At 31.1% G+C, this 52317-nt stretch carries 54 protein-coding genes and 1 pseudogene; 22 read left to right on the forward strand and 33 right to left on the reverse strand.

Annotated elements, in window-relative coordinates:
- The 4 genes and pseudogenes from ACIQ66_RS07560 to ACIQ66_RS07575 all read left to right on the forward strand — a co-directional run.
- Positions 1 to 223, forward strand: a pseudogene (locus tag ACIQ66_RS07560) (phosphonate ABC transporter ATP-binding protein); the annotation flags it as partial.
- Positions 223 to 1107 (forward strand): glycosyltransferase family 2 protein, encoded by an 885-nt coding sequence (locus ACIQ66_RS07565; RefSeq protein WP_396212191.1) that lies wholly within the window; start codon positions 223 to 225, stop codon positions 1105 to 1107. The pseudogene ACIQ66_RS07560 and the gene ACIQ66_RS07565, both read left to right, overlap by 1 nt.
- A gap of 448 nt (positions 1108 to 1555) precedes the next feature.
- On the forward strand, positions 1556 to 1999 hold the full coding sequence (locus ACIQ66_RS07570) for a class I SAM-dependent methyltransferase (RefSeq protein WP_396212192.1): 444 nt from the start codon (positions 1556 to 1558) through the stop codon (positions 1997 to 1999).
- A 6-nt stretch (positions 2000 to 2005) separates the two neighbouring features.
- Entirely contained in the window at positions 2006 to 2941 is a 936-nt protein-coding gene (locus ACIQ66_RS07575) for a glycosyltransferase family 2 protein (RefSeq protein ID WP_396212193.1), read from the forward strand.
- Here the strand turns inward: ACIQ66_RS07575 and ACIQ66_RS07580 are convergent.
- Both ACIQ66_RS07580 and ACIQ66_RS07585 read right to left on the reverse strand, forming a co-directional pair.
- The gene (locus ACIQ66_RS07580; RefSeq protein WP_396212194.1) at positions 2935 to 3333 is read right to left on the reverse strand and encodes a sugar 3,4-ketoisomerase; all 399 of its coding nucleotides are present in this window, start codon (positions 3331 to 3333) and stop codon (positions 2935 to 2937) included. The two genes, ACIQ66_RS07575 and ACIQ66_RS07580, sit on opposite strands and share 7 nt — an antisense overlap.
- 1 nt (position 3334) lies before the next feature.
- Positions 3335 to 4435 carry a glycosyltransferase gene (locus ACIQ66_RS07585; RefSeq protein ID WP_396212195.1) on the reverse strand — a complete coding sequence of 367 codons (1101 nt, stop codon included), beginning with the start codon at positions 4433 to 4435 and terminating at the stop codon, positions 3335 to 3337.
- 52 nt (positions 4436 to 4487) lie between these two features.
- Here ACIQ66_RS07585 and ACIQ66_RS07590 point away from each other — a divergent pair, with 52 nt between their 5' ends.
- Genes ACIQ66_RS07590 through ACIQ66_RS07605 form a run of 4 tightly spaced genes read left to right on the forward strand, consistent with a single transcriptional unit; the run spans position 4488 to position 8426 of the window.
- A complete protein-coding gene (locus tag ACIQ66_RS07590) occupies positions 4488 to 5366 on the forward strand; it encodes a glycosyltransferase family 2 protein (protein ID WP_396212196.1) in 879 nt (292 codons plus the stop codon).
- 10 nt (positions 5367 to 5376) lie between these two features.
- Entirely contained in the window at positions 5377 to 7002 is a 1626-nt protein-coding gene (locus tag ACIQ66_RS07595) for a hypothetical protein (RefSeq protein WP_396212197.1), read from the forward strand.
- Entirely contained in the window at positions 6986 to 7855 is an 870-nt protein-coding gene (locus ACIQ66_RS07600) for a decaprenyl-phosphate phosphoribosyltransferase (protein ID WP_396212198.1), read from the forward strand. Before ACIQ66_RS07595 ends, ACIQ66_RS07600 begins: the two co-directional genes overlap by 17 nt.
- Position 7856: 1 nt before the next feature.
- On the forward strand, positions 7857 to 8426 hold the full coding sequence (locus ACIQ66_RS07605) for an HAD family hydrolase (protein ID WP_396212199.1): 570 nt from the start codon (positions 7857 to 7859) through the stop codon (positions 8424 to 8426).
- Here the strand turns inward: ACIQ66_RS07605 and ACIQ66_RS07610 are convergent, their stop codons facing one another.
- The 4 genes from ACIQ66_RS07610 to ACIQ66_RS07625 are packed head-to-tail and all read right to left on the reverse strand — an operon-like array spanning position 8427 to position 13036.
- Positions 8427 to 9917 carry an oligosaccharide flippase family protein gene (locus tag ACIQ66_RS07610; RefSeq protein WP_396212200.1) on the reverse strand — a complete coding sequence of 497 codons (1491 nt, stop codon included), beginning with the start codon at positions 9915 to 9917 and terminating at the stop codon, positions 8427 to 8429.
- Position 9918: 1 nt separating this feature from the next.
- Positions 9919 to 10938: a glycosyltransferase family 2 protein gene (locus ACIQ66_RS07615; protein ID WP_396212201.1), complete on the reverse strand. Its 1020-nt coding sequence runs from the start codon at positions 10936 to 10938 to the stop codon at positions 9919 to 9921.
- A complete protein-coding gene (locus tag ACIQ66_RS07620) occupies positions 10926 to 12059 on the reverse strand; it encodes a DegT/DnrJ/EryC1/StrS family aminotransferase (RefSeq protein ID WP_396212202.1) in 1134 nt (377 codons plus the stop codon). The genes ACIQ66_RS07615 and ACIQ66_RS07620 overlap by 13 nt, the downstream gene beginning before the upstream one ends.
- Positions 12056 to 13036, reverse strand: coding sequence for a GNAT family N-acetyltransferase (locus ACIQ66_RS07625; RefSeq protein ID WP_396212203.1), 981 nt, complete (start codon positions 13034 to 13036; stop codon positions 12056 to 12058). The genes ACIQ66_RS07620 and ACIQ66_RS07625 overlap by 4 nt, the downstream gene beginning before the upstream one ends.
- Before the next feature lie 118 nt (positions 13037 to 13154).
- Here ACIQ66_RS07625 and ACIQ66_RS07630 point away from each other — a divergent pair, with 118 nt between their 5' ends.
- Positions 13155 to 14351, forward strand: a complete 1197-nt coding sequence (locus ACIQ66_RS07630) for a gliding motility-associated C-terminal domain-containing protein (RefSeq protein WP_396212204.1) — start codon at positions 13155 to 13157, stop codon at positions 14349 to 14351.
- A gap of 1 nt (position 14352) precedes the next feature.
- Here the strand turns inward: ACIQ66_RS07630 and ACIQ66_RS07635 are convergent, their stop codons facing one another.
- The 9 genes from ACIQ66_RS07635 to recF all read right to left on the reverse strand — a co-directional run bounded on the left by ACIQ66_RS07635 (position 14353) and on the right by recF (position 23013).
- Complete coding sequence (locus ACIQ66_RS07635; RefSeq protein WP_396212206.1) at positions 14353 to 15195, reverse strand: isoaspartyl peptidase/L-asparaginase; 843 nt, start codon at positions 15193 to 15195, stop codon at positions 14353 to 14355.
- 82 nt (positions 15196 to 15277) lie between these two features.
- Positions 15278 to 16150, reverse strand: coding sequence for a cyanophycinase (locus ACIQ66_RS07640; RefSeq protein WP_396212207.1), 873 nt, complete (start codon positions 16148 to 16150; stop codon positions 15278 to 15280).
- A gap of 158 nt (positions 16151 to 16308) precedes the next feature.
- On the reverse strand, positions 16309 to 17133 hold the full coding sequence (locus ACIQ66_RS07645; protein WP_396212208.1) for an energy transducer TonB: 825 nt from the start codon (positions 17131 to 17133) through the stop codon (positions 16309 to 16311).
- Between the two features lie 405 nt (positions 17134 to 17538).
- On the reverse strand, positions 17539 to 18090 hold the full coding sequence (locus ACIQ66_RS07650; protein WP_396212209.1) for an RNA polymerase sigma factor: 552 nt from the start codon (positions 18088 to 18090) through the stop codon (positions 17539 to 17541).
- Complete coding sequence (locus ACIQ66_RS07655; RefSeq protein ID WP_396212210.1) at positions 18081 to 19187, reverse strand: glycosyltransferase; 1107 nt, start codon at positions 19185 to 19187, stop codon at positions 18081 to 18083. The genes ACIQ66_RS07650 and ACIQ66_RS07655 overlap by 10 nt, the downstream gene beginning before the upstream one ends.
- 137 nt (positions 19188 to 19324) lie before the next feature.
- Positions 19325 to 20386: a UDP-N-acetylmuramate dehydrogenase gene (gene murB / locus ACIQ66_RS07660; RefSeq protein WP_396212246.1), complete on the reverse strand. Its 1062-nt coding sequence runs from the start codon at positions 20384 to 20386 to the stop codon at positions 19325 to 19327.
- Positions 20383 to 21057: a DUF2461 domain-containing protein gene (locus ACIQ66_RS07665; protein ID WP_396212211.1), complete on the reverse strand. Its 675-nt coding sequence runs from the start codon at positions 21055 to 21057 to the stop codon at positions 20383 to 20385. Before ACIQ66_RS07665 ends, murB begins: the two co-directional genes overlap by 4 nt.
- An 86-nt stretch (positions 21058 to 21143) precedes the next feature.
- Positions 21144 to 21869, reverse strand: coding sequence for a thioredoxin (gene trxA / locus ACIQ66_RS07670; RefSeq protein WP_396212212.1), 726 nt, complete (start codon positions 21867 to 21869; stop codon positions 21144 to 21146).
- A gap of 64 nt (positions 21870 to 21933) precedes the next feature.
- On the reverse strand, positions 21934 to 23013 hold the full coding sequence (gene recF / locus ACIQ66_RS07675; protein WP_396212213.1) for a DNA replication/repair protein RecF: 1080 nt from the start codon (positions 23011 to 23013) through the stop codon (positions 21934 to 21936).
- A 141-nt stretch (positions 23014 to 23154) separates the two neighbouring features.
- Here recF and ACIQ66_RS07680 point away from each other — a divergent pair, with 141 nt between their 5' ends.
- The 6 genes from ACIQ66_RS07680 (at position 23155) to ACIQ66_RS07705 (ending at position 29306) form a co-directional block, all read left to right on the forward strand.
- Entirely contained in the window at positions 23155 to 23943 is a 789-nt protein-coding gene (locus ACIQ66_RS07680) for a tol-pal system YbgF family protein (RefSeq protein ID WP_396212214.1), read from the forward strand.
- A gap of 68 nt (positions 23944 to 24011) precedes the next feature.
- A complete protein-coding gene (ribH, locus tag ACIQ66_RS07685; RefSeq protein ID WP_396212215.1) occupies positions 24012 to 24509 on the forward strand; it encodes a 6,7-dimethyl-8-ribityllumazine synthase in 498 nt (165 codons plus the stop codon).
- 224 nt (positions 24510 to 24733) lie between these two features.
- Positions 24734 to 26590, forward strand: a complete 1857-nt coding sequence (gene mutL / locus ACIQ66_RS07690; protein ID WP_396212216.1) for a DNA mismatch repair endonuclease MutL — start codon at positions 24734 to 24736, stop codon at positions 26588 to 26590.
- Positions 26587 to 27336, forward strand: coding sequence for a rhomboid family intramembrane serine protease (locus ACIQ66_RS07695; protein WP_396212218.1), 750 nt, complete (start codon positions 26587 to 26589; stop codon positions 27334 to 27336). Before mutL ends, ACIQ66_RS07695 begins: the two co-directional genes overlap by 4 nt.
- Complete coding sequence (locus ACIQ66_RS07700; protein ID WP_396212219.1) at positions 27336 to 28220, forward strand: rhomboid family intramembrane serine protease; 885 nt, start codon at positions 27336 to 27338, stop codon at positions 28218 to 28220. Before ACIQ66_RS07695 ends, ACIQ66_RS07700 begins: the two co-directional genes overlap by 1 nt.
- Before the next feature lie 30 nt (positions 28221 to 28250).
- Positions 28251 to 29306, forward strand: a complete 1056-nt coding sequence (locus tag ACIQ66_RS07705; protein WP_396212220.1) for an endonuclease/exonuclease/phosphatase family protein — start codon at positions 28251 to 28253, stop codon at positions 29304 to 29306.
- Between the two features lies 1 nt (position 29307).
- Here ACIQ66_RS07705 and ACIQ66_RS07710 read toward each other — a convergent pair whose 3' ends face one another.
- From ACIQ66_RS07710 to ACIQ66_RS07745, 8 genes are all read right to left on the reverse strand, one after another.
- Positions 29308 to 29922, reverse strand: coding sequence for a WbqC family protein (locus tag ACIQ66_RS07710; protein ID WP_396212221.1), 615 nt, complete (start codon positions 29920 to 29922; stop codon positions 29308 to 29310).
- Between the two features lie 69 nt (positions 29923 to 29991).
- Positions 29992 to 31572 carry a signal peptidase I gene (lepB, locus tag ACIQ66_RS07715; protein WP_396212222.1) on the reverse strand — a complete coding sequence of 527 codons (1581 nt, stop codon included), beginning with the start codon at positions 31570 to 31572 and terminating at the stop codon, positions 29992 to 29994.
- Between the two features lie 64 nt (positions 31573 to 31636).
- Complete coding sequence (gene dapB / locus ACIQ66_RS07720) at positions 31637 to 32341, reverse strand: 4-hydroxy-tetrahydrodipicolinate reductase (protein ID WP_396212223.1); 705 nt, start codon at positions 32339 to 32341, stop codon at positions 31637 to 31639.
- Positions 32341 to 32898 carry a DUF5683 domain-containing protein gene (locus tag ACIQ66_RS07725; protein WP_396212224.1) on the reverse strand — a complete coding sequence of 186 codons (558 nt, stop codon included), beginning with the start codon at positions 32896 to 32898 and terminating at the stop codon, positions 32341 to 32343. The genes dapB and ACIQ66_RS07725 overlap by 1 nt, the downstream gene beginning before the upstream one ends.
- Positions 32898 to 33797 (reverse strand): ParB/RepB/Spo0J family partition protein, encoded by a 900-nt coding sequence (locus ACIQ66_RS07730; protein WP_396212225.1) that lies wholly within the window; start codon positions 33795 to 33797, stop codon positions 32898 to 32900. The genes ACIQ66_RS07725 and ACIQ66_RS07730 overlap by 1 nt, the downstream gene beginning before the upstream one ends.
- A 6-nt stretch (positions 33798 to 33803) precedes the next feature.
- The gene (locus ACIQ66_RS07735; protein WP_396212226.1) at positions 33804 to 34568 is read right to left on the reverse strand and encodes a ParA family protein; all 765 of its coding nucleotides are present in this window, start codon (positions 34566 to 34568) and stop codon (positions 33804 to 33806) included.
- A 249-nt stretch (positions 34569 to 34817) separates the two neighbouring features.
- Positions 34818 to 35699 (reverse strand): SDR family oxidoreductase, encoded by an 882-nt coding sequence (locus tag ACIQ66_RS07740; RefSeq protein ID WP_396212227.1) that lies wholly within the window; start codon positions 35697 to 35699, stop codon positions 34818 to 34820.
- Positions 35700 to 35764: 65 nt separating this feature from the next.
- The gene (locus ACIQ66_RS07745; RefSeq protein WP_396212228.1) at positions 35765 to 36859 is read right to left on the reverse strand and encodes a hypothetical protein; all 1095 of its coding nucleotides are present in this window, start codon (positions 36857 to 36859) and stop codon (positions 35765 to 35767) included.
- A 119-nt stretch (positions 36860 to 36978) separates the two neighbouring features.
- Here ACIQ66_RS07745 and ACIQ66_RS07750 point away from each other — a divergent pair, with 119 nt between their 5' ends.
- A complete protein-coding gene (locus tag ACIQ66_RS07750) occupies positions 36979 to 37572 on the forward strand; it encodes a 2OG-Fe(II) oxygenase (protein WP_396212229.1) in 594 nt (197 codons plus the stop codon).
- Positions 37573 to 37576: 4 nt separating this feature from the next.
- Here the strand turns inward: ACIQ66_RS07750 and ACIQ66_RS07755 are convergent, their stop codons facing one another.
- From ACIQ66_RS07755 to ACIQ66_RS07800, 10 genes are all read right to left on the reverse strand, one after another.
- Positions 37577 to 38197: a DEAD/DEAH box helicase gene (locus ACIQ66_RS07755; RefSeq protein WP_396212230.1), complete on the reverse strand. Its 621-nt coding sequence runs from the start codon at positions 38195 to 38197 to the stop codon at positions 37577 to 37579.
- A gap of 86 nt (positions 38198 to 38283) precedes the next feature.
- Positions 38284 to 39447 carry a sigma-54-dependent transcriptional regulator gene (locus ACIQ66_RS07760; protein WP_396212231.1) on the reverse strand — a complete coding sequence of 388 codons (1164 nt, stop codon included), beginning with the start codon at positions 39445 to 39447 and terminating at the stop codon, positions 38284 to 38286.
- Between the two features lie 179 nt (positions 39448 to 39626).
- Entirely contained in the window at positions 39627 to 40934 is a 1308-nt protein-coding gene (locus ACIQ66_RS07765; protein WP_396212232.1) for an ABC transporter permease, read from the reverse strand.
- A gap of 85 nt (positions 40935 to 41019) precedes the next feature.
- Complete coding sequence (locus tag ACIQ66_RS07770; RefSeq protein ID WP_396212233.1) at positions 41020 to 41940, reverse strand: ABC transporter ATP-binding protein; 921 nt, start codon at positions 41938 to 41940, stop codon at positions 41020 to 41022.
- A 207-nt stretch (positions 41941 to 42147) separates the two neighbouring features.
- Positions 42148 to 42543 carry a PIN domain-containing protein gene (locus tag ACIQ66_RS07775; RefSeq protein WP_396212234.1) on the reverse strand — a complete coding sequence of 132 codons (396 nt, stop codon included), beginning with the start codon at positions 42541 to 42543 and terminating at the stop codon, positions 42148 to 42150.
- Positions 42530 to 42769, reverse strand: a complete 240-nt coding sequence (locus ACIQ66_RS07780) for a hypothetical protein (protein WP_396212235.1) — start codon at positions 42767 to 42769, stop codon at positions 42530 to 42532. The genes ACIQ66_RS07775 and ACIQ66_RS07780 overlap by 14 nt, the downstream gene beginning before the upstream one ends.
- Before the next feature lie 40 nt (positions 42770 to 42809).
- Positions 42810 to 43925, reverse strand: a complete 1116-nt coding sequence (gene dnaJ, locus ACIQ66_RS07785; protein ID WP_396212236.1) for a molecular chaperone DnaJ — start codon at positions 43923 to 43925, stop codon at positions 42810 to 42812.
- 43 nt (positions 43926 to 43968) lie between these two features.
- The gene (locus tag ACIQ66_RS07790) at positions 43969 to 44553 is read right to left on the reverse strand and encodes a nucleotide exchange factor GrpE (RefSeq protein WP_396212237.1); all 585 of its coding nucleotides are present in this window, start codon (positions 44551 to 44553) and stop codon (positions 43969 to 43971) included.
- A gap of 304 nt (positions 44554 to 44857) precedes the next feature.
- Positions 44858 to 45763: a TIGR01777 family oxidoreductase gene (locus ACIQ66_RS07795; protein WP_396212238.1), complete on the reverse strand. Its 906-nt coding sequence runs from the start codon at positions 45761 to 45763 to the stop codon at positions 44858 to 44860.
- Positions 45764 to 45935: 172 nt separating this feature from the next.
- Positions 45936 to 46388: a DUF4442 domain-containing protein gene (locus ACIQ66_RS07800; RefSeq protein WP_396212239.1), complete on the reverse strand. Its 453-nt coding sequence runs from the start codon at positions 46386 to 46388 to the stop codon at positions 45936 to 45938.
- Between the two features lie 193 nt (positions 46389 to 46581).
- Here ACIQ66_RS07800 and ACIQ66_RS07805 point away from each other — a divergent pair, with 193 nt between their 5' ends.
- The 6 genes from ACIQ66_RS07805 to ACIQ66_RS07830 all read left to right on the forward strand — a co-directional run bounded on the left by ACIQ66_RS07805 (position 46582) and on the right by ACIQ66_RS07830 (position 52181).
- A complete protein-coding gene (locus tag ACIQ66_RS07805; RefSeq protein ID WP_396212240.1) occupies positions 46582 to 47037 on the forward strand; it encodes a DUF4870 domain-containing protein in 456 nt (151 codons plus the stop codon).
- Between the two features lie 168 nt (positions 47038 to 47205).
- Positions 47206 to 47535, forward strand: coding sequence for a PadR family transcriptional regulator (locus tag ACIQ66_RS07810; RefSeq protein WP_396212241.1), 330 nt, complete (start codon positions 47206 to 47208; stop codon positions 47533 to 47535).
- A gap of 5 nt (positions 47536 to 47540) precedes the next feature.
- The gene (locus ACIQ66_RS07815; protein WP_396212242.1) at positions 47541 to 49322 is read left to right on the forward strand and encodes a PspC domain-containing protein; all 1782 of its coding nucleotides are present in this window, start codon (positions 47541 to 47543) and stop codon (positions 49320 to 49322) included.
- A gap of 2 nt (positions 49323 to 49324) precedes the next feature.
- On the forward strand, positions 49325 to 50068 hold the full coding sequence (locus tag ACIQ66_RS07820; RefSeq protein ID WP_396212243.1) for a head GIN domain-containing protein: 744 nt from the start codon (positions 49325 to 49327) through the stop codon (positions 50066 to 50068).
- 223 nt (positions 50069 to 50291) lie between these two features.
- On the forward strand, positions 50292 to 51077 hold the full coding sequence (rluF, locus tag ACIQ66_RS07825) for a 23S rRNA pseudouridine(2604) synthase RluF (RefSeq protein WP_396212244.1): 786 nt from the start codon (positions 50292 to 50294) through the stop codon (positions 51075 to 51077).
- Between the two features lie 69 nt (positions 51078 to 51146).
- Positions 51147 to 52181 (forward strand): tyrosine-type recombinase/integrase, encoded by a 1035-nt coding sequence (locus ACIQ66_RS07830; RefSeq protein ID WP_396212245.1) that lies wholly within the window; start codon positions 51147 to 51149, stop codon positions 52179 to 52181.
- Positions 52182 to 52317: the final 136 nt, after the last annotated feature.

Below are 52317 nucleotides of genomic sequence, written 5' to 3' on the forward strand. Positions count from 1 at the left end.
AGCTTTACTAAATGACCCAGAACTTATTTTGGCTGATGAACCAACTGGAAACCTTGATCCACAAACAAGCGTTGAAGTCATGGAAGTATTGCGAAAAATAAATGCTAATGGCAAAACGGTTATTATGGCAACACACGATTACGCTTTATTGATGAAGTTTCCATCCAAAACGTTGAAATGTGAAAACGGGCAACTTTTTGAAGTGGTTCAAAGAACGGTTTAATGCTTTCTATACTTATTCCAACATACAACTATAATGTATATCCATTAGTTTTGGAATTACATAAACAATGTTTGGAATGCCAAATTGAGTTTGAGATATTGGTTCAGGATGATGCTTCAAAATCGGAGATGAATCTTGAAAATGAAAAGATAAATTCGATGTCAAATTGTTCCTTCAAAATTTTAGAACTAAACATTGGAAGAAGTTCAATTAGAAATTTGTTGGCTAGACAATCAAAGTTTGAAAATTTACTTTTTCTTGATGCAGATACAATTCCAATAGGCAAAGATTTCATTAAAAGTTATGTTTCTAATATCGATATTGATGAAAAAGTTGTATATGGTGGAATAAAATATCAAAAAGAAAGACCTGCAAAGGATGAACTATTAAGATGGGTTTACGGAAATAAAAGAGAAGCTCTTTCTTTAGAAAAAAGAAATAAAAATCAGTATTTAAGTTTTCTAACATTAAACTTTTTGATAAAAAAAAGTATCTTTAATCAAGTAAAATTTAATGAATCAATTCAAAATCTTAGACATGAAGATACTTTATTTTCATATGATTTAAGGCAAAAAAAAATTAAACTTATTCATATTGAAAATCCAGTTTGGCATTTAGGTTTGGATACAAGTTTAATTTTTATTAAAAAATCTGAAGAAGCTGTGATTGGATTAAAAAATTTAATTGACTCAAAAAATATAGATTCAAGTTATACTAAAATTTCAAGTTATTATAAAAAAATCAAATTTTATCGACTTACAAAAATTATAGCATTTACTTTTAGAATAACCAAACCAATATTAAAAAAACAATTGTTAAGTGATAAACCTTCACTTATTATTTTTGATTTGTATAGATTGGGGTATTTATGTTGCCTAAAATAAAAAAGATGCTACATAATATACACTATTAAATTTAATGTTTTAAAAGATATACCTTAAATTTAATAATTAATTTTATCATAAGATAAAGATTAAATTTTGTTATTTGAAAAAATTATCGAGCCTTATAAAGCAACCTTTTTAAAAATTAAGAATGTACATAAAAATTAAAAAAGTTATAAAAAGTATATTTCCCCAAAATATAATTATCCAAAATGAATTATTTATAAGAAAAATATATTCATTATTTTATTATGGAAACATTTATAAATGCAACATTTGCAATTGTAATTTAAGGCAATTTGTAAAAAATGAAAGAAACGATTTAGTTTGTCCTAATTGTGGTTCTTTAAATAGAGATAGAAAACTATGGCACATTATTAATGAAAATTATTTGCCAAATGCCAATACAATTTTAGACTTTTCACCTTCAAGATGTTTCAACAGAAAGATGAAATCATTAAAAAATATAAATTATTTTTCTACTGATTTATCAGGAAATTTTTTAGCAGATTATAAATATGATATTACTAAAATTGATTGTGAAACTGAAAAATTTGATTTAATAATTTGTTATCATATTTTAGAGCATATTATTGAAGATTTGAAAGCGATGAAAGAACTTCATAGAGTATTAAAAAAAAATGGGGTGTTAGTTATTCAAACTCCATTTAAGGATGGTGAAATTTATGAAGACAGTTTAATTAAATCAGAAAATGATAGATTATTACATTTTGGTCAAGAAGATCATGTTAGAATTTATTCTAAAACAGGATTGAAAACACGTTTAGAATCAATTTCATTTGAAGTAAATGTTATTAACTTTAAAGAAAAAAATAATAATACAAATGGTTTTTTAGAATTAGAAACAGTATTAATTTGTTCAAAAATATAAAACCTAATGCCTTATTTTTCAGTAGTAATTCCGTTATACAACAAAGAAAAGTATATTCAAAATACCTTAGAAAGTGTTTTGAACCAAACTTTTGCTGACTATGAAATTATTATTGTAAATGATGGTTCAACTGATGATAGTGAAGCAATTGTAAAACAATTTACAGATAGTAGAATTTGTTATTATAAAACAGAAAATAAAGGTGCAGCTAATGCCAGAAACTTTGGGATTGATAAAGCATCTGCCGATTATATTGCTTTTATTGATGCGGATGACTTATGGTTAGAAAACCATTTAGAAACATTAAAAAATCTTATTTCAGAATTTCCAAATGCTGGAATATATGCTTCGAGGTATCAGCTTATTTTTAAGAATAAATCTGTATTTATCCCTAACTATTTTGAAATATCTTCTAACTATATGGGGCCTATTGAAGATTATTTCCATTCAAGTTTACATTATGCTGTTGCAAGTTCAATTTCTATTGCTATTCCCAAAAATGTTTTTATCAAAATCGGAGGGTTTAAAAACTTCATTACAAGCGGGCAAGATATCGATATGTGGGCAAGAATTGCTTTGAAATATCCAGTAGTAATTGGAAATGAAATTACCGCTTCCTACTTACATTATATTGATGATAGCTTATCAAAAACAAACATTCTAAAAAAGAAATTAATTCGTTTTGAAGATTATTCAGAATTTGAGAAAACAAATTCAAGTCTAAAAAAATACCTTGATATTTACCGAATGGAATATGCTTTACAATATAAAATTGCTGGTGCTGATAAAGAATCTAAAGAATTATATGATGCTATTCTGAAAAAAAATATTCCATTAAAATCTAAAATTTTGTATCAATTTCCGCAGGTTATATTGATTTTGTTATTAAAATTTAAGCGTTTATTGAGACATAATGGAATAGATTTTTCTATATATCAATGATTTTTTGAATATAATTTGAATTTATCAAAATCTCTTATATAATCAGCTTCATCATAAACTGCTGATGCTATAACCAAACACACCGAACCTGATGAAAAGTTATTCAATTCTCGCCAAATTCCTGGATTTATAAGCAAACCTTCGTTGGGTTTATTTAATGTTATAACTTTTTCCTCTTTTCCATCGTTTAAAATTACATTGAAGCTTCCGCTTAATGCTATAAGGAATTGTTTCAAATTTTTATGAGCATGACCGCCTCGTTCTGAACCACTTGGAACATCATAAAGATAGTAAACACGGTTCATTTCAAAAGGAATTATATCTTTTTCAATAACCGATAAATTTCCTCTTGGCTCTTTTATTTTAGGAATTTCTATAATTTGAATGTTCATATTACGAATTTATGTCAATTTTCATTAAATCTAGCCATTCTTGTCCTATTTTTTCAATTGAAAATTTTGAAACACTTTCTAAACTATTTTTTTTGCAATAATTATATAACTTTTGATCAGAAATAAACTCATTCATTGCCAAAGTTAACTTTTCAAAATTTTGATTTTCTACCAACAAACCATTTTCTCTATCAATAATTATTTCTTTTGGCCCAGAAACACAGTTAAAAGAAATTACTGGTGTATTACAAGCTAATGCTTCTATTATTGACATTGGAAAACCTTCATATTTGCTACATAGAACTAAAAATTTTGCATTAGTCAAATATTTATATGGATTTTCATCAAAGTCTAAAAATATGATTTCTTCTTCAACTTTTAGTTGATTAGCAATCATTTTCAATTCTGAATTATTCTCTCCAACTCCAAGTAAAATCAATTTTATCTTATTTTTAGGTAAAATAGATTTTGAATAGCTAGCAATTAATTTATCAAATTGCTTTACATTTTTGGCATCATATTTTCCAATAGCAATTATATATTCAAAATCAAAAGCATTATTTTCTATCGCTTTTTTAGAAATATGACTTAAATCAATAGGATTATAAATCGTTTTAGTTGAAAGGTTATGTTTTTGTTTTATCAATTCTTTTATTTCATTAGAAACACAAACTAAGGTTTTCTTTCTAGTAATAAGCTTTGTAACAAAAATATTATTAGGTAAATAAGTAGCCAGTTTTGAACTATGAATAGTATAAATTGTTTTCGAATTAAAAACAAAAAAGGAATAAATTAGTTCTTTTAAAGGTTTTAATCGGTAGCGAAAATCTATTATTTGGTCGAAATCATTTTCTGAAATATACTTTTTTAGATAAATTAATGATTTCCATTTAGCAAAGAATTTAGTGTTGCTAAAATGCATAGTACCAATATTGACTAACTTTCCACCGTAAGAATAAGTAATAAAATCTTCAAGTAGAATTACATGCACTTCGATATTTATTATATCAAAATAGATAGAAAGTGAGGACATGACTTTTTCAAGTCCGCCGCCACTCAATCTATAACCAACTAGAGCAATTTTATACTTCTTATCTTGCATATTCTATTTGAATACCTAAATTTACGACGAAAATACAATTTTTAAAAGTTTTATGCAAAATACGCCATTGGTAACTGTTATTTGTTTGTGCTACAATCATGAAAAGTTTGTAATAGAATCGCTAACTTCGGTTTTAAACCAATCGTATACTAATATTGAATTACTTATTGCAGACGATTTCAGTTCTGATAACTCGGTAAAAGTGATTGAGAATTGGTTGCTAGAACATCCTGAAATTCAATTTAAAGCAAACAAAATAAACCTTGGCAATACCAAAACTTTTAATTCACTTTTCAAACTAAGTAAAGGTACATTTATCATTGATTTAGCTGCCGATGATGTTTTAGAGAAAGATTGTGTAGCCAAACAAGTTCAAGCTTTTAAAGAAAATAAAGATGCTGCAATAGTTTATGGAAACATGGAACTTATTTCTGAAAATAATTCTCATTTAGGATATTATTATTCAGTAAATGAAGAAAAAAAAGTTATTTCTAAACCTGCTTCTGGTGATATTTATTTAGCTATGCTTTCTCAAAGCAGTAAAATATGTTCGGTTTCTTCAATGATTAAAAGAGAAGTTTTAGAAGAACTTGGTGGTTACGATGAAACTTTGGGTTTTGAAGATTTAGATATTTGGATTCGTGCTTCAAGAAAATATCCTTTCTTTTTTATTGATGAAATTTTAGTAAAAAGAAGAGAATTATCTACCTCATTAGGAAATCAATTTTATATAAAAAACAATGCAAAAACCCGAAGATTAAACAATTCAACTTATCAAATTATAAAAAAAGCAATCGCACTAAATAAAACAAAAGAGGAAAACAAAGCATTAATGAAAAGAATGCATTGTGAAATGATGAAAGCATTTAACACCAATGATTTTTTATTGTTTTTAAAATATGTTCCGCTAGAACTTAAATTAAGATTTTAAATTAAATAGTATGACTTTTTCAACTTATTACAAATATTTGTATTTCTTTATAATTCTTTTTTACTGTATTGTATTATCACAATTTGGTATGGAAACTTTAGATACAGGTTATATGTCAGGTTTCTCATGGAGAATTATAAATGGAGAAACCCCCTATCAAGATTTTATATATAAATTTCCACCTGTAACCATCTATTTACATTCTTTTTTTATGAGAATTCTACCAGAAAGTGGACAATTTTTGTGTTTCAGAGTTATTGATTATCTGTTTTATGCAGTTCAAATATATTTTGTTATAGACGGCATTTTTAAGCTTTATGATGGTATAAAAATATCCAAGTGGGCTTTAATGATTGTTTGTTTTTTAGTTTCTTGGAATAATTTCTCACCTTATCCTTGGCCTACTACAGATGGAATTTTTTTCGCATCTTTAGCATTTTGGATAGTTTGTAAGTACAAAACAATTTCACCTCTAAAAATAGTGATTATTTCCTTTTTTTGTTTAATCTCGGCTTTGTCAAAACAATCCTTTTATATGATTCCATTAGTATTTTTGATATGGATTTATGTTCGATATTCATTTTCAAAATCAATACATTTTTTAATAGTTACCTTGTTTCTGCTTAGTTTTTTTTATATTTTTATTAACACTATAACAAGCTGGTCTAACTTTGCTAACCAAACAAATGGTGAGTTACGCCTTTACGACCTCTATTATGTTGGTTTTCATAATTATATATTAATTTCTATTGAATATTTTGTGATACTAATTTCCTTTTGTCTAACTATAACAATCACATATTTATACTATCAAAAATGGAATTTTCAACTACTAAAACCATTTTTTAAATGGTTATCATTTATTTTAATGGGAATTGCAATTATACTTTTTATTATTAAAAAAGTAGATATTGCTGCACATATTGCTTTTGATGCAACTATAGTTGCTTTGTTTTATAGCTATTTTTTTAAAAATAAAAAATTGTCTTTTATTATGCCTCTTTTGGTTTTATTATCTATAGCATGGGGTGTTTCTATATCGTTGGGATATCCTTCTCCTATGCTTTTTGGAACAGGAATAATTATGAGCTTTATAGTAATAATGGAAAACGAAATAAAGTTAAATCAAAAATATTATTTTTGGATTGGACTACCCATTTGTGCAGTAGCATTTTCTTTTAATGAAAATCCATATCGAGAAGATTCGGTTTTTAAACTACACTATTCTTTAGATAGTATTTCTCCTAAATTAAAGTATATCAAAACAAAAAAAGCAACCTTTGAAAAACATCTTGAACTAAAAAATTTGATAAAAAAATATGGTGAAAACTTTATAGTTGCTCCTAGTTTTCCGCAAGCTAATTATATTTTTAATCATCAAAGTGAATTGCCTTCGGATTGGCTAATAGAAACCGAAGTAAATAGGCAAATGGATAAGTTAATTAGATTGGCAAGTAATCCAAAAAATTATATTTTCATAGAAAAGTCATTTTTAAATCATGAAGATTTTGTAAGATGCACCACGCCAGAGTTTAGCAGCATAGCATGGTTCATTCATACTAAATTTAATCAACTCGAAGAAACTAATCATTTTATCATTTACAATCAAATTAAAAAAAATGAAAAGTTACCTTAAACTCATTAGAGTTGAGCAATACATAAAAAATTTATTTGTGTTTGCTCCATTGTTTTTTGGAAGTCACTTTCTTATAAGTAAAGATTTCTATATGGTTTCCCTTGCTTTCTTCTGCTTTTGCTTAGGGGCAAGTAGTATATATATTCTTAATGATTATTATGATATAAACGAAGATAAAAATCATCCTGAAAAATGTAAACGCCCTTTAGCTTCAGGAAAAATAAGCATTGTTAATGGTATGATTTTAATGTCTGTATTAGGAATTTTATCACTTATTATTTCATTTTATATCTCTATAAAATTATTTACTGTTATTCTTATTTATCTAGCTTTAAATTTTTTTTACTCAAAGTGGCTCAAACATATTGCAATTTTAGACATTAATATAATTGCAGTTGGATTTTTATTAAGATTAATTGCTGGAACTGTAGTCACAACAATTATTCCATCTATTTGGATATTATTAATGACTTACCTTTTAGCTCTTTTTTTGGGAATATCAAAACGAAGAACAGATGTTCTGTATTCAAAAAGTGGCAAAGATGTTCGAAAAAATATTGAAGGTTATAATTTGATTTTTATTGATGTTGTAATGGGAATAATTGCTGCCGTATTAATAGTATGTTACATATTTTACTGTATTTCACCCGAAATTCAAAAAAATTATGATTCAAACTGGTTATACGTGTCAATTCTTTTTGTTTTTAATGGGATTTTAAGATATTTAAAATTAACATTTGTAGATCAATCTACCTATTCACCAACAAAAGTTGTGCTACATGATCGGTTTTTACAAATCATAATTCTATGCTGGATTTTACTTATGAGTTACTTATTATATTTCAAAAATTAATATGAAAACTCTAGCTCTTTTTGATTTTGATGGAACGCTTTATAAAAAAGATAGTTTACTTGAATTTACCAAATTTTGTAAAGGGAAAAGAACATTTTATTTTGGAGTCTTAATCCTTTTACCATATCTAATTGCAATGAAACTAGGTATTATTTCAAACGAAAATGCAAAACAAAAATTCATTTCCTATTTTTATAAAAATTATGATTACTCAACATTTATACAAAAAGGATGTGCGTTTGCAAACTCTAAAATTGCTATTGATTTAAATTTAAAAATGTATTTGGATTTTCAAAATCATATTAATAAAAATCATTCAGTTTTTATAGTTACTGCATCAATGCCTGAATGGATTTTTCCTTGGAGTAAACAATATAATGTTTCGGTTATCGGCACTAAAATTGAAGTTTTAGATACTAAGATAACTGGTAAGTTTATTTCAAAAAATTGTTATGGTCAGGAAAAAGTTAATCGCATCATTGAAACGATTAATCTAAGCGAATTTCAAAGAATATGTGTTTATGGAAATGGGAAAGGTGATTTTGAGATGTTAAGACTAGAAAAAAAATAGTTACTTTCTCTTTAGAAGTTTATCAAAATAAATCTTGAAAGAAATTCGTTTATCTAAAGCAATATAGGAAAAAACCACCGAAATTAGAAAAACAATTCCAGTAATTAATTTGAAATAAAATTCATCAACAAAAAAAGCACTTACGCAACAAACAAGACCCGCAAATATTGAGAAAACAATTATCTTGACAGTATCATTTCTAAAACTGAAATCATAGTTTTTGTTTACAATATAATAAACATAAAATCCGTAAAGGCTAAAATTCACAACACTTGCAATTCCTATGCCAACAAGTCCATATAAATTGTATAGCAAAATTGTTAAACTAATATTCAAAAAATCGCCTACTAATTCTTGTTTGAAATATTGTTTTTTGTTTCCTTTTGCCAAAATTATAAAGGCTAATGGCCAAATAATTGCTTTTATAATAATTGAAAATAAAGCAGCTTTAAAAATTAATATAACCGGCAAAAACTCTTTTGTATAAAGCAATTGAATAACAAAAGGTGAAACCAAATATAAAAAAATAATGGCTGGTGTTACTAGTAAAAGTCCAATTTCTAATTGATTGTTTACCAATTCTTTCATGCCCGAATTATCTTTACTAATAGAGGTTAATCTTGGATAAAAATCAATTGACATTGAAGTGAAAATCATTCCAACATAGGAAATCAAAATAACAGTACTTACTTCATAAAAACCTAGAATTTGAGAAGTTGCACCGTTTCCGTTAAGGTACAATTTGATTAAAAAAGTACAAATATGTCCAAAAATCACATTTATAGACAACAACAATCCTAATTTTAGAATCGGTAATGCTTTTTGATAAACTTCTGAAAAATTAAAATGAATACCTGTTGTTTTAAAACTTCTTGTAAAATACAAATTTACACCAAGATTAATAGCACTTGAAACCAAAATAACCGGGACAATTCCATCAAATTTGTAAAAATAATAAATTGAAACAGTTGCTAATGTTGTCAAAACAGATGATAAAACATTGGAAATAGCGATGATTTTAAGCATTCTTTTTCCTTGTAAAATCGCAACTCTACTAGCCGTATAACTTGTGAAGAAAAAATTAATGGAAAGAAAAATAAACCAATGACTATAGTTAGTATTTCCAAATGTCCATTTACTTAATAATGAACTAAAAATAATGACAAGTAAAGCTCCAAAAAGTCCGATTGCAAAAGCAATTTTTTGGATACTATAAATAGTTTGATTAAACTTATCGCTATCTTCATAACTATCGGCAACTGCAATTTCACGAACACTTGTTGTAGAAATTCCGAAACTTGAAATAGAAGTAATTATAGTCAACGTATTATTCAAAAGTCCTACAGTTCCAATTCCGATTGGGCCAAGAAAAATAGCAACAAATTTTGAACCTACAATGCTAACTAACATTTTCATAACTTGCATAATTCCAAAAACTCCAGTGGCTTTTAGAATAGTTTTATGCGAATTATCAATGCTGTTATTTGACATATTATTCTATATTACAACCAAAAGATTGAAATTGATTTTTAAAATTTGAAACCCATTTTTCCCATTCAAAAACTTGTAAATCAACATTGTTCTCTTTCTCAATGATTGTTGCTATTTGTACCGAATTCAAATCTTTAGGATATTTTTGCATTACATCTAATTGATCATTAAGCCAAGCTTCATTAACTGTTTTATTAAATAAAAACATATCAATTTTTACCTCTTTATAGTTTTTGAATTGATTGGTTGCTGAAGATAAAAACCCTGTTTTAACAACTTCATTATTGGTATAAGCAAAAGCTATTTTATCTTTATTAGTTTTCAAATATTTAACAGAATTGTATAGTTGCAAACCTTCATCAACTACATTTTTATGATCATTCCAAAGTGAAAGAAAATAATCTTTTCTAAAAACAACACCTGCTACAGCATAAATTGAATAATAACTTAAAAATCTATCATAAGTGTGAATTCGCAATGCTTTTAATGTTTTTCTTATTTTGAATCGATTGAATTTATAAAAAACAAATTTGTACAAAAGTGGATTTCTCAAATACAAATTTGGTTCAAAAAAAGTCAAATTATCTTTGATAAAATGAGTTTTAGATTGAATTAATTTTTCATTTCCTAACCAAAACATTTTAATAAAAACCAGCTTATTTTCAGTACAATTTTGTTGCAGTTTTTTTAAATCAAACTTTTCTACAAACCAAATATCATCTTCAAGTAAAATAAAATATTCCGAAGCATTTTTTGCGCCTTGCAACCAAAGTTCAATTGGAATTTTATTTATTTTTGGCTGTTTCCCTTCAGATGTAAATTTTACTTTTTCATTATAAAATTCAGACTTATATATTTTAATATCTGGAAATTTATTTTGTAGTTTATCTAAATATTTTTGAGGTGTTCCATCATCTAGAACTTTAATAGTAAAGTCGTATCCTTTGCAATTCAAATAAATACTTTGAATACATCTATCGAGATAATAAGGCCGATTATACGATTTTATTAGTATGTCCATTGATTTATTTTTTCAATAACTTTAGTAACCTCATCAGTTGTCATTACTGGACTCATTGGCAAACTTAAAACTTCATTGTGAATTTTTTCGGTTATTGGAAACGATAACAAATTCCATTCAGAAAAAGCCCTTTGTTTGTGTGGCGCAATCGGATAATGTATCATGGTTTCAATATCATTTTGCAGTAAATACTCTTGCAATTCATATCTAGTTTGAGTTCTTATTACAAACAAATGAAATACATGAGATTCCTCAAAATCTCGGAATGACAACGAAGGTAAAATAATTTTCGTATTTTTAATTTCAGTTAAATAACGCTTGGCAATTCTTCTTCTAACTTCATTTTCAGCATCTAAATTTGGTAACTTTATACTCAAAAAAGTGGCTTGAAGCTCATCTAATCTTGAATTTACACCTATAAAATCGTTATGGTATTTTTTCTCCGAACCGTAATTACGTATCGCAAAAAGCACTTTTGCTAACGCTTCATCATTAGTTGTAATAGCGCCAGCATCGCCAAGAGCTCCTAAATTTTTTGATGGATAAAAACTAAACCCCGCCGCATCTCCTAAACTTCCTACTTTTGATTCTTCCAGCTTCCAGCTTCCAGCTTCCAACGTTGCTCCATGAGCTTGTGCTGCATCTTCAATAACCAATAAAATATTTTGTTTTGCAATCTTGTTTATCAGCTCCATTTCGGCTACTTGACCATAAAGATGAACTGCTAAAATTGCCTTAGTTTTTGAAGTAATTTTTTCTTGAATTAATTCAGGATTCAAGTTATAAGTTTCTAATCTTGGTTCGACTAAAACAGGAACTAAATCAGCTTCTTTTATTGCCAAAATACTAGCAATGTATGTATTTGCAGGAACAATAATTTCATCACCTTTTTGCAATTTTCCTAGCTGAATATAAGCCTTCAAAATTAATACCAAAGCATCTAGTCCGTTACCAACTCCAATACAATATTTAGTGCCACAAAAATTAGCAAAATTTTCTTCAAAAGTCTTTACTTCTGTTCCAAGAATATACCAACCTTTATCCAAAAATACTTTCAATTGTTCCTGAAATTGTTCCTGATAAGGTTCGTTTATTTTTTTTAAATCAAGGAATTTAATCATATCATGACATCATTTAATAAGGTGTGATTTTTAGTATTAACTTCGTAAAAATCATGAACAATTGTGCTTGCTCCAAAACTTTCTTTCCAATAAGACAATCCTCCATTTAACCTTTTACCATACTTTTCGTTAGAAATTCCAAAGTCAAAAAAACGCTTTTGATGAAAGATATTTTTAATTAAATAATCAAATAAAAAATCTAAACTTCCTAGTTCAGTTTTAGTTTCATTTGCCGATATATATTGAGCATGAGCTACTGTTTCTGTTTCAAAAATTGTAGCTCCACCAACAATAGTATCGTTATAATAAACATTAAATTGACGAATATTTCCTTGAAACTTTTCTTTTAACAATTTGATTTCTTCCAATGAATGTACTGGTTTTGCATTGTGTGTGTTTTCTAAATTTGGGATCAATATTTCATTCCAAAAAGAATCAAAACCATTTTCTTCTTCTATAATTAATTGATTAGCAATCGCTTTCTTGATTCCTCGTTTTCTAATTTCAGAATAATTAAATGAACTCTGTAAGTCAATAACCGAAGTTGAGTCTCTTCTGATTAATTTTGCATTCGCAAGAAATAAAACATAATCAATTTCTTGAGAAGGTTTTTTGAAATAAATCGTTGGCAACAATTTTAAGTAAAGCTTATTGATATGATTTTCTTCAAAAAAAGAAAGTAAACTTTGAAAAATACAAATTACTTCTTCCAATTTAATTTTGGATTGCAAAACCAAACCACCATAACTCAAGCCTTGATGCGAGTGTAAAATATCTCCTACTTTATGAGCAGGTAAAACAGCAACTACTTTTTCAGATTCATCAAAAACCAATAATGAAAAATCTTCAAACCTATCAGAATGATAGTCCATAAAATCACGATTAAACAAAAAAGTAGCGTTTTTGGCATTACTAATAAAAGTATTCCAAATGGCTTTATTTTCCTTTTTATACTGTCGAATTATATAGTTTTTCACTAGTAAGTTTTATAATGTGGAAAATTAATCAATTATTTTATTATTTGTTAATTATCTTTCAAAAATTGATTTTAAAAAATTATGTTGTATTTTTATTTTTTTTAAAATAGATAACATATTGAACTTAAAACTACAAAATTTCATTTTTAGTATAGTATTGTTTTATTCTTGTACTCTTTTTGCACAAGATGTTTCTTTATTGACTCAATTTAACGGTCGCTTCGACTTTACATTTATTGGTAATACATTAAATCCTCAAGAAAACTCTTTCCAAACATCACCTTCTATAGTACCGAGTTCATCTGCAACATTAAGCCTAGACTCTCAATCAGTAATAAAAAAAGCTTACTTATATTGGGCAGGTTCTGGAACTGGTGATTTTGAAATTACATTAAACTCAACTTCAATAACCGCCGAAAGAACATTTGCATATCAAAGAAATAATTTTGGACTAATTTTAGATTATTTTAGTGCATTTAAAGATATAACAGAACTTGTAAAACAAACAGGAAATGGTATTTACACTTTATCCGACATTGATATAAGTGATGTAATTGATGATCATTTTACCAGAAAAACAAACTTTGCAGGTTGGGCAATAATTATTATTTATCAAAATAAAAACTTACCTGTTAATCAAATCAATGTTTATGACGGATTGCAAGCGGTTCCAAACGCATTATCAATTAATTTAACAGACATTGAAGTTGTGAATAATTTAGATTCCAAAATTGGTTTTGTGGCTTGGGAAGGTGATTCAAATATTAGCGTTAATGAAACATTAAAAATTAATGATTATGTAGTTGAACAATTACCTTTAAACCCAGCAAACAATGCTTTTAATGGAACAAACAGTATTACTGGAAGCTCAACTCTATACAATATGGATTTAGATATTTATGATATTCAGAATTATGTTCAAAAAGGTGCTACTTCTATGGATATTGAACTTACTTCTGGTCAAGACGTTGTAATGATAAATGCAGTTGTGACCAAATTTACTGCCAAAAAAAATCCAATTATCATCTACAATTATATTTCTGCAAATAATGACACTAGCAATCCTACTTTCTTTATTGAAGGCTTACGAGATATATATTTGAATTTTAAAATAGAAATATACAATCGTTGGGGACAATTGGTTTGGACAGGAAATAACACAACACCCGATTGGGATGGGCTTTCAAATCAGGAAGTAAGATTAGACGATTCTACCATTTCCCCAAGAGGAACATATTATTATATTATTTATTTGAATGACCCAGATTATCCAGAACCAATAATTGGTTATTTATACTTGCATAAAGAAAAGTAAGCTATTGAAAAACTTCTTCGTTTTCTCCATCAAAACTGGCAAAAACCATACTTGGATGGGAATCTTGATGAAATACATTTCCATTTTTATCGATAGCGATTGCACCTGCAAAACCATCGTAAGGTTTTAGTTCATCAAATGTTTTTTCGAAAGCTTTTTCTAATGAAAATCCATCCGTTACACGTGTCACGATTTTGGCTGCAACTGCTCCACTAACAATATCTTCGCCAACACCTGTTAAACTTACACCACAAAAAGAGTTAGCATAATTACCAGCAACAGTTGCCGAATCAGAAATTCTTCCAGGAATTTCAAATCCTTTTCCACCAGTTGATGTTGCTGCAGCAATTTTTAAATTTTTATCTATTACTACACAACCAACAGTTCCTATTCCGGATGAAGCTAGTTTGGCCTGATATTCTGATTTTCGTTGTGGGATTTCGGTTGAGAATTTTTCAAAACCATGTTGTCTTGCAAAATTGGTTGCGCCACTTCCACCCAAAATTCTATCATCAACATTTAGTAATACTTGAGCAACTTGAATTGGATTCTTTACTTCTTCAATATTGATAACACCACTCATTTTCTGAGAATCGCCATCCATCAAAGAAGCACTCATTCTAATTTTTCCGTCACTTTGAATTTGAGAGCCAATTCCGGCATTAAACAATTCATCATCTTCCAACAATGAAACAGCATAAACCACCGTTTCAACTGCAGAGTGATTTTGCAAATAAGCATACGAATCATTTACAATTCGCAACAATGCTTGTTGCTTGGCAACTTTTGTTTCGTGATTGGTTGAAGATTCTGAGAAAAAACCGCCGTGAATGATTACTTTCATTTTAAGTTGGGTGTTGAATGATAGATGATGGATGTTAAATGCAAAGTCTAGAAAAAACTTCTAGCAACTAACATCCAACAAATTAAACATATTGAGATGAATGAATTTGCATTTTGAATGTATCTAAATCAAAAGTGTCATGCTTGCTCATTACATGCGTTACCAAATGGTTTATAGAAATTGGTTTTCCTAATTCAACTTGAGTTAAATTGGTATCTTTTACTTCACGGCCATCAACTAGTATTACAAGTCCAGAACCTATCGCTTCCATTTGACGACCATTTTTAATTAGCAAACCAGTGTCTTCACCTAAACCAATTCCTAAAACTTTTGGATTTCCAACAACTGCTTGGAATAATCTTCCTATTCTGCCACGTTGTACAAAATGTGTATCGATAACAACGTCGTCAATTAATCCTAAGCCCGAAGTTATTTTGACTTCACCTTTTAGCAATGCTTCTTGGCTGCTTCCTTGGTAAATCATATTATTAGAAGCCGCAGCTGCACCTGCAGAAGTTCCTGCATAGATGAAATCTTCGTTTCTATATTTATCAATCAAAATATCATCAAAAGTTGTTCCTCCCAAGATTGAGGTTAGTCTAAGTTGGTCGCCACCAGTAAACATTACAACGTCCGCCGCTTTTAATCTTTCTAAGATTTCAGGTTCAGATGCTTGTTCTCTTCTTTCTATATATAAAACATCTACATTGTCAGCTCCTAAATAGCTAAAAGCTTTAACATATTCTGGTCCAATTTCTCTAGGAATTTTGGATGCTGTTGTAATAACTTCTATTCGAGATAACTCTTTATTTTTAGATTCTTTGATGATTCTTTTTAGAATACCTTCTTCAAAGAAATTCAAATTCTTTGATGCGTTTTGATCCAAATTTGTTTCAGAAAAACTGCCTTTATCAACAGCTCCACCTATTATGATTAATTTTCCGTGTATTTCCATGTGGTAAAAATAGGAAAATCATAAAAAAAATCAAGAAAAAAAAAGATTCTTTATAAACATGTTATTAAGATATTATTTTACTGTTGTAAAATAAAAAACCTTTGCCAGGTTGACTAAACCATGACAAAGGCCTTAATTGAAATACTAAAACTTACTAACTAACCTTTTTTAACTATAATTGGCAATGTGAATTGGGTTCTTACAGGCTGACCGTCTTTTATGCCTGGTTTCCATTTGGTACGCAAAGATTTTAGAACACGAATGGCTTCTTTTCCTAAACCGTAACCTGGATTTCTTAAAACCTTTACATCAGTCATACTGCCATCTTTCTCTATAACGAAAGCAACATACACACTACTATTTTCCGTTTCGTCCATTTCTGGTTTTTCGAAATTGTTGCCTACATATTCATAGAACTTATTAATTCCGCCAGGATATTCTGGTTGTTTATCTAATAAAGCTGTGATAACCGTTCCTTCTAGTTTTTTAGTTTCAGTAATTGTTGAAGTTCCCGTTTTTCCTTCACCATCAGAAGTATTCTTTGAAGTTCCAGTTCCACCTTCAACTCCATTTTCAGAGGTTGTTGCTGCTTTTTTGGTTTCTTCATTGGTTTTTACATCAACAAATTTTTCGTCTTTTTCAGCAATGACTGGATTTTTTAAATCTTCTTTTTTTACATCATCTTTAACTCCAGTTTTCTTAGCAGCTGGAAGTTTATGTTCGGGTTCTTTCTTTGTTGTCGGATTGAAATTATCTACCTTAATAACAACATTGGGATTAAAAACCTCAGGAAGAACTTCTGTTGGTTTAGCAAAAGAACTTAGCGCAAAAACAAATCCAGACAAGAAAATGGTTCCGATAAAAAAAGCTACTAGTGTGGTTCGAGAATTTTCTTGGCGTAATTGGTAAGCGCCATACTCTTTGTTCTTGCCTTCAAACACAAGGTCAATCCACTTTTTTTCAAAGATACTTACTCTAGACATAATTATTAGATTTAATGGTTAAGTATCAATGTTACATAAGCAAAATGTTTTTTTAAAGAAAATAGATTTTGAAAATTTACTATATTTTTAATAACGCAAAGATTATTCTGTTATTGTGTGATTATCACAATAAAAACAAAAATTTAACAAAGAATTAATTAAAATACTCTAATTTTAATAAGTTTTTCTTAGAACCACTGAATCGATTCAATACATAACCTAACTAACCCTGATTACTTCACAAAGTGTTTATTTTTATTGGAGTTCAGTGAATGCAAAGCATTTGCAATGGAAATCCTTTTTAGACCTGACAGGTTTTTTGAAACCTATCAGGTCTAAAAAGATTGGAATGTAAAGCAGGAAAAGGGAAAACAACAATTCCCAAGCCATTCGTTTCTACTAAAACTACTGTTTGCTTTGGATAATTTCTGCCAATAGTTTTTTGGCGCGTAGTAATTTGATTTTGACGTTGCTCAAAGGCTCGTTGAGTTGTTCTGCAATTTCCTGATAACTCATTTCTTGAAAATAACGCAACTGAATAACTTCTTGATAGTGAGGTTTTAACTCCTTAATAAATTGAAGTAATTGCGAAAGATTTTGCTCAATAATCAGTTCGTCTTCGGCTGAAGGTGATGTATCGGCAACGTTATACGCTTGATGGTCTTCTTCGGAGGTTATTTCGACAAAAAGTGATGATTTTTTCTTGCGAAGTAAGTCGATGTGCACATTTTTGGCAATGGCAATTAACCAAGTATTAAATTGAAATTCAGGGTTGTAAGTAGAAATTTTATCGAATGCTTTTGAAAATGTTTCTATGACAATATCTTCGGCATCGGTTTCATTTTCGGTTCGTTTGAGCATAAAACCATATACTTCATTCCAGTAATAATCTAGCAAATAAGTAAAAGCAACTTGGTCGCCTTTCTTAGCTTTTTCGATATAAGGATTTATTTCCACTGCACTGGTTTTGAGAAAATATTAGTTATAAAAACGTTAAACTGTGTCAAAATGATTACAATTTCTATAAATGGAAACCAATACATTACGTCTTTTTCTTTGAGTTTACCAGCGGCAAATCCCAATGAAATCCAGGCTGCTAAATATCTAAAACCAATCAGACTAACAACAATAATCCATTGGTATTGAAACGCCAACAAAATTATAGGTAGAATAAAAAAAGTAAGTTGCGAAAGATAAAAAACGGCCAATTGTGTTCTGTCAAATGATTTGTAATATTTGGCAGTTGCAACATGTCTTCGTTTTTGTCTGAACCAGTCTCCAAAAGTGGTTTTGGGTTTAGAAAAAGTAAAACTATCAGGCGAATAGCAAATCGTTGTATTGGCAGCATTTGCCGCTTGATTGATAAACAAATCGTCGTCGCCAGAACGAATTTTCATGTGATCCATAAAACCTCGAACTCTAAAAAATTCTTCTCTTTTATACGCCATATTTCGACCAACACCCATATAAGGTTTGCCAGCTTTTGCCCATGCAAAATATTGTGTTGCCGTTAATAACGTTTCAAAACGAATAATTTTGTTGAAGAACGAACCTTTTATTTTTTCGTAAGCGCCATAACCCAAAATGATTGTTTTTTGTTGGGTGAATTGGGCTGACATTTCTTTAATCCATTCGTTAGATTTTGGGTAACAATCGGCGTCTGTAAAAAGTAGGTATTCGTTTTTAGCAGCTTTGATTCCTAGAGTTAAAGCAAATTTTTTATTTCCCCAAAATGCTTCGTTGTTTTCTACTTTTACTAATTTCACATTAGGATATTGCTTTTCGTATTGTTCAAAAATTTCTAGGGTTTCATCTCTTGAAGCATCATCTATAAGGACAATTTCAAAATCGGGATAATTTTGCTGCAAAAGAAGTGGCACAAAGTTTTTTACATTTTCCTCTTCGTTTTTGGCACAAACAATTACTGAAATCGGAACTCTTTTTGGTGAAGGAGTTTGGGGTTTAGCAAAAGAAAATTTACCAAAAAACACTATATAATATAGGAATTGAACAACTACAACAGAAATGAATAAACAAAGTAAAATTAGTAACATAATGGCTTTATGGTCTTATTTAAAAACGATTGCAAAAGTATGAAATTCAATTTTGAATTACGAATTATGAATTAGGATTTTTTGTTTAGATAAAGATTATACAAATTTTTACAGATTATTGAAAACCGAATACAATTTTATATCACATTTACTTCAGCCTCAATAGCAATTCCGTATTTATCGAAAACTGTTTTTTGAACGTATTTTGATAAGTTTAAAATATCTTGTCCGGTTGCGTTTCCATAATTTACTAAAACTAGTGCTTGGTTTTTATGAACGCCAGCATCGTCTTTTCGGTAACCTTTTAATCCGGAATGTTCTATAAGCCAACCAGCTGGAACTTTAACTTCTGTTGATGAAACTTCAAAGAATTTTACTTCTGGAAATTTTTGTTGTACTTTTTCGAATGATTCTTTTGAAATAATTGGATTTTTAAAGAAACTTCCGCTATTGCCAAGCTCTTTTGGATCAGGTAATTTACTTTTACGGATGGCAATTACGGCATTAGAAACGTCTTTTAAAGTTGGAGTCGTAACGTTTTGTTTTTCCAATTCTTTTGTGATGTCGCCATACGAAGTATTGATTTTATGATTACGTTTTGTAAGTTTGAAAATTACAGAAGTTATTACAAATTTATCTTTAGCTTCATGTTTGAAAATGCTTTCTCTGTAACCAAAATTACATTCTTCTTTTGTGAAAGTTTTCATTTCTTGAGTCAGTAAATTCATAGCTTCGCAAGAAACAAACGTGTCTTTAATTTCGGTTCCGTAAGCACCAATATTTTGAACTGGCGTTGTCCCAACATTACCCGGAATTAACGACATATTTTCTAATCCACCGAAATTTTGATCGATTGTCCAAAGTACAAACTCATGCCAATTCTCACCTGCTTGACTTTCAACCCAAACAAAATCGTCGTCTTCTTTGATGATTTTTTTCTCTTTCAAATCAATATGAATTACCAAAGCATCAATATCTTGGGTTAGTAACATATTGCTTCCGCCACCGAGTATAAACTTTTTGTCCTCTTTATGTTTCTCTAAAACCGATTTTAATTCGGCTAGATTATGAACGGCAACAAATTGTTTTGCCTTTGCTTCGATACCAAAAGTGTTGTATTTTTTTAAAGTGAAATTAGTGTGGATTTGCATTTTGAATTGTAATTGATATTGATTTTTGCAATTGCTATTGAAATTTATTCTTCTGTTTCTAGAGCGCGACTCAAAAAGTCATTCATTGGCTTTAATGTGAATAATTGTTGAGCGATGATTTTACTAAAATTTTTATCGGTGAATAGTTTATCATCAATTTTACTAGAAGTTGTGAAGCTTTTCAGTTTTAAAAATTCAATTGCTGGATGATTTGGATCGAAATCTTTTGGAGCTTTTTTCAAAACCGTATTTTCACTTCTATCCAATTCATTAAATTCTTTTTTGAAATTTTTATTGGAAACGATAGCTTCTAAATCATCGTGAAAAAACTCAATTTCTTTACGAATTAACTTTAATTCATTTGGTTCAGGACACCAAACACCACCAGCGATAAAGCAATTTCCTTTTTCGTAATGAATGTAATAGCCCGGACTGTTTTTTCGGTTTTTATTTTGGCTCATCCAAACGCCCATGTTGGTTTTGTAGGGCGATTTATCTTTACTAAAACGAATGTCACGATTGATACGAAATGTACAATTCTTCACTTCCAATGGCTCTAGCGATTTGTCAAAAGGCTTCATTTCTGTCAAAATTGAAGTTATAAAGTTATGATAGTCTTTCTTGTAACTTTCATATCTTTTTTTGTTTTCATGCATCCATTCGGTGTTGTTGTTTGCAATCAAATCGGCTAAAAATTGTAGTGCTTCTTTTGAAATCATGTTTTTAGTTTAGAAGTTTAAGAGTTTAAAAGTTTAAAAGTTTTGAGAATTACTCTTAACTTCCATTTCCAAACTCCAAACTATTTCTATAAATGTTTTTTCAATTCTTCTTCAGTTATGTAACCAACATTTTGCCAAGCTACTTTTTTATCTTTGTAAACCATAATTGTTGGCAATGCATCTACTTTCATTTGAGTTGCAAGTGCTTCATTTTTGTCAACGTCAATTCTAACGATAATAACTTTATCTTTTAATTCTGTTGTCATTTTGTCTAAATACGGCGCCATTTTTTTACATGGACCACACCATTCGGCATAAAAATCGATTACAACCGTTTTGTCAGTTGCTAAAATTTTTTCGTAATCTGCCATTGTCATTCCTGCTTTTGAAACCGATTGATTGCCTAATCCAAGTGCGTTGTATCTCATCATTCCGCCTTGCATATTGTACACTTCTTTAAAGCCTAATTCTTGCATTTTGGCAACAGCATTACTACTTCTCCCGCCGCTTAAACAATAAACGAAAGTAGGTTTTGATTTGTCTAATTTTTCAATTTTTGCAACAAATGAATCATCATTATAATTAATATTTAGTGCATTTTCAAGATGTTTACTTGCAAATTCATCGGGCGTTCTTACATCTATAAGTTGGGCACCTTGTGTAGTGGATAATTTGTCAACAAATGATTTTGCATCAATTGACATGTTGATGGTTGAATCGGTTTGTGTTTGCTCAGCCGTTTTGTTGGTTTGGCCATGGCAACTGATTAGTAAAAAAGTTACGGTCAGTAGTGATAAAAAAGTGGTTTTCATATTTATATTATTAAAAAATTTTGTCAAAAATAAAGTAGTAAAAATAGTGATATTATAACAAAAGTTACAAATTAAATAATTTATAACTCTGATGTGTTGATTTTACAATGGCTTCGGTACGTTCAGGATGTGTATCTGAAATAAATAATTGACCGAATTCGTCTTGGTTGACCATTTCTACAATTTTGCTTACACGAGTTTCATCCAATTTATCAAAAATATCATCAAATAATAAGATTGGTTTTTCGCCGCTTTGTTTTTTTACAAATTCAAATTGAGCGAATTTCAAAGCAATCAAAAATGATTTTTGTTGTCCTTGTGAACCGAATTTTTTGATAGGATAATTTTCAATTTGAAACGACAAATCGTCTTTATGAACACCAACCGAAGTATATTGCAAAGCTCTGTCTTTGGCTAAATTATGTTCTAATAAAGTAAGTATGTCATTCTCAAACAAATGACTTTCATAAACCAATTGAACCGTTTCTATTGAACCAGTAATTGCTTGATGATGTTTATTAAAAATTGGAATAAAATCATTCAGAAAGTGTTTTCTTTTTTCAAAAATAGATTGTCCTAATTGATTTAATTGCTCATTATATATAGACAAAGTATCGTTATCAAAAACATGATTCAAGGCAAAATATTTCAACAAAGCATTTCGTTGACTAATGATTTTTTGGTACTGAATCAATTGTTGTAAATAAGTCGAATCCAACTGTGAAATTACGCTATCAATAAAACGTCTTCTAGTTTCGCTACCTTCAATAATCAAATCGGAATCACTTGGCGAAATAATAACAAGTGGAATCAATCCAACATGATCAGAGAATTTTTCATATTGTTTTCCGTTGCGTTTCAGGATTTTCTTTTGTCCTTTTTTGAAACTACTTACAATTTGTTCAGAACGCTTTGCCTTTTCAAATTCTCCGTCAATTACAAAAAAATCTTCACCATGTTTTATATTTTGAGCCGCAATCGGATTGAAATAACTTTTTCCATAAGCCAAATGATAGATTGCATCGAGCACATTTGTTTTTCCAATACCGTTTTTTCCAACAAAACAGTTGATTTTGGCATCGAAATCATAACTGACTTCCGAAAAATTTTTATAATTGAATAAAGAAATCTTTTTTAAAAACATTGTAATGGCTTGAAAATATTGACTTTTTTAAAATTTTCAATATTTTTTTTTAAGAGCGTGCAAATTATTGAAAAATATCGACAAAAATCGCTTTTAATTACGAATAAAATTTTATTTTTGCGCACACTAAATTAAAATTAAATGGCAACTTATAATAAAAGAGGTTACAAAGCACCAAAAGAGAAAGAAGAAAAAGTAGATGCAAACTTTATTGAAGATACACCAAATGTAGATGAGAAAGACAGTGCAACCGCTGGTGTTTTCAATACATTAGATGAAACAGCTTCAAAAACAGAAGCTTGGGTTGAAAAAAATCAAAAAATTATCTTCGGAATTGTTGGAGCAATTGCTTTAGTAACAGTAAGTTATTTATTATACCAAAAATTTGTTGTGGAGCCTAAAGAAGATGAAGGTGCCAATGCAATGTTCGTAGCACAACAAAACTTTCAAAAAGCGGTTGATGGAGATACTGCAAAAGATTCATTATTCAACTTAGCATTAAAAGGTTCAGAAGGCCAATTCGGATTTAAAGATATCGCTGATAAATTCTCAGGAACTGCAGCAGGAAATTTAGCTAACTATTACGCGGGTATTGCTTACCTAAATACAGGTAAATATGCTGAAGCAATTAGTTCATTAGAAAAATTCTCTTCAGATGATGTAATGTTAAGTACACTTGCTGTTGGAGCAATTGGTGATGCTTATTCACAAAAAAATGATGCTAAAAAAGCATTAGAATATTATATCAAAGCTTCAGAAATGAATGTAAATGAGTTAACTACTCCAAGATATTTATTAAAAGCAGCTCAATTAGAATTAGCAGCTAATAATAAAGCAGATGCTTTGAAACATTTAACTCAAATCAAAGAAAAATACGAAAGTGCTCCAGAAGCTCAAAGTGTTGATGCTTTGATGGGTATGGCACAATAAGAAGTTAACGGTCACAGTTTTCAGTTTTCAGTAACTGCCTACTGCGATTGCGACTGAAAACTATAAAAATGGCTACAGCTAATAAAAATTTATCTAATTACGATAAAAACACAATCCCAAACGCGAAAGATTTTCGGTTTGGGATTGTTGTTTCAGAATGGAACGATCATATAACGGAAGGTCTTTATAAAGGTGCTATTGAGGCACTTTTAGATTGTGGAGCTATTCAGGAAAACATTATTCGTTGGAATGTTCCTGGTAGTTTTGAACTAGTGTATGGTGCCCAACGCATGATTATAACACAAAATGTTGATGTGGTTATCACAATTGGTTGTGTCATAAAAGGTGAAACTATGCATTTTGAGTTCGTTTGCGAAGGTGTAACACAAGGTATCAAAGACTTAAATGTACAAACCGATGTTCCTGTTATTTTCTGTTTATTAACCGATAATAACGAACAACAATCCATCGACAGAAGTGGCGGAGTTCATGGAAACAAAGGAACTGAAGCGGCAATTGCGGCAATTAAAATGGCTGATTTGAGAAGAAAATCTGAAATAAGTTAACAAAGAAATTTCCAAATTTTATTTATAACTCAAAAACTTATTCTAAATCGAATAGGTTTTTGCTTTTTTAGGAAGTTGTTAACTAGTATAACCAATAGTTTTTGTTTAAATTTGCTAATTCGTATTTCTTACCAAGATAATAAGCAAAAGCTAAATGAGATTCCTTCGGAATGACAAATTGGTGGAATACAAATGAATGATAAAACTGAATAACAAATAAATTAATGTCGAGCATAATTCAATTACTTCCCGATCATGTTGCCAATCAGATTGCTGCTGGTGAAGTGGTGCAACGTCCTGCTTCGGTAGTAAAAGAACTACTTGAAAACGCTGTTGATGCCAAAGCAACTGACATCAAACTGATTATAAAAGACGCAGGAAAATCGCTGGTGCAAGTAATAGATAATGGTGTTGGAATGAACATTACCGATGCTAGAATGTGTTTTGAACGTCATGCAACCTCAAAAATTCGTCAAGCGGAAGATTTATTTTCATTGCATACCAAAGGTTTTCGTGGAGAAGCATTAGCTTCTATTGCTGCGATTGCACATGTAGAAATGAAAACCCGACAAGATCAAGAAGAGCTTGGTACGCATATTATCATCGAAGGAAGTAAATTTGTTTCTCAAGAGCCGTCAGTTTTACCAAAAGGCACTTCATTTTCTGTAAAGAATTTATTTTTTAATATTCCTGCGCGACGAAATTTCTTGAAATCGGAAACGGTTGAATTTAGACACATTGTTGATGAATTTCAACGTGTGGTCTTGGCCCATCCCAACATACATTTCACTTTTTATCATAATGGAAGCGAAATGTTCAACTTGCCTCAATCCAATTTGAGACAAAGAATCGTGACTATTTTTGCTGGAAAAACTAATGAAAAACTAGTTCCATGCAACGAAGAAACCGATATTTTGAAAGTAACTGGATTTGTAGGAAAACCTGAATATGCCAAGAAAAGTCGTAGCGAACAATTCTTTTTTGTGAATAATCGATTTATCAAAAGCGGTTATTTGCATCATGCAGTTATGGCTGCTTATGAAGGAATTTTGCCTGTTGGTGCGCAACCCAGTTATTTTCTTTACTTAGATGTTCCACCAAATACGATTGACATCAATATTCATCCGACAAAAACGGAGATTAAGTTTGACGATGAACAAGCTTTGTATGCTATTTTACGCTCTACAATCAAACATAGTTTAGGGCAATTTAATGTGGTTCCGGCTTTAGATTTTGATAGAGATTCCAATTTGGATACACCTTATGATTACAAAGACAAAGAAGCATCTACGCCGACCATTCAAGTTGATAGAAGCTACAATCCTTTTTCTAATGATAAGCCAAACAAAACTTACACGCCACCCTATTATCCGAAAAAAGAAGGCAGTTGGGAAAGTTTGTATATTGGAACCAATCAAACTTCTGAAATAGAAATTGATGCCACTTCGATAGTCAATTTTGAAAATGACGAAGAAATTACCGCATCCTTATTTGATGAAAATAACGAAGAAAAACAAGGTAATAGAACCTATCAAGTACATAGGAAATATATTGTAAACCCAATAAAATCGGGAATGTTGATTGTAAATCAACACCGCGCACACCAACGTATTTTGTACGAACAATTTCTTACAAACATGACGGTTCATCAGGCTAGCAGTCAGCAATTATTGTTTCCCATAAATTTATATTTTTCAAAAGACGAATTAGAATTAATTGAAGAATTAAAACAATCGTTGGTTAATACTGGTTTCGTATTTGAAGAAAACACACAAGAATATATTGTTCTTTCAGGTTTACCAGCCAATGTTTCTGAAAAAGAAGCTTCTTTGGTTTTAGAACATTTAATTAGCGATTTACAAGATGGAATTCCTGAAAATAGCTTTAGTCAAAATGATACGATTGCAAGATCAATGGCGAAAAGTTTGGCTATAAAAACAGGTGCATTCTTGACTGAAAAAGAGCAAGAAAATTTAGTAAACGGACTTTTTGCTTGCAAAGAACCTACCACTACTCCATTTCAAAAACCAACTTTCATCACCATGCGTGTGGAAGACATAGACAGAAAATTTACCTTATGATGAATATCACGCCAGTTGTCAAACAACTTTTGATAATAAATATTATTTTTTTTATTGGTTCACAATTAGTTGCGCCTGCAAATGATTTGTTTGCATTGTCCTATTTTGAGAACAATCATTTTAGGTTTTGGCAACCCTTAACCCACATGTTTATGCATGCTAATGTAATGCACATTGCTTTTAACATGTTCGCTTTGTATTCATTTGGTTCGACTTTGGAACATTTTTGGGGAGGCAAAAAGTTCTTGTTTTTTTATATTTCATGCGGATTAGGGGCAATGCTGTTGCACTCTGGAATAAATTATTACACCTTCCAAGATGATCTTAATTTACTAATTGAATCTGGTATAAATAAATCGGAAATTACAAGTCTTTTAGATAAAGAAATGTATAATGATGGTTGGTACACAGTTTTAGGTCATAACGAAACAATTAATTTCGTCAGCACTTTTCTTTCAAAATCACTAGGAGCTTCAGGTGCAGTTTATGGATTACTAGTAGCTTTTGCTTTTATGTTTCCGAGTGCTCAATTAGGTTTGATGTTTATACCTGTTCCGATAAAAGCTAAATATTTTGTGCCTGGAATTTTAGCGGTTGACTTATTTTTAGGTTTAAAAGGAAGTTCTATTTTTGGAGCTGGAAGTACAGGGATTGCTCATTTTGCTCATCTTGGTGGAGCTTTAACAGGTTTTATTATGATGTGGTATTGGAAAAAAAATCAATTTACTAAAAATCGTTGGAACTAATGAGTAGCATTCTAGATGATCTAAAATTGCAATTCAAAATGGGTGATGTGGCTACCAAATTAATTTTTTGGAACATCATCTTATTTGCTATTCCTACTATTGTCTTTTCAATTTTGAGATTATTCAATATTAATATTGATTTCCTATCTTATGTAAGCTTATCGTCTAATCCGCATGACCTTTTAACTAAGCCTTGGTCCATAATTTCATACGCCTTTTTTCATGCTGGAATTCTACATATTTTGTTTAATTTACTGATGTTGAATTTTGCTGGAAGAATTTTTTCTACCTTTTTTACTCAAAAACAATTTCTAAGTTTATACCTCGTAAGTGCCATTTTTGCTGGAATTTTATACATAGTATCGTATATGATTTTCCCAGCACTTATTAATAGTTCTTCTGTTTTGATTGGTGCTTCTGGTGCTGTAATGGCAATTTTGGCTGCAACTGCAACCTATCAACCCATGATGGAACTAAGACTGTTTCTATTTGGAACTGTAAAACTTGTATATGTTGTTCTTATTTTCTTGTTTATTGATTTGATTCAGTTGCCCATTAACAATACTGGCGGTCATATTGCCCATTTAGGTGGAGCTCTTTTTGGTTATATTTATATAAAACAATTGCAAAAAGGAACAGATATTACTGCTTGGTTTACAAAAATTTTAGATTCGTTAGCAATTTTATTTGGAACAAAAAAGAAAACGCCTTTCAAGAAAGTGCATGTAAATCCGAAGAAAACGGTTGTGAAAACGGAAAGCAAAATTGTAACTAAAGACAAAACTCAGCAACAAATAGATGAAATTTTAGATAAAATAAGTCAATCTGGTTATGATGCTTTGACCAAAGAAGAAAAAGAATTTTTATTCAAAGCCGGAAAGTAGTATTTTTGTAACTATTTGTAAGAACTAATAATGCGATTAACTCGAAAACTTTCTTGGTTTAATAGAATCCTATTCTTTTTCAATATAGTTTTGACTATAGTGACTTTTCTTGCTTATGTTTTACCTTTTTTAGCACCAAAATTATTCCCGATTTTATCAGTATTAACGCTGGTTTTGCCGTTATTTTTGATTTTGAATGCCTTGTTTTTTATCTACTGGTTACTTCAATTGAAAAAACAAATCATCTTATCTGGTTTAGTGCTTTTAGCAGGAATAACTTTCATCAATAAATTCTACAAATTTTCATCGCTTGATGTTGAAAAAACCGAAAACGACTTTGTTGTAATGAGTTATAATGTTCGTTTGCTTAATCTTTTCAAATGGATTGATAGTGATAGCGTTCCGTATCGTATTTTAGAATTTATCAATGAGAAAAATCCTGATATTTTGTGTATTCAAGAATATTCAGAAACGGCAGGAATTGATTTGAAAGTCTATCCTCATAAATACGTATATGTTCAAGGCGATAAAATTAAAACTAGTCAAGCCATTTTTTCAAAATTTCCAATAATAAATGAAGGAAATATTGCGTTTCCAAATTCGAATAACAATGCCATTTTTACTGATATTAAAAAAGGAAAAGACATCATTCGAGTTTATAATATTCACTTGCAATCAATAAAAATTTCGCCCGATGTTAATGAGTTATCTGAAAACATTGATGGTATTAATCAAGAAAAATCACAAATGGTTTTGAAGCGAATTAGTGCTGCTTTTACTAAACAACAGCAACAAGCCGAAATCATAAAAGCACACAAAAAAGAATGTGAATATCCCATCATTATTTGTGGTGATATGAACAACAGTGCGTTTTCTTATGTTTATAGAAGTATCAAAGGAAACTTGGATGATACTTTTGAAGAAGCTGGAAAAGGATTTGGAAAAACCTATAATTTCAAATATTACCCAGCGCGAATTGACTACATTTTTGCCGATTCAAACATGAAAGTAAAAAGTTTTGAAAGCTTCCCAAAATTTCAAAATTCAGATCATTTTCCTATTATGACTAGGCTTTCGATTGAGTAAACTACAATACCTGTTTTTTCAAATAATCCAAAGCGTATCTTCCTTCGTTGAAAAGTAAATCTAGAATACTTAGGTTATTTAAAAAGCCGTGTTTATCGCCAAAAACTTGGGTGTAACTTTCAAAAGTAGCAGTGTCTTTTTTTCCATTAGCTAATATTCGTAAGTCATTAAAATCTTTAGCTTCGTGGAAATATTCGTTGGTTTTACTGTATTCTAATTTCATTTTGAGGCATTTGGCAACCACTTCCATTGATTCCAAATTCAAATCCATTAGGAAAGTGTGCTTTTTGGTGAAAATAGGATAGATTTCATCTTCAAAATACTCAAAAAAAGGCGAAGTTCTATAGGCAGCTTCTAACGATTTGAAATGCTGTTTTTGCCAATCGAAGGCTGTTTCTAGCTTTACATCTTTTGTGCGTTGATGCGCTTCTTTGGAATGTTTTATGGGAATATTTAACAACTGAATTCCATTTGGACTATAAATGTACATTCGGTTACGATTGGTTTGTTTCTGAAAGTTGTCTTCCATTTCAAACGTAATACTATCAGCTTGAGAAATAGCCACAAAATGACTAATCGACGGGAAATATGTTGGATGGATTAATAAATTATTCATTATTTCTGTTTAGAAGTTTATGAGTTTAAAAGTTTAGAAGTTAGTATGCTAAACCTTTAAACTCTTAAACTATTCTTCATTTTTCGCTTTTCTTTTATTCCAAAAATGTTCACCTACAAAGTATAAAGCTAATAATCCTAAGAAATATTTGAAATACGAGTTAGGTTGACCATCGCCACTTACAAACGTGAACATACGTTCCCAACGAATTTTATTTATTCCTTTTCCGTTAGTATCCCAACTCATCCATATGAAAACTGGTTTTCCAACCACATGATCTTCTGGTGTATAGCCAAAATAACGTGCGTCTAATGAATTATGACGGTTGTCTCCCATCATCCAATAATAGTTTTGTTTAAAGGTATAACTCGTTGTTTTTTGATCATTTATATAAATGTCGTCACCAACAACTTTCAAAGTGTTTCCTTCATATTCCGTGATACTAATTTTATACATTGGAAGCGTTTGTTTGTTCAACGCAACTGTTTTTCCTGCTTGTGGAATATAAATTGGTCCATAATTATCACCGCTCCAATTGTTAGTAACAGAAGGTTTTCCGTCTTTAAAATCAGGAAAAACACCATCTTCTGGACCTTTGTGAATAACTCTTGTAACCGAAGTAATTCCGGGAACATCTTTTAATCTTTTAGCGCTTTCAAAAGTTAAAGCTGCTATAAAAATTGTATCTCTTGTATTAGCATTTTTAAAACCAGCACCATCAGTTGAATTCAAATCTTTCAAAAGAAATTCAAAATCAATAGGCGTTTTTCCATCGTAACCAACTTCATAAGCATATTGCGGTTTTGCTCTTTCTGGCAAAATCAATTCTTTTCCATTTATAAAAACGATTCCGTCTTTAATTTGCAGACTATCACCTGGAATTCCAACGCAACGTTTTACGTAATTTGTCTTTTTATCTCTTGGTTTATCAATTCTAACAGGCGATGGTTGATACATATGGTCTAAGGTATCTCTAGGCCAGTTGAAAACTACTATATCATTATTTTTAATTTTTTCAAATCCAGGAAATCTAAAGTATGGTAATTGTGGGAAACTAGTATAAGACAATCTTCCTGCAAGTGGAATTGAATCGTGTACCATTGGCAAAGCAACAGTTGTCATTGGTGTTCTTGGTCCATAATTTACTTTGCTAACAAAAAGAAAATCACCAATTAACAACGATTTTTCTAACGAAGAAGATGGAATTGTAAAAGGTTGCATTACATAAGTATGTACCAACGTTGCAACAACTACCGCAAACAACAACGAACTTACTGTATCAGCTGTTTTGTTTGTTGGGGTTAAACTTCTATCAGATATGTAATTTAAAGGTTGTGTGTAGTTTACATAATAAATATAAAAACCAAAAGTTACTGCTGCCAGAAAAGTATCTAAAGTTGAGTTTTTACCAAAACTTCTCAAGGTTTCAACCCAAACAACTGGAAACATAATCAAGTTGATGACTGGAATAAAAAGCAAAAATGTCCACCAAGTTGGTCTATTGATGATTTTCATCAAAATTATTGCGTTATAAATTGGAATTGCGGCTTCCCAACTTTTTCTTCCAGCTGCTTCATAAACTTTCCAAGTTCCAACAAAATGAATTACTTGAACAATTAAAAACAATACAAACCATTGATATAGTGTCATGTTACTTTTAGATTTTTAGATATTAAATATATGCTTTTGTATATGTATATTTTTTTTGAAAATGTTACACTAATTGCAACACATCTTTCATTGTGAATATTCCATTTTTGTTCACAATCCATTCTGCGGCTATCACTGCTCCTAAGGCAAAACCTTCTCTATTGTGGGCTGTGTGCTTAATTTCAATTGTGTCAACATCTGAAATATAAAAAATAGAGTGTGTTCCTGGCACATTTTCTATTCTTTTGGCGTCTATATATAATTGATTTTCATCTCTATTCTTATCTAATGTCCAGCTTTTGTAATCAGAATTTTCAATAATTCCTTTGGCTAATGAAATGGCTGTTCCGCTTGGAGCATCAAGTTTTTGGGTGTGATGAATTTCTTCTAATTCAACTTTATATTGATTGAACTTTGACATCATTTTGGACAAATTTTCATTCAATTGAAAAAACAAATTTACACCTAAACTAAAATTGGAACCATATAAAAATGCTCCCTTTTTTTCTTTACAAAGCGAAACCATTTTTGGATATTCTTCTAACCAACCTGTAGTTCCAGAAATTACTGGAATTCCGTTAGTTAAACATTCAGAAATATTTGCTACAGCCACACTTGGCAAACTAAAATCTATGGCAACATCAGCGTTTTTTAAACCTTCAAAAGTAGTTGTGCTTGTTTTTTTTAAAACAATTTCGTGTCCTCTTTCTAATAGGGTTGTTTCGATGATTTTTCCCATTTTTCCGTAACCTAAAAGCGCTACTTTCATTAGAATCGATAATTTAGAGTTAAACCAATTGTTTGTTGTGAAGTAAAATCAGAAGGGAAAACATCGGGGCGAAGAGACAAATTATCATCAACATTAAATTGTTTCAAATGTGCATCTACATTAGCATCTACAATGTTTAAAGCATACAAAGCAACTGTTACTATAAGTGAAATATCTCTTTGTCTTTCATAAGCACTTTGAGCATTAATCAATGTCTCATTTGAATACTTACTATACTTCACATCTGTTATATTGGCAATTCTCCTCTTGTAAGCATCTCTAAATTCGTGGTATTTACTATTATTCCAAGCGTAAATACCAATTCCTGTTCCTAAAGCTCCATAAACAATTGGAATTTTCCAGTATTTTTTGTTATATGCTTGTCCCAAACCTGGTAAAACAGCCGAATAAAAAGCCGCTCTAGCTGGTGCTAATGGGTCAATTTGTGATTTTTTTGAACTTATAGTATCTTTTATTTTCAGTTCTGTTTCTTGAGCAAAACCAATCGCATTTCCCAAAAAGAAAACTAGTAAAAAGATATGTAAAAATCTAATCACTACCCTTTTATAAGTTTAATAATTCTATTAAAATCTTCTTCTGAATGAAATGGGATGGTGATTTTCCCTTTTCCATTTCCGGCTACTTTTATATCTACTTTTGCTCCAAAATAAGTAGCAATTGCTTTTTGTTCATCGTTAGAAACTTCAAATGTAGAAGATTTAGTAGTTTTATCAGCTTTAGGTTTTAGACTTTCTTGGTAATTTTTAACCAAGGTTTCTGTTTCACGAACAGATAGATTTTGGCTAACAATTTTTTGGTAAATATCTGCTTGAGCATCATGATTTTCAATAGTGATAATAGCACGACCGTGACCCATGCTTATAAAACCATCACGAATTCCGGTTTGAATAATTGGATCTAATTTTAATAACCTCAAATAGTTAGCGATTGTTGAACGCTTCTTTCCTACTCGTTCACTCATTTGCTCTTGTGTTAATTGAATTTCGTCCATCAAACGTTGGTAAGATAAAGCAATTTCAATTGGATCTAAATCATGACGTTGAATATTTTCAACCAAAGCCATTACTAAAGATTCGTTATCATTAGCAATACGAATATAAGCAGGAACTACTTGTAAACCAGCTATTTTAGAGGCACGCAAACGGCGTTCTCCAGAAATTAATTGGTATTTATTGAACTCTAACTTTCTAACAGTAATGGGTTGTATTACACCCAATTCTCTTATAGAAGTTGCTAATTCTTTTAACGATTCTTCATTGAAATTACTACGAGGTTGAAACGGATTTATTTCAATTGCATCAATTTCAAGTTCAATAATATTTCCAACAACTTTATCTGCATTTTTGTCGTCAACAGATTTTATATCATTATCTGGATCTTTCAAAAGTGCCGATAAACCTCTACCTAATGCTTGTTTTTTTACTGCTTGTGCCATAAATCACTAACTGTTTTTCTTGATAATTTCTTGTGCCAAATTCAAATAATTGGTAGCGCCTTTACTTGTTGCGTCAAAATTGATAATGCTTTCGCCAAAACTTGGTGCTTCACTCAATTTTACATTACGCTGAATAATTGTTTCAAAAACCATGTCGTTGAAATGCTTTTGAACTTCTTCAACTACTTGATTAGACAAACGCAAACGCGAATCGAACATGGTTAATAACAAACCTTCGATGTCTAAACTTGGATTGTGTATTTTTTGAACACTTTTGATGGTGTTTAATAATTTTCCTAAACCTTCTAAAGCAAAATATTCACATTGAATTGGAATTACAACAGAATCTGCAGCGGTCAACGCATTTAAAGTAAGTAAACCTAATGAAGGTGCGCAATCAATTAGAATATAATCATAATCGTTTTTAATACTTTCTAATGCTTGCTTCAACATATACTCGCGATTTTCCTTGTCAACCAATTCGATTTCGATGGCAACAAGATCAATATGAGCAGGTATAACATCAACATTTGGTGAAGTTGACGAAACAATTGCTTCTTTTGGAGTATTACTGTGTTCTAGAATTTGGTACGTTCCAATTTCGACACTTTCCACATCTATTCCAAGTCCTGAACTTGCATTAGCCTGAGGATCGGCATCGATTAGTAGTACTTTTTTTTCTAAAACTCCTAATGAAGCTGCGAGATTGATAGAAGTTGTTGTTTTACCAACACCCCCTTTTTGATTAGCAATTGCTATGATTTTACCCATTTACTTTATAAAAAATTTGAGTGGTAAAAATACAACTATTTATGGGTTTTGAAAATGTATTTTGTTAACAATCTTGTAATTTTTAGTTTTCAGTTGTCAGTAATCAGTTAACAACGTTTGAGAATAAGTTAAAAGCAATGAGTTACAAAAAAAGTCAGGTTTAAAAATTCCATCTGACTTACAAAATATTAAAGGAAAGCTACTGTAAAAATATAAGTGAGATTCCTCCGGAATGACAAAATAAAAGGATTATTTACTTCCTTTATTTTTAATCATAGTTTCTAACATATCCCACATTTCTTGGGGTATTTTTTCTAAAATATTGAATTGACCTGCGCCTTGCAGCCATTCGCCACCATCAATTGTCACAACTTCTCCGTTGATGTAAGCAGAAAAATCAGAAACTAAATACGCTGCTAAATTGGCTAATTCTTGGTGGTCTCCTACCCTTCTTAAAGGTACTTTTTTAGCCATATCAAATTTTTCGGCTAAATCACCTGGTAATAATCTATCCCATGCGCCTTTAGTTGGAAATGGACCTGGAGCTATAGCATTCATTCTAATTCCGTATTTTGCCCATTCTACTGCTAAACTTCTTGTCATGGCTAAAACACCAGCTTTAGCAGTTGCACTTGGCACAACATAACCCGAACCTGTCCATGCGTAAGTTGTAACAATATTTAATACATTACAATTGGTTTGTTTGGTTTCTATCCAATGTTTTCCGAAAGCTAAAGTACAGTTTTTACTTCCTTTTAGAACAATATCAATAATGGTATCAAATGCATTTGCAGAAAGTCTTTCGGTTGGTGAGATGAAATTTCCCGCGGCATTGTTTAGTAAAACATCTACTTTCCCGAAGTTTTTTAAAACCTCAGCAAGCATTGCTTCAACTTGATCGTAATGACGAACATCGCACTGAACTGGTAAACATCTTCCGTTGGTTTGCATTTCTAATTCTGATGCCGTTGTTTTTAATTTTTCTAAATCGCGTGAAGTTATGGCAACTTTAGCACCTAATTCTAGGAAATATTTGGTCATTGCTTTTCCTAATCCGCTACCACCACCAGTTACTACTATTACTTTGTCTGCCAAAGCATTATCACGAAGCATTTTTGCTGAAAAATCCATATTCTATAATTTTGTTTGGGTAAATATACTAAAATAATTTAGTATGCATGCATATAAATAAAAAATTACTCGCAAGCTGGCAAAGAGTTTATCCATTGTTCAACCAATTGAATTCCTTCTTGATGCACAATAGTTCTTCCTATACGTGGCATTCTATTTAAAGATAAATCAGTATTCATACTAAAATAAATATAAGATTCTGCAATGTTACCAGGATTTACCAACTTTCCACGAGGAAAACCAGGAAATTCTGTTAATGCTGATACACAAACCCCCATTTTGGCAAGATTTGCAGTTTCATTAAATGATAATCTCAATTGAGGTACATAGGCAGCATTACCTCCATCTTGATGACAATGAGCGCAATTAATATCAAAATAAGAACGAACTCGCAAATCTAAACTTTTGGAAGTATCATTATAATTGACAACAGAAACAATATTGGAAGGTAAATTATTTTCTAAATAACCAAAGTCAATTAATTTTTGTAATTGATTTTTAGTTCCATCAGCATAACTGAAATTACTATTCAAACTCTGAGGCTTTATGCCTATTGGAGTTACAACTTGATTGTTTGAATGACATGTTAAACATTGATTTAGATCAGGGATTTGATAATCAATAGTTTGAATTATACTATTAATGTCTTTCCATGAAATAGGAATTGAACTTCCCGAATTTTGAAGAGTAGCTTCTGTTTGTTCATCATTCCAAACATACTCAGCAAAAATCCAACCTGTAGATTTACGAATCATAACTCGTGTTTCAATTATTTTGGTGGTATTGGATGGTTGAACATTATTGTAGTAAAAAGTTTTAATCAAAGCAGCACCAATAGGTAAATTCAGACTTTCAGAATCACTACTGTAGGAAGCCTTTGTTCCTTCTGGCATCCATAAAAATCTATTTTTCTCAGCATAGTCAGTAAATAATTCGCTAGTTGGTTCGTACGGAATTACACCATAAGATGGGTTTTGATCTTTAATACTTCCTTGAAAAAACTTATAATCCGATAATTTAGGATACGGAACGTTTTCAAGATTAAGAATTACAGGAGTTTTTTCTACTAAAATATAATCCGTTTCTTCTGAGTCATTACAAGAAAAGAGTGTTATTAATAGTATAAAGTTGAAAATTAGATCAAACCTTTTATTTTTCACTTTTGAAAATTATTTTAATAACAAATATATTAAAAAAACTTCATTCCAAATATTTATAATCATCCATTTACTAAATTTCAATAGATTACCTTGCACTGCTTGTCTAATCAAGCTATAAAATGGAAAATAATTTTGAGGACTTGATAGAAAGTTTTATTGCGAATAAAGTTGGTGTTTCGGAGAATTTTTTAAGCGAAACTTTGTGTGAAAATTTAAAAGCAAATTTAATAGCTTTAGATAGTGAAAGTAGCATGAAAACCGCTGGTGTTGGCAATGATGGACACATGTTTTATGATAATTTAATACGAAATGACAAAATTTATTGGCTCGACAAAAAGCACAATGATTCTTTTGAAAATGAATTTTTTGAAAAAATTGAAGAGTTTATTTCGTACCTCAACCAAAGTTGTTATACCAATATAAAAAGTTATGAATTTCATTATTCGTTGTACGAAAAAGGAAGTTTTTACCGAAAACATTTAGATCAATTTCAGGATGATGCCAAGCGACAATATTCGATGATAAGTTACTTGAATGCTGATTGGGTAAAAAAAGATGGTGGCGAATTGCTTATTTATGAAGAAAAAAACAATCATACTATAAATCCGACGCAAGGCAAAACGGTCTTTTTTAAGAGCGACGAATTACTTCACGAAGTTTTGACAACAAATGAAAAAAGAATGAGTATTACAGGTTGGTTAAAACGCGGATAAATCTTTATTCATCATCTTCCATTTCGAAGAATAATGGCTCAATCATTATGTTGTTAGCCAAAGATTCAACGCGTTCGGTTATAGTGTTGCAAAAGAAAATTCGTTGTGTTTTTTCGATACTTTGCGACAAACGCAGAATCACAGCATCCATTCTTAATCGCATTAAAATTTCTGTGTCATCGACCACAAACATTTTAATAGTGTTAATATTAAATCCGGCAGATGAAAAAAGTGTGTTGACGCGAGCCGGCGTTCCGATAAGAACATCTAATCCCATAGAAATTACATTTTTATCGTAATCAATGTCGCCTTTATCATGAACACCCAGAATACTCAAGTCGGTATAAGTTCCTAGTTTCAAAAAAAGTTCCTCCATTTCGAGTACTCTTTCTTTGTTTTCTACAATGATTAAAGCACGCGTACTTTCGCCTTGCGTTTTTTCTAAACGTTGAATTACATTAAGCACAATCGTAGTCGATTTTCCAGTTTTTTCACCCGATTGAATAACGGCATCTACACCACTTTTAATAGTAGAAAACGTTTCTTGTTGCATTTCGTTAGCTTCTGTTAATCCGTTTTCGATTAGAGCTTTTTGAAGGTTTGGGTTTATTTTTTTTAATTGCATTTTGCTAGTTTGTAGGTAGTTGGTTTTAGGGAATAGGAATTTGGCGCATATTTACCTAAAACCTAATTCCTTAAAACTATTACCTGTTATTTACTTGCGAATAGTTTTACGTCTGTTTCTGATATTTCGTTGCCACCCAAAATTATTAGTCGTTCCACAACGTTTCTTAGTTCGCGGATATTTCCTGTCCAGTCGTATTCTTGTAATAGTTTGATAGCGTCTTTTGAGAATATTTTTGTTGCATTTCCTTGCTCCTCGGCTATTTTTATGGCAAAATGTTCTAATAATAATGGAATGTCGTCTCTACGTTCGTTTAACGCTGGGACTTTTATCAGAATTACTGCCAAACGATGGTATAAATCTTCTCTGAAACGTCCATCTTCGATTTCTTTTTTCAGGTCTTTGTTGGTTGCTGCTATTACACGAACATTTACTTTGATGTCTTTGTCGGCACCAACACGTTGAATCAGACTTTCTTGCAAAGCACGTAATACTTTGGCTTGTGCTGCCAAACTCATATCGCCAATTTCATCTAAGAAAATAGTTCCGCCATCGGCAGCTTCGAATTTTCCTGCTCGGTCTTTTACTGCTGATGTAAATGCACCTTTTATATGTCCGAATAGTTCGCTTTCTATCAATTCAGATGGAATTGCGGCACAGTTTACCTCGATAATTGGAAAGTTGGCGCGCTCGCTTTTTTCGTGCAGTTGATGCGCAACAAGTTCTTTTCCTGTTCCATTTGGTCCCGTAATTAAAACTCTTGCATCGGTTTGTGCCACTTTTTCGATTATGGCTTTTATGTGGTTGATAGGTTCTGAATTGCCTATCATTTCGTAGTTTTTGCTAACTTTTTTCTTTAGAATTTTGTTTTCAACTACGAGTTGCTTTTTGTCTAAAGCGTTGCGAACAGTGTTTAATAATCGATTTAAATCGGGTGGTTTTGAAATATAATCGAATGCACCTAGACGCATAGTGTTTATGGCGGTTTCCATATCGCCGTGACCAGAAATCATTACTATTGGAATTTCGGGTTTTATTTTTTTTACGGCTTCAAGAAGTTCTTCGCCGTCCATTTTGGGCATTTTGATGTCGCAAAGCACCAAATCATAATCGGTGTTTTTTATTTTTTCGAAGCCTTGTGCTCCGTCTTCGGCTTCTTCTACTAGATAGGTATCGCTTTCTTCGGAGAGTATTTTGGTTAATACTCTACGAATGGAAGCTTCGTCTTCTATGATTAGTATTTTTGACATGCTTTTTTATTTAACCGCAAAGTTCGCAAAGTTTTTCGCAAAGTTCACAAAAATTCAAAATTGTTTTATTAATAGCCCTGATTGGAGCAAATATCCTTTTTCTTTTTTTATTTAAAAAAGAAAAAGATATTGTGGAAAGCAGGAATTGCCATCACCGATAATGCCCGAGCCATTCGCTCCTAATATTTAAGCCATTTGTATAATTCTTTCCAGGTTGGTTTTTTGCCATACATTAGAATTCCGACGCGGTAAATTTTGGATGCAAACCATACAACTCCGAGAAATGTTCCGAAAAGTAACGTTACCGAAATGGCGATTTGCCACCAAGGTACACCAAATGGAATTCGCATAAGCATGACTATTGGCGATGTAAGCGGAATCATCGAAAACACAGTTGCTACGGTTCCGTGTGGATCGTTTATTACTGTGAAAAAACCGATATATACACCTAATATTAAAGGCATTATTATAGGCAAAAGAAACTGTTGTGAGTCGGTTTCGTTATCAACAGCGGCACCAATTGCTGCGTAGAATGAGCTATATAGAAAATAGCCACCAACGAAATAAACGATAAAACCTAAAGCTATTGAAAGTAAAGGAAGATTTAAAATTTCTTTTAGATACATTTGAAAATCGCCACCCATTTCTTTTTGTGCCATTGCCATTGCTTCTTGCGATTGACTTGCGGATGCTGCACCCATTTGAACTCCGAAAATAGATGTCATGATAAACATGGCAGCAACTCCGAGAATTGCCCAAATTAGAAATTGTAAAATTCCAGCCATTGAAGTTCCTATGATTTTACCCATCATTAATTGGAAAGGTTTGACTGACGAAATGATAACTTCGATAATTCTTGACGTTTTTTCTTCGATAACGCTTCTCATTACCATGTTTCCGTATATGACGATGAACATCATGATTAAATATCCGAAAGCACCACCAATAGCAATTTTGATTTCGTTAAGACCTTTTAGCGCTTCTTCACCTGATGCTTTTGTTAGATTTATAGAAACAGCTGCTTTAGCATTACTTATTTTTAGAGTGTCTAAGCCTTGCGCAAGGAAATTTTCGTCTGTTATTTTTTTGGAAATGACATCTTCTAATTTTTCGACAAATAGTACACTTGGGCTATCATTAGAAACGTATTGAATTCCTTTTTGCAAACTTTCGTTATTAGCTGCTTTTGGTATGATTAGCAAACCTTCGTAGCTTTCTTTTACGATGCTATCTTTTAAAATTTTGGTATCGACAGAAGATAAATCGAGGTATTTGTATTCTTCATCATTTTTGAATTGGCTAACAAACTTGCCCGTTTCGTCATGAATCGCAATGGTTTTCATATCGGCTTTCATTGAACCAAGATAACCCACAAAAGCTCCAATTCCGACAAATAGTAATGGACTTAAAAATGTCATTACAATGAATGATTTATTGCGAACTTTGGCAATAAATTCTCTTTTTATTATTAATGCTAATTTGCTCATTTTTTTAAAGGTTGTGGGTTGTGGGTTGTGGGTTGTGGGTTGTAGGTAGTATCTAACACCTACGACCAACCTCCTAAAACCTAATTTACTCACTTACTGTTTTTATAAAAATATCGTTTACACTTGGAATTTTTTCTACAAAATGGGTTACTTGACCGCGTTGTACTAATGTATTTAAAAGTTCGCTTGAAGTGGCATTTCCAAGGTTGATTTCGAGTTTTAATTCGTCGTTTAGCGATTTGAAATTGGATTGTGACAGTGTGAATTTTTGACTTAAATCGTACATCAATCCTTCTACATTGTTAGTTAAAATTCCAACTTCAAAGCTATTGGTACGAAATTGCTTCTTAACATCGGTTAATTTTCCTTCGATTAGTTTATTTGATTTATGGATTAGTGCAATATGGTCGCACATTTCTTCTACACTTTCCATTCGGTGTGTTGAGAAAATGATAGAAGTTCCTTGTTTGTTGAGTTCGATGATTTCGTCTTTTATCAAATTGGCATTTACGGGATCAAATCCTGAGAAAGGTTCGTCGAGAATAAGTAGTTTTGGTTTATGCAAAACAGTTACAACAAACTGAATTTTTTGTGCCATTCCTTTAGAAAGTTCTTGGATTTTTTTGTTCCACCAACCTTGAATTTCTAGTCTGTCGAACCAATATTTTAGTTGAATTTTGGCATCTTCTTTAGACAATCCTTTTAGTTGAGCCAAATACAAACATTGCTCACCTACTTTCATTGACTTATACAAACCACGTTCTTCTGGCATATAACCAATATACTGAACATCATCAGGTTGCAATAGTTTTCCATCAAGTAAAACTTCGCCACTATCGGGCATTGTAATTTGATTGATGATACGAATTAGCGATGTTTTTCCGGCACCATTGGGTCCTAATAATCCGTAAATACTTCCTTGTGGAATAGAAAGCGAAACTTGGTTGAGAGCAGTATAATCTCCGTATTTCTTGACAACTTTGTTTACTTCGAGAATGTTATTCATAAAAATTAAATTTCAATGGCAATGACAATAGCAATTTACAAAAGTTTAGCAATTAAATTTGATTTTTGACATTGACTTTTGTTGTTGCAACTGTATTTTGTAAAAGTATAGAATTAGTAGTAAACTTTACGTATTTGTTACAAAAAACCCACCCTTATTTGCATAAGGATGGGAAAAAAGAATAGAAACAAATCTATTCAAAAAAAATTATTTCTTTAAAGAGTCTAAATTCTTTATTATTATTGTTTCATCAATAGAGAGAAAGTCGTCCCAGTCTGCTGTTAATAGTGGAATGTCTAAAAACTTTGAAGTCGCAAGTATTATTGCGTCAGGTAATTTTATCTTTTTAATTTTATTTTTTCTGATTTCGATAACAAACTCAGAGATTTCTTTGTTTAAATCAATAATTTGAATGTTGTTGAAAAGTTCATCAACCAAATCCTTCTCATTTGAATTTGAAAATTCATAACCATAAACTTCAAGATAAGTTATTATTGAAACATAATATTCTTCATAAGAATTTATAAACTTATCTATATCTAGTATCTGTTTAGAAGCATAAATTATGACATTTGTATCAAGAAGAATTTTATTCCCACTCATTTCTAATTCCTTTTTGCCACAAAACTGGGTCTTGAATAACTGAAAACATTTTTTCTTTTTTCATCTTATTCAAAGTTTTCAAAATAGCTTCTTTTTTTGACAAACTAGTTTTTGAATCATTGACAAGTAAAATTACCCTAACTTCTTCGTTATCAAAATCTTTATATTTTTTTGGAACAACAATTTTGCCCTTTTCAATCCTTGAAGAAAATTCAATTGCATTCATACTTACTACATTTTATGTATCAAAAGTACATTTTTTTTTCTTACGAAAACATATCTTTCACTTTTTCAAAGAAAGATTTATCGCTTTTCTCTGGATTTGGAGTGAAATTACTATCTCCGAGATTTTTTTCGAAAAATAGTTTTTGTTCTTTATTAAGATTTTTTGGCGTCCAAACGTTTACGTGAACCAATAAATCACCGCTTCCGTAGCTATTGATGCTTGGAATTCCTTTTCCTTTAAGTCTCAAAATTTTTCCAGATTGAATTCCTTCTTCCAGTTTGATTCTCACTTTACCGTTTATAGCTTCAATATCTTTAGAAACACCTAAAACCGCTTCTGATAAACTTATGTATAAATCGTAATGAAGATTTTCGCCTTCACGTTTAAGAAATTCGTGTTCTAATTCTTCGATAGCCACAATTAAATCTCCAGGAATACTGTTGTTTCCAGGTGCATCATTCCCTTTGTTAGAGACTTTAAGTTGCATACCATCTACAACACCGGCAGGGATTTTGATAGAAACCGTTTCGTCTTCTAAAATCATTCCTTGTGAATCGGCATTAGCAGGTTTTCTATCCATAATTTGACCCGAACCACCACAAGTTGGACATGTTGAGGCTGATTGCATTCTACCTAAAATAGTATTGGTAACACGCATTACTTGACCTTGACCATTACAAGTGGAACAAGTTTTATAGGTAACGCCTTGTGCTTGAACTTTACGTTTAACTTTTACTTTTTTCTCAACACCATTGGCAATTTCTTCTAAAGTCAATTTAACTTTTATACGAAGATTGCTTCCTTTTACACGACGTTGACCTCCGCCACCACCAAATCCACCGCCGCCAAACGCACTTCCGAAAATATCGCCAAACTGACTGAAAATATCATCCATATTCATGCCACCGTGACCACCACCAAATCCGCCACCGCCATCAAATGCTTGATGACCATATTGGTCGTATTTAGCCTTTTTTTGAGGATCACTAAGAACTTCATAAGCTTCGGCAGCTTTTTTAAAATTCTCTTCTGCAGCAGCATCTCCTGGATTTTTATCAGGATGAAACTCGATAGCTTTCTTGCGATAGGCTTTCTTTATTTCAGCTTCGGATGCATTCTTAGAAATGCCTAATATTTCGTAAAAATCTTTTTTCATTTTATGTTTATGTTGTTTTGTAGAGACAAGTCATGACTTGTTTTTACATTCCTACTACTACTTTTGGAAAACGAATTATTTTATCGCCTAATTTGTATCCTTTATCAAGAACATCTACAATTTTTCCTTTTAAATCATCCGATGGTGCTGGGATTTGAGTAATTGCTTCTGCAAAATCAGCATTAAATGCATCACCAACTCTAACTTCAATTTGTTCTAAACCTTTAGAAACCAATGTTCCTTTAAGTTTTTCATAAATAAGTTCAACACCTTTTAGCAAAAGTTCGTCTTCTGACTTAGAAATTTCAATCATGGCTCTGTCAAAATCGTCCATAACTGGCAACATGGCTTGTAAAACTTCTTGATTGGCAGTTTTAAACAAATCGATACGTTCTTTAGAAGTACGTTTTTTATAATTTTCAAACTCAGCAAAAAGTCGCAAAAATTTATCTTTTTCGGTAGATAATTCTTCTTGCAATTGTTGTTCAAGCGTTAACTCGGCAGCTGCTTCAACCTCATTTACAATGTTTTCTGAAGTTTTTTCTTCAACAATTGGTTCATTTTCTGGATTTTCAGTATTCATTGTATCTTCTTGTTTTTTATTCTTAAAAATATTTTTAATGTTCATAATCGTATGATTTCACTACTTTAAAATCAAATTATTTGCCATTTTTGAATTTATGTCAAATTGTCACAATTATGTTTTCAAATCTAAGATTACATAAAATAAAAAATTAGCAAAATTTTAAGACTACATTGGTTTCGAGTTTAGTACATTTGGATTACTAAAGTTCTTTTTAAAAGGTTGGACTTTATAAATTTTCCAATTATTAATTCGATTCTGATACATAAAAACTCCAGCAAATACTGGAGTTTTTTTTTGTTTTCCTCACCCCAACCCTCTCCAAAGTAGAGGGAAAAGAAAGGTTGCTTTATAACAAAATATCATTTAAAGCCTTTTCTGCTGTATCAAATTTGAATTTGAATCCGAGTTGGAGTGCTCTTTTTGGAATTACAGATTTATTTTGAAAGAGTAAGATGTGCATTTCGCCCAAAATCAATTTCATTACAGATTTCGGAATATTGGGTAAAAAAAGAGGTTTCTTTAAAATTCTCGCAATCGTCTTGGTCAATTCCTGATTTGAAATTGGATTTGGAGCTACAGCATTTAGTATTCCATCCGTTTGATTGGTAATGGCAAAATAATACAAATTGACCAAATCTTGAATATGAATCCAAGATTGAACTTGTTTTCCTGAACCGAAACCTGAACCTACTCCATACTTAATAGGTTTAACCATTTGGGCAAGTGCGCCACCTTTGGCTGAAAAAACAATTCCGGTGCGAAGAACAGTGGTTTTGATTGATAATAAGTGAAATTGATTAGCACTTTCCTCCCATTTTACGACCAAATTACTCAAAAAACTATCTTCAATTTCGGGAGAATTTTCGTCATATACTCTTGAAAAAGTATCGGGATAAATAGCCGTTCCCGAAGCAGATATAAATTGTGTTACTTGATTTTGGGATTTTTTTACCAATCCGAAAAGCAAATGAGCTGACAATAATCGGCTTTCAATTAATTCTTGTTTGTAGTTGTTAGTCCATTTTTTTGATATAGATGCGCCTGCCAAATGCACAATCACATCAACACCTTCAATGCAATTCTCATCGATGGTTCCTTCTTGTGGATTCCAATAAAATCCGTTATAATTGGTTTTGTTTACGATTTTAGAAATTGAAGTTGTCAAATAATTAACGGAATGATCGTTTTTCAATAACTTTTCCGTCAATTCTGTACCGATAAGTCCTGTTGCGCCTGTGATTAAAACTTTCATTTTGTTATTTTTATTCAAATTTACAAAAACAAAATCTGAATAGTTCATTAATTGTCATGGTTTTAACTTTTGTTTAGAACAATTTAGGATGATTTTTATAACCATTTATTGCATTAAGATAATTAAGAATTAACTCTTTTAATTATTTTTAACCACATAGAGACATAGCTTATTATTTAACACGAACCGTCCATTCAAAATCCATTTCTGAAACTTGTTCACCTTTTTGGTTGGTTCCTATTGATTTCATCCAAAGGGTTTGTCCTTCGCCAGTTGCAATAGTTTTCTGGATAGCTTTTTCTACTAGCTTGCCATCGTGGCATATAAAAGTGATTCTACCCGTTGCTTTTTTGGTAAAAGTTGCTTTATTATTGGCTACCAACATTGAAATATTTGTTCCAGATGCTTTTATTTTAGACAATACTAATGCGCCTGTTGTGAGTTCGGCTGCCATTGCTTGCACGGCAAAATACATCGAATTAAAAGGGTTTTGATTGAACCATCTATGCTTAACAGATACCACGCATTGCTCATCGTCTATTGCTTTAAGTCGTACACCAGCCCAAAAGGCCGATGGTAATTTGAAAAATAAAAAAGTATTATATTTTAAAGTTGAATTGCTCATGAAGTATTGATTATGCTGTAAAAATACACATTTATATGCTAGTAATCGCTCGTTATTAAATGTTAATTTTTTGTTAATATTAACTACTATGCAAAACAAGCTACTAGTTTTTAGCCTTATCTTTGTATAAGAAATTAATAGTCTATCTATAGTAATAAATAAAATCATCATTAATCAAAACAAAAAGAACATCATGACATCAAACGAAAAAAACACATCAGCCCTAATCCATTTGACTATATTGTCGCAATATATTATTCCGTTTGGAGGTTTTATTTTTCCAATAATACTATGGAGTTCTAAAAAAAATGATTCCGAATTTATCGATGCCAACGGAAAGCAAGCAATAAATTTTCAACTAAGTATGTTTTTATACACTTTACTTTTAGTAGTAGTTTCAATTCCAACTTTAATTTACTTGGCTGCAAAAAATGTAAGTTTTAGTTCAACTCATTTTGATTCAGGAAATTTTAGAATTGAAGATTTAAGTAATGAAAATATAACCACTTTTATAATTATTGCCGCTATTGCATTTGGCTTATTTATATTTTCAAAAATAGTCGAATTCGTATTGATAATTATTGCAGGTGTAAAAGCATCAAATGGCGAAACATATAAATATCCTTTGACTATTAATTTCTTTAAATAATTTCAATTAGTTTCAATCATCAATTTAATCACGGTTCACTAGCCCCGATTGCAATGGAAATCCTTTTTATTTTTTCTTTAAAAATAAAAAGATTGAAGTGAAAAGCGGGAAATAGCTCCAAAAAAAAATAAAAAACGAATGTTAATCACAAAAAAATAAAAAAAAATCATGAACATCGAAAACACAAAAGCGCAAATGCGAAAAGGAGTTTTGGAGTTCTGCATCTTATCTGTTTTAAAAGAAAAAGAAGCCTATACCTCTGAAATTTTGGATACTTTAAAAAACGCAAAATTGCTTGTAGTTGAAGGTACCGTTTATCCGCTACTAACAAGATTAAAAAATGACGGTTTACTCAACTATCGTTGGGAAGAATCCACTTCGGGACCACCAAGAAAATATTATGAGTTAACCGATTTAGGAAAAACATTTTTAAATGAATTAAATGGTACATGGACAGAATTGTCGGATGCCGTAAACATTATAACCAATCAAAACTAACAATCATGAACAAAACAGTAAATATTAATATAGGTGGATTATTTTTCAATGTAGATGAAAATGCCTTCCAAAAGCTATCTAGCTATTTAGATGCTATAAAACGTTCGCTATCTAACCCATCTGGGCAAGACGAGATAATGAAAGACATCGAAATGCGTATTGCAGAATTGTTAGCAGAAAAACAAAAAACGGACAAACATGTGGTTAGCCTAAAAGACGTTGACGAAGTAATTTTAGTAATGGGACAACCTGAGGATTACCGAATAGACGACGAAAGTGAAGAACCAACAAAAACAACGTTCACTTCTTCTACATCAAGAACATCAAAAAAATTATATCGTGATAAAGATAAAGGTATGATTGGTGGGGTTTGTACTGGGTTAGGTCACTACTTTGGTGTAGATGCTGTTTGGATTAAAATTTTGTTTCTAATATTTGTTTTCGCAGGTTTTGGAACTGGAATTTTGGCTTACTTTATCCTTTGGGTTGTAACACCAGAAGCTATTACTACAAGCGAAAAGCTAGAAATGACTGGCGAACCCGTAACGATTTCGAACATAGAGAAAAAAGTGAGAGAAGAATTTGAAAGTGTTTCTGAAAAATTGAAAAACGTAGATCAAAAAGTACGTGAAGAATACGAAAACATGTCTGAAAAATTCAAAAATGCTAATCCTGATTTGGCCAACCAATTTACATCGGGCGCAAACAGCGTTGGTAAAAATTTTGGAGACGTTATAGTTACCATTTTTGGTGCTTTTGCTAAGGTTTTGGGTGCTATAATTGTAATGTTTGCTTCTTTTTCATTGTTAGCTTTTTGTATTGCCTGTATTGTTTTAATGTTTTCTACTAATATGCCTGAAAATTATATTCTAAATCATATTCAAACACCAATTGGATTAGAAACACCTCTATGGATTCAAGGAATTTTATACTTATTGGTTTTTGGTATTCCGTTGTTCTTTTTTCTAATTCTTGGATTAAAATTACTACTAAACAACTTAAAATCAATTGGAAGTATTGCTAAATATAGCTTACTAGCTTTATGGGTAATTGCTTTAGGAATCTTAATTTCGCTGGGAATAAACGAAGCGACTCAAATAGCTTTTGAAGGCAAAACTGTTCAAAAACAAGAGATTGTATTACAACCTACAGACACGCTTTTTATAAAATTCAAAAACAATGACTTTTATTCAAAAAACATTGACTACAGAGACGATTTCAAACTTACACAAGACGAGAGCGGTAAAGATGTTATCTATTCTAACAATGTTTCCATAAAACTTATGCCGACCGATGAAAAAGTTGCTTTTATTCAAATTGAAAAATTAGCAAACGGTAAATCGGCTTCCGAAGCAAAAGAAAGAGCTGAAAAAATTAACTATGCTTTTGAAGTTAAAGGAAATCAACTTATCTTAAATAATTATTTGATAAATGACGTCAAAAATAAATTTAGAGGTCAACAAGTAGAACTTTTCCTTTATTTACCTATTGGAACTTATGTAAAACCGGATCAATCAATGGAAAATTATGACCAAACAGATTCAGATTATTTCTATTGGCATCCAAACCAAAACGAAGTTTACAAAGTTAATTCAAACAAAATGGACTGTGTAAATTGTCTATACCAATACGAAGATGTTAAAACAGAAAACATCAATAGTATCAACGAAAACGATTCAATCAAAGAGATTTCAATAAAAATAAATGGTAAAGAAGTTATTCAAACCAAAAAAGGGAAACCAGGTCTTGAGATAAACCAAGATGGTATAATCGTTAAAACCAACTAATCATGATAAAACTAATTTTATTTGCTGCAAAAGTCATTACGGCAGCCATACTAGCGCTACTATTCAGTTCATGCCAATATAAAATTGACTTAGGAAACGGAATAGACGGAAACGGAAACGTACAAACAGAAACCAGAACCATTACAGAAACCTTTACAAAAGTTGATGTTTCTCGCGGAATTGACGTTGTGCTAGAACAAGCAAATGCCGTAAAAATTGAAGTAGAAGCCGATGAAAACTTACTAAAACACATTACTACCAAAGTACAAAATGGCGTTCTAAAAGTTACATCCGACGAGCATATAGACAATGCCGAAATGATGACTGTTCGCATTTCAATGCCAACTATCACTATAATTGAAACCACAAGTGGCGCCTCAATAACAGGAAAAAACACGCTAAAAGGAACCAATTTAAAAGTAAAAACTAGTAGCGGAAGCGAAATTCAAGCCACTGTTGAGTTTGACGAAATCAGTTGCGAATCGACCAGCGGAAGTAACATTGACGTTGCTGGAAAAGCGCTAAAACTCGAAACGGCCTCGTCTAGCGGAAGCGAAATAAATGCCGAAAGATTACTTGCCAACGAAGTTTTTGCCCAGTCAACCAGCGGAAGTTCAACACAAGTTCATCCGTTAGTAAAAATTTCTGGAAAAGCCTCTAGCGGAAGCTCTATAAGTTATGATGGAAACCCTAAAACCGTCAAAAAAGAAGAAACTTCGGGCGGAAGCGTTTCATCCAATCATTAAAAGTAAACCATTTTTTTTTAACCGCAAATTCTATTAGTTGAGAGTTTGCGGTTTTTTGTTTAGGAGCCAATCACTCGGGCGTTTTAGATAATGGTAGTTCCCGCTTTCTGTTCCAATCTTTTACAACTTTATAAAAGTTGCAAAAGAATTTCCTCGCCAATCGGGGCTAGATTCAATCTGTATTGATGCGAAATCATTTTTACAAAATAACTATCTTTGCCAAATGGAAGACAATCTAAAAAGGCTAAACAAGTTTATTGGTGAAACAGGATTCTGTTCCCGACGAGAAGCCGACAAACTTATAGAAGAAGGCAGAGTAACCCTAAACGGCGCTATTCCCGAAATGGGCACCAAAGTTTCTTTGCACGACGAAGTGCGAATAGACGGAAAACTCATTAGAGAAAAAACCGAAAAACCTATTTACTTAGCTTTCAACAAACCACCCGGAATAGAATGTACTACCAACCTAGAAGTGCATAATAACATTATTGATTACATCAATTATCCAACCCGCATTTTCCCAATAGGACGACTTGATAAAGCCAGCGAAGGATTGATTTTTCTAACCAATGACGGCGATATTGTTAACAAAATTTTGCGTGCCCGCAACAACCACGAAAAAGAATACATCGTAACCGTAAACCGACCAATAACCGACCGATTTATAGAACGAATGAGCAACGGAATTCCTATTCTAGAAACCGTTACCCGAAAATGCAAAGTTGAACAAATCAGCAAACACGTTTTTAGAATCATTCTTACACAAGGTTTGAACAGGCAAATTCGTCGTATGTGCGAATACCTTGATTATGAGGTAACAGCCCTAAAACGTACACGCATCATCAACATTTCACTCGATTTGCCAATAGGTCGTCACCGACTTTTAACCGATGCCGAAATCAAAGAACTCAATAAGTTGATAGAACCTTCGAGCAAAACCGAAGAAGCCAGTTTGCCAAAACCAGCACCAAGAATTATTTTGCCAAGAAAAGATTTTAGAAGAAATTAAATAAATATTCCTTGACTACTAGTTAGTTTATAATTTTTTTTTTAATTTTACATTATAAATTTATAAGCCATGTATTGGAGTGCCAAAATTATCAGCCATAACGGAGATAAACGCATTGCCGTTTATTTTGAAAAAAACACCGAATTAATTTCCCGAATAAGAAAAGTCGAAGGAGCAAGATGGAGTCAAACACTCAAAGTTTGGCATATTCCCAATACTGCAGAAAACCAAATTAGATTTAGCATTATAGTTAGACAACCCTCAAAAGAAGGATTAGAACAAATTGCAAAATTCAAGCAATGGTTAATATCTAAACGCTACAGCACCAATACCATCAAAACTTATACCGAAGCATTGCGTGCATTTCTAACCTTTTTCAATCAAAAAAATAGCAATGAAATTTCTAATGAAGATTTGATTACCTATAATAATGAATACATTTTTAAAAACAAATTATCATCCTCCTATCAAAATCAGATTGTAAATGCACTCAAACTCTATTTTAAAACGGTAAAAGAAAAAAAGATTGAGATAGAAAAAATTCACCGCCCCAAGCGAGAAAAAGTGTTGCCAAATGTATTGAGTAAAGAAGAAATAAAACTCATACTTACTGCCCACAGCAACCTAAAACATAAAACAATGTTATCATTAATTTATAGTTGCGGATTAAGAAGAAGCGAATTATTGAATCTCCTACTACAAGACATCAATTCTAAACGCAACATAGTAATGATTAGACAAGCCAAAGGAAAAAAAGACAGAATAGCACCATTATCGAATAAAATTTTGCAATTACTTAGAGACTATTATGTAGTATATAAACCAAAAAAATGGTTATTTGAGGGAGTTAATGGAGAAGAGCCTTATGATGCTAGAAGCTTATCCAATGTTTTAAAACAAGCACTTTCAAAAGTAGGAATAACCAAACCCGTAAGTTTGCATTGGTTGCGACACAGCTATGCTACACACTTACTAGAAAGTGGCACCGATTTGCGATATATACAGGAATTATTAGGCCATAGAAGTAGCAAAACGACCGAGATATACACACATGTTAGCACCAAGAGTTTAGAGCAAATAAAAAGTCCGTTTGATGATTTATAAAAAATGTTTTTACATAAAAATAGTACAATTTTTTTTATATATTTGAAACTTGAAGTCAAATTTATGGCACAAAGCCAACTTACAGTGAGTTGATAAGTGCTATTTATGGCTGATATAAACGAGTTAGCACCAATAG

Origin of the sequence: Flavobacterium sp., from assembly GCF_044377315.1 — a bacterium.
Taxonomy (GTDB): Bacteria; Bacteroidota; Bacteroidia; order Flavobacteriales; family Flavobacteriaceae; genus Flavobacterium.

What these genes read in the sequence shown, in the direction of transcription:
- ACIQ66_RS07565 (WP_396212191.1), top strand. Translation starts at nt 223, where the DNA reads ATGCTTTCTATACTTATTCCAACATACAACTATAATGTATATCCATTA.
- ACIQ66_RS07570 (WP_396212192.1), top strand. Translation starts at nt 1,556, where the DNA reads ATGAAATCATTAAAAAATATAAATTATTTTTCTACTGATTTATCAGGA.
- ACIQ66_RS07575 (WP_396212193.1), top strand. Translation starts at nt 2,006, where the DNA reads ATGCCTTATTTTTCAGTAGTAATTCCGTTATACAACAAAGAAAAGTAT.
- ACIQ66_RS07580 (WP_396212194.1), bottom strand. Translation starts at nt 3,333, where the DNA reads ATGAACATTCAAATTATAGAAATTCCTAAAATAAAAGAGCCAAGAGGA.
- ACIQ66_RS07585 (WP_396212195.1), bottom strand. Translation starts at nt 4,435, where the DNA reads ATGCAAGATAAGAAGTATAAAATTGCTCTAGTTGGTTATAGATTGAGT.
- ACIQ66_RS07590 (WP_396212196.1), top strand. Translation starts at nt 4,488, where the DNA reads ATGCAAAATACGCCATTGGTAACTGTTATTTGTTTGTGCTACAATCAT.
- ACIQ66_RS07595 (WP_396212197.1), top strand. Translation starts at nt 5,377, where the DNA reads ATGACTTTTTCAACTTATTACAAATATTTGTATTTCTTTATAATTCTT.
- ACIQ66_RS07600 (WP_396212198.1), top strand. Translation starts at nt 6,986, where the DNA reads ATGAAAAGTTACCTTAAACTCATTAGAGTTGAGCAATACATAAAAAAT.
- ACIQ66_RS07605 (WP_396212199.1), top strand. Translation starts at nt 7,857, where the DNA reads ATGAAAACTCTAGCTCTTTTTGATTTTGATGGAACGCTTTATAAAAAA.
- ACIQ66_RS07610 (WP_396212200.1), bottom strand. Translation starts at nt 9,917, where the DNA reads ATGTCAAATAACAGCATTGATAATTCGCATAAAACTATTCTAAAAGCC.
- ACIQ66_RS07615 (WP_396212201.1), bottom strand. Translation starts at nt 10,938, where the DNA reads ATGGACATACTAATAAAATCGTATAATCGGCCTTATTATCTCGATAGA.
- ACIQ66_RS07620 (WP_396212202.1), bottom strand. Translation starts at nt 12,059, where the DNA reads ATGATTAAATTCCTTGATTTAAAAAAAATAAACGAACCTTATCAGGAA.
- ACIQ66_RS07635 (WP_396212206.1), bottom strand. Translation starts at nt 15,195, where the DNA reads ATGAAAGTAATCATTCACGGCGGTTTTTTCTCAGAATCTTCAACCAAT.
- ACIQ66_RS07640 (WP_396212207.1), bottom strand. Translation starts at nt 16,150, where the DNA reads ATGGAAATACACGGAAAATTAATCATAATAGGTGGAGCTGTTGATAAA.
- ACIQ66_RS07645 (WP_396212208.1), bottom strand. Translation starts at nt 17,133, where the DNA reads ATGTCTAGAGTAAGTATCTTTGAAAAAAAGTGGATTGACCTTGTGTTT.
- ACIQ66_RS07655 (WP_396212210.1), bottom strand. Translation starts at nt 19,187, where the DNA reads ATGTTACTAATTTTACTTTGTTTATTCATTTCTGTTGTAGTTGTTCAA.
- ACIQ66_RS07665 (WP_396212211.1), bottom strand. Translation starts at nt 21,057, where the DNA reads ATGATTTCAAAAGAAGCACTACAATTTTTAGCCGATTTGATTGCAAAC.
- trxA (WP_396212212.1), bottom strand. Translation starts at nt 21,869, where the DNA reads ATGAAAACCACTTTTTTATCACTACTGACCGTAACTTTTTTACTAATC.
- recF (WP_396212213.1), bottom strand. Translation starts at nt 23,013, where the DNA reads ATGTTTTTAAAAAAGATTTCTTTATTCAATTATAAAAATTTTTCGGAA.
- ACIQ66_RS07680 (WP_396212214.1), top strand. Translation starts at nt 23,155, where the DNA reads ATGGCAACTTATAATAAAAGAGGTTACAAAGCACCAAAAGAGAAAGAA.
- ribH (WP_396212215.1), top strand. Translation starts at nt 24,012, where the DNA reads ATGGCTACAGCTAATAAAAATTTATCTAATTACGATAAAAACACAATC.
- mutL (WP_396212216.1), top strand. Translation starts at nt 24,734, where the DNA reads ATGTCGAGCATAATTCAATTACTTCCCGATCATGTTGCCAATCAGATT.
- ACIQ66_RS07695 (WP_396212218.1), top strand. Translation starts at nt 26,587, where the DNA reads ATGATGAATATCACGCCAGTTGTCAAACAACTTTTGATAATAAATATT.
- ACIQ66_RS07700 (WP_396212219.1), top strand. Translation starts at nt 27,336, where the DNA reads ATGAGTAGCATTCTAGATGATCTAAAATTGCAATTCAAAATGGGTGAT.
- ACIQ66_RS07705 (WP_396212220.1), top strand. Translation starts at nt 28,251, where the DNA reads ATGCGATTAACTCGAAAACTTTCTTGGTTTAATAGAATCCTATTCTTT.
- ACIQ66_RS07710 (WP_396212221.1), bottom strand. Translation starts at nt 29,922, where the DNA reads ATGAATAATTTATTAATCCATCCAACATATTTCCCGTCGATTAGTCAT.
- lepB (WP_396212222.1), bottom strand. Translation starts at nt 31,572, where the DNA reads ATGACACTATATCAATGGTTTGTATTGTTTTTAATTGTTCAAGTAATT.
- dapB (WP_396212223.1), bottom strand. Translation starts at nt 32,341, where the DNA reads ATGAAAGTAGCGCTTTTAGGTTACGGAAAAATGGGAAAAATCATCGAA.
- ACIQ66_RS07730 (WP_396212225.1), bottom strand. Translation starts at nt 33,797, where the DNA reads ATGGCACAAGCAGTAAAAAAACAAGCATTAGGTAGAGGTTTATCGGCA.
- ACIQ66_RS07735 (WP_396212226.1), bottom strand. Translation starts at nt 34,568, where the DNA reads ATGGGTAAAATCATAGCAATTGCTAATCAAAAAGGGGGTGTTGGTAAA.
- ACIQ66_RS07740 (WP_396212227.1), bottom strand. Translation starts at nt 35,699, where the DNA reads ATGGATTTTTCAGCAAAAATGCTTCGTGATAATGCTTTGGCAGACAAA.
- ACIQ66_RS07750 (WP_396212229.1), top strand. Translation starts at nt 36,979, where the DNA reads ATGGAAAATAATTTTGAGGACTTGATAGAAAGTTTTATTGCGAATAAA.
- ACIQ66_RS07755 (WP_396212230.1), bottom strand. Translation starts at nt 38,197, where the DNA reads ATGCAATTAAAAAAAATAAACCCAAACCTTCAAAAAGCTCTAATCGAA.
- ACIQ66_RS07760 (WP_396212231.1), bottom strand. Translation starts at nt 39,447, where the DNA reads ATGTCAAAAATACTAATCATAGAAGACGAAGCTTCCATTCGTAGAGTA.
- ACIQ66_RS07765 (WP_396212232.1), bottom strand. Translation starts at nt 40,934, where the DNA reads ATGAGCAAATTAGCATTAATAATAAAAAGAGAATTTATTGCCAAAGTT.
- ACIQ66_RS07770 (WP_396212233.1), bottom strand. Translation starts at nt 41,940, where the DNA reads ATGAATAACATTCTCGAAGTAAACAAAGTTGTCAAGAAATACGGAGAT.
- ACIQ66_RS07775 (WP_396212234.1), bottom strand. Translation starts at nt 42,543, where the DNA reads ATGAGTGGGAATAAAATTCTTCTTGATACAAATGTCATAATTTATGCT.
- ACIQ66_RS07780 (WP_396212235.1), bottom strand. Translation starts at nt 42,769, where the DNA reads ATGAATGCAATTGAATTTTCTTCAAGGATTGAAAAGGGCAAAATTGTT.
- dnaJ (WP_396212236.1), bottom strand. Translation starts at nt 43,925, where the DNA reads ATGAAAAAAGATTTTTACGAAATATTAGGCATTTCTAAGAATGCATCC.
- ACIQ66_RS07790 (WP_396212237.1), bottom strand. Translation starts at nt 44,553, where the DNA reads ATGAACATTAAAAATATTTTTAAGAATAAAAAACAAGAAGATACAATG.
- ACIQ66_RS07795 (WP_396212238.1), bottom strand. Translation starts at nt 45,763, where the DNA reads ATGAAAGTTTTAATCACAGGCGCAACAGGACTTATCGGTACAGAATTG.
- ACIQ66_RS07800 (WP_396212239.1), bottom strand. Translation starts at nt 46,388, where the DNA reads ATGAGCAATTCAACTTTAAAATATAATACTTTTTTATTTTTCAAATTA.
- ACIQ66_RS07805 (WP_396212240.1), top strand. Translation starts at nt 46,582, where the DNA reads ATGACATCAAACGAAAAAAACACATCAGCCCTAATCCATTTGACTATA.
- ACIQ66_RS07810 (WP_396212241.1), top strand. Translation starts at nt 47,206, where the DNA reads ATGAACATCGAAAACACAAAAGCGCAAATGCGAAAAGGAGTTTTGGAG.
- ACIQ66_RS07815 (WP_396212242.1), top strand. Translation starts at nt 47,541, where the DNA reads ATGAACAAAACAGTAAATATTAATATAGGTGGATTATTTTTCAATGTA.
- ACIQ66_RS07820 (WP_396212243.1), top strand. Translation starts at nt 49,325, where the DNA reads ATGATAAAACTAATTTTATTTGCTGCAAAAGTCATTACGGCAGCCATA.
- rluF (WP_396212244.1), top strand. Translation starts at nt 50,292, where the DNA reads ATGGAAGACAATCTAAAAAGGCTAAACAAGTTTATTGGTGAAACAGGA.
- ACIQ66_RS07830 (WP_396212245.1), top strand. Translation starts at nt 51,147, where the DNA reads ATGTATTGGAGTGCCAAAATTATCAGCCATAACGGAGATAAACGCATT.